The organism is Nocardia aobensis NBRC 100429 (assembly GCF_000308375.1).
Lineage (GTDB): Bacteria > Actinomycetota > Actinomycetes > Mycobacteriales > Mycobacteriaceae > Nocardia > Nocardia aobensis.
The window spans coordinates 1-57671 of the sequence record NZ_BAFQ01000066.1 but is presented as its reverse complement, the minus strand read 5'-3'; the positions used below and the strand labels follow the sequence as shown (position 1 = coordinate 57671).

Sequence of the window (57671 nt, the reverse complement as noted above, 5' to 3'; positions counted from 1 at the left end):
CGTGGGTGCGGGGACGACGGCGGCATTGCACGACGAGGGTTCCTCGACCGGCGGCGGGCGATTCTGGCCGCTGTCACCGGAATTGGCGACGGGTCCGGCCCGGGTGGCCGCACCGCCGGTAACGGGATTGCACCTGCAGTTCGGTGCCGACGCCGCGCGCGAGGCCGTGGTGAGCTGGCAGAGTTCGGCATCGGTGCGCAATCCGGTGGTGCGATTCGGCACGGCCACAACCGGATTCGGCGCGGCCGCGCAAGCACAGACCCGGGTCTACCGGGACGCCGCCTCGGGCACCGAGGTATACGCCCATCACGCGGTCCTGACCGGGCTCACGCCGGACACCGACTACATCTACGCAGCCGGACACGACGGTGCCACACCGGAATTGGGCACGCACCGCACCGCGCCGGCGGGCCGGGCCGCGTTCCGCTTCACCAGTTTCGGTGATCAGGGCACTCCGACGCTCGGCAAGCTGGACAACGGCCGCTACGTCAACGACAACCTCGGCTCCCCCGTCGCCGGTGACGTCACCGCGGGGATCGAACATCTGGCCCCGCTGTTCAATCTCGTCAACGGCGATCTGTGCTACGCCAATCTCGCCACCGACCGGATCCGCACCTGGAACGACTGGTGGGCCAACAATTCCCGGTCCGCTCGCCACCGCCCGTGGATGCCGGCGCCGGGTAACCACGAGAACGAACGCGGCAACGGCCCGATCGGCTACGAGGCGTTCCAAACGTATTTCACCGTGCCCGACAGCGGGGCCGAGGATCTCGCGCGCGGGCTCTGGTACGCCTTCACGGTCGGCGCGGTCCGGGTGATCGCGGTGGCCAACGACGACATCTGCCTGCAGGACGGCGGCAACTCCTATGTGCACGGCTACTCCGGCGGTGCCCAGAAGCGTTGGCTGGACAAGGAATTGGCTACCGCCCGGGCGGACCGCGCGATCGACTGGATCATCGTGTTCATGCATCAGACCGCGATCTCCTCCGCCGACAAGGCCAACGGCGCCGATCTGGGGATCCGCCAGGAATGGCTACCGCTGTTCGACCGTTACCAGGTCGACCTGGTGCTGTGCGGCCACGAACACCATTACGAGCGTTCCCATCCCGTCCGCGGCGTCCTCGGCAGCGACACCCTCACCCCGAAACCGGTCCCGGAGGCGGTCACGCCCGCCACCGCGACCACACCGGAGATCATCGACACCTCCAGGGGCACAGTGCATCTCGTGATCGGCGGCGGCGGAACCTCCGTCCCCTCGAACGGGCTGTTCTTCCCCGGGCAGCAGTGCCGGGTGATCACCGGCGTCGGCGCGGTCGACCCCGCCACCGGCAAGAAGGCGCCGATCTATGTGATGGAGCAGGCACCCTGGTCGGCCTTCAAGGACCCCGACCATCCCTACGGATTCTGCGCCTTCGACGTCGATCCCGGCGCCCCCGGCGGCCACACCACCATGACCGCCACCTACTACGCCGTGACCGACACGGTGAAGCCGGTGGACAGTTTCATCCTCACGCGGCCGCGTTCCGACCACTGACCCGGCCGCGGTCATCGGCACCTGCACCGACGTGAACGGCTCGGCCCACATCACCGCCGGTCACCTGTCCTGCCCGCACATCCCCCACCGCACCCGTCACGCCGCACACAACGCCGTCGCTCATCGGCCCGGCTCTGAACACCGTAGGCAGCGAGACGGCCCCGCCGCCCAACTGTTACGTGACATGGATCAGATCCAGCACCCGGCGTGCCAATTCGGCGTCGGTGGACTCGGCTCGCGTGGCCGGCCGCCGATGCCACACGGTGAGAAGCAGGTCCGCCGCATTGCCGGACAGAACCGTATCGGCCGCCGCCGCGCCGTAGTCGATCGTCGGTTCCGGATGGGTCAGGCGCAGCGTCCACGGCGGGCCGTCGAGGTCGGTGCAAACGAATTGCGTTGCGGTCCCGACGAGTTCGCCGGGCACATCGACTCGGGCGAGGAAGCGTGGGACGAAGACGTGCAGCCATTCGTCGATGCCGTCACCCGCGAAGTCCGCGTCGATCGGCGCCGCCGCGCCGGGCCGCACCGCGTCCTGCGCATCCCACCGGTGCATCGCCGTCTCATGGGCCTGTCGCCGCAGCCAGAACCGCACGGTCCGCCGGCCGAGGAAGGTGTCGACCTCGCCGTCGAGATCCATCCCGTCCAGCTGTCGCAGCAGCAGATCGCGGCTCTCGCGATACCACTTCGAAAGGTCCTCACCGTCGGGGCGGGGAACCGGCGCGTCGTCGCCGCGCAGGAATCCCGCCACCCACCGATGCACCCGGCCCACGTGGGAGATCAGGCGCGCCACATCCCATCCGGGACAGGCCGCCACCGGCGCCCCGTACGCGTCCCGCGCTATCGCGGCGATCGCGTCGCCCTCGGCTACGAGTGCCGCCAGCCACCGTGAATCGTCCATGCACGCAACCTATCCGCCGCGTCACGACGGCGCATCGCTCACGATCTCCGGTAGCCGGTCCGCACCCCAGCTGCGGTGGATGTAGCCGACGACCCGATCCAGTTCCGCGCGCTCCACCGCGGCCGGTTCGCCGCGTTCGAGCGGATCGAAATGGAAGATGTAGAGCCGCGACGCGAACTGTTCGAACGGCAGCGATCCCTCCCCGAACCGTTCGCCGTGCCCGGCGGTGCCGACGACCACGCCGTCACCCCAGTCCTGGCCACTGTCGTTGTTCGGGTTGTAGAAGTAGACCCGCATGGTGTCCTGCGGATCGAGGCTGACCCGCAGGACGGTGATCGCGTGCCAGCCGACGAACCGGGCGGCGCTGTCGGTGACCGCGATGCCGGCCGGCTGCGGGTGGATCAGCGGCTGATTGCCGTTGTAGAAGGGGTGGTAGCTGGCGTAGAAGTGCCGCAGGAATTCGTCGACGTCGATCAGCCGCCCGGTATCCACATCGACGTTGATACGGAATCCGCGCCCGGACCACCAGCCGTGGAATTCGGGGTTGATCCACCGATGCGGATCGCCCTCGCGGCCGACGCAACGCCGGCCCATCTCCGCGTAGATCCGGTCGAGATGGGGCACGACCAGCAGTGATACCGGGTCCAGATCCATCGGCAGGGTGGTCGCCACCCCGGCCCCCGCCTCCAGCGAGGAAATCGGCTGCCCCTCGAAATGCATGACGATCTCGTCGTCGCGGGCCGCCCACGCCACGGTCTGCAACAGGTAGTCGGGATCGTTGTAGGCCCACATCGACAGGGCGCGCGCCGACTGGCAGGTCGGATTGTCACCCTGCCCGACGCCGAGCGGCAGACCCAGGATCGACAGCATCCCGGACAGCAGCCGCGCCCGCGCGTCCGGCACCGGGCCGAACACCTCGTGCAGCCGTTCCCGCGAACGCGGCGACACCGGAAGCGCGAGTTGCCGCCACAGCGCGGGCGCGACCGGCGGTTGATACAGAATCCCCCGCTCCAGCAGCAGCGCGAGCCCGTAGATGCCCTGCGCGGTCTCGACGTGCACGGCCTCCTCGATCAGGTTGCGCACGAGTTCGTGGTAGCACAGCAGGCTGTCGCGCCCGGTGCTCGACAATCCCAGCGCCTCACCGAGCAGATATTCGCCCTTGGTCAGGAGGAACCGCAGCAGCACCGCGTGATACGGCGACACCAGCCCGGTGTCGTGCATCGAACGCGCGAAACCCGTTGCCTCGTACTGCAATGCGCTGTCGTCCATACTTTCCAGGCGCGTGCGGTAGACCTCCACACCCGGATCCTCCCGGCATGCGTCGGTGGTGCCGTAGAGGCTGCTGATCAGCCGGTCCGCGCCCAGCCCGGCGGCGCCGAGATCGATATCGGGATTGCTGCGGGCGACGGCGATCTGCGTGATCATCCGCTTCACCTGCTCGACCTGGATGGGACGCTGGCGCAGAATCCGCCAGATCTCGTCGACCAGATGCTCGAGCACCTTCTCGTACCCGATTTCCTCCACCAGATGATGCAGCAGCTCCCGCGAGACCCGCGCCATCCGCCCCTGCTGTTCGCGTTCGGCCTCGCTCGGCGGCGTGAACAGCAGGCTCAGATTGACCGCCAGCACCTGCGACAGATGCCCCAGCGCCTGTTCCGCACTCACCGACGGATGCGGGTAATCACCTTTGGCCACCGCCAGCAACCGCAGATCGCTCACCGTCTCCAGCACCATCGTGTCGGCGTTGGCGCTGCGCAGCGAACCCACACTCAACGCGGGAATCAGGATCTCCGGATGCGCCCAGTCGGTGCCGAGGAACAGCCCGGCCGCCTCGAGCCCGCTCGCCCGCGCCCGCACCGCCGCGCAGCCGCCGGGCAGCAGCAGCACCCGCCGCAGCGCACCCAGCACCCTGGACAGCTTCACCTGCTTACCGAAATCGCTGGTGTCGCCCAGAATTCGGGTGGCTTCGTCCAGCGTGGCGAGACGCCTGTCCAGAGTGTCGTCGTCGCTGCCGAGTGGAGTCAATCAGGATCCTCCCGTGATCCATTCCTGCCGAGAAGGAGTCATACGTAGAAGTCGAGTTCTTCCTGTCGCTTCAGCAGGTCCCGCAGAGCGTACGGGTCTTCGCCGAAGAAGTACAGCAGGCCCCAGTGATTGCCGAATGCGGTTCGCTTGGTGACCTTTTCCGCCAGTGGGGCGGTGAGTTCGTGGGTTTCGAAATATTCGTGATCCTCCGTCTCCTCCGGGATCGACAACCGGCTGACCACCCGCCGCCGCGGATAGACGCCGAACGAACCGGCATGTCCTTTCGCATCCACCACTTCGCGGGGGAAGAACGCCACGATCTCCTCCTCGGTGGTCTTCGGATCGAAGGCGAGCACCAGCGCGTGATAGGCGTTGAAACCGTATGCGCGCTCCAGCAATTCGAACACCTTGAACCCGGGCGGGCGATAAGCGACCTCACCGAAATACATCTCACCGTCGCTGGTGACGAAGTATTCCGGGTGGACGAACCCGAATTCGATATCGAAGGTTTTGATCAGCTTTTCCACCTGCCGGGTGATCTCCGGACGATACTTCTCCAGTTCCGGTGTCGCGGGGACGAAGACGGAGTAGCCGAGCCGCACATATTCGGAGATGTTGAGGAATCGGATCTTGCCGTCGTGGATCCACGCCTCGACCGCGAATTCCCAACCGTCCAAATGGGATTCCATCAGCACCGGGAACTCGTCGTCGGGGATCGCGTCGATCTCGTCGGGGGTGCGGATCACGCGGTGACCGAGGCAGCCGGCCTTGTCGAAGGCCTTGATGTGGATCGGGTCGTTCGGATCGCCGTCGAGTTTGAGCAGGGTCTGGTTGACGCGCTTGAGGAACCGGATGACGTCGTCACGCTCGTGTGCCTCCTCGAAGATGCCCACCCGGATACCGCCCAGCTGCGCGCGCCGCTTCATCAGCGATTTGTCGCGCAGCAGCATGGCCTGGCCGAGCAGCCGCGGATTGTCCAGCAGCACCGAATTGATCGCGCCCGCCCATTCCACGGTCTCCTCGAAGATCGGGATGGCGACGTCGACGCCCATCTCCTTCAGGGTCTCCGCGATTTCCATCGACCGGTCGTTGAGCCGCTCGAAATTCCAGCAGAGATAGGGGATTTCGTGCTCGGTGCAATACTCCTCTGCCCACTCCGGAGCCACCACGACATAGCGCCGATCGAATCGGTCCACCGCTTCGACTGCGTTCAAGCTCCAACCCAGCAGGGCGACATAGCCTTTGTCCGGGTTCCTGCGCTTCGATTCACGGGATGAAATCGACAAACCTGCTCCCCTCTTCGACCTCGGTGCACCGTTCGTCGATCGCGAGGTCGTCTTGTCGCGCGGTGGTCCTGCGCTCGACACCGGGGCTGCGAATTCGGCGGGCTCCGGTATCGCCGCGCGTGCGCTCGGCATCGTCGGCGGGCGGCAACAACGGCGATCCGCTCTATCACCGTCACTGCCCACGGATACCCCGATGTTTCATTCCCAAACAGGGGCAACGCCGTTGCGTTATTGATACACAATCATTTTCGCTGGTCGTCCTCTTCCGGGACGGAGAAGGACGTACGGCCGCCCCGGCGATCCGGCCGGAGCTCAGGACACCGACAGCACCGCGGCGGTGACCGCGACGGTCACCTCGACGGCGGCGCCGAGCACATCACCGTTGAGCCCGCCGAAACGCCGCACACAATGCCACACCAGCAAAGCCACACCGGCCAGAGCTACGGCAACCGCGACCGGCCCGAGCCACCGCGCGGGCGCGGCGACAACGCCGGCGGCGAGCGCGACGAGAGTCCAGACCGCCAGTGTCACCACCGATTGCGTGCGCGCCACCAGCGCGCCGAACGCGGCACCGGGAGCAGGCGCATACCCGCGGCAGGCGAGGACGACGGCGACCCGCCCGACCGCAACCGCGAGCCCCACCGCGAACCAACGGCCGTGTTCGGCGAGGGCGGCGAACGACAGCGCCTGAATGCCGATCGCGAAGATCAACGCGGCCACCCCGAAGGGCCCCGCCCCGCCGCTCTTCATGATCTCCCGGGCCCGTTCCGGCGGACCGTAACTGCCGAGCCCGTCCGCGGTGTCGGCCAGCCCGTCCAGATGCATTCCGCGGGTGGCCAACCCCAGCGCGCCGACGGTGACGAGACCAGCGAGCGCGCAACTCATTCCCGCCCAGGTCGATACCCACAGCAACCCGGCCGCGCCCGCACCCAGCACCGTCCCGACCACCGGTGCGGCCGCGATCGCCCCCGCCGCCGACGTGCGGTCGACCGTTTCGGGTCCGCGCACCGGCAGCACCGTCAGCCAGGAGAGCGCGAGCCGAGCCGCCGCGATCATCGCCCGGACCTCGAGACATGCACGGCGCGTTCCACGACGCCGGATACGAAGATGCCGCGACGCCCACGGACCGAATTCACCGGGACCGCGCTCCGGCCACGCGACCGGCTCGGTGAGTGGTGCCGCGCGCGTCGACCGGCATCGGCATCCGGCGCACCGGGCGGGCAGGTACCACCCACCTCGTTCAGGACACGACTTCCGGTGCGGCCGAATCGGTTTCGGCGGTGCTGACCCCGGCCTCGCCGAAGGTCGACATCTCCGACAGTGCGGCGACGGCCGCGCGCAGCAGCGGCAGCGCGCTCACCGCGCCGGAGCCTTCACCGAGCCGCATATTCAGCTCGACCAGCGGCTCCAGCTCGAGCTTGGCGAGCGCCAGCGGGTGCGCCGGTTCCGTGGACCGATGCCCGGCCACCCACCAGCGCTTCGCACCGGGGGCGAGCATCTCGGCGATGAGCGCGGCGGCGGTGACCACCACACCGTCGAGAATCACCGGCGTGCGCCGGGCGGCGGCCTGAGCGAGATAGCCCGCGGTGGCGGCGAAATCCGCGCCACCGGCGATCCGCAGCAGCGCGAACGGGTCCTGGCGGTGCGGGCGCGCGCGCCACATGGCGTCGCGGATCGCGGAGGCCTTGCGCATCCAGCCGGCATCGTCGACGCCGGTGCCGCGGCCGATCGCCACCACCGGTTCGGTATCGGTGAGGGTGGCGATGAGAACCGTTGCGGGCGTGGTGTTCCCGATACCCATATCGCCGGCGATCAGCAGGTCGGCTCCGCTGTCGATCTCCTCGTCGGCGATCGCGCGGCCCGCGGCCAGCGCGGCGTACAGTTCGGCTTCGGTGACGGCGTCCTCGCGGTCGATGGCGCCGCTGGAGCGGCGAATCTTGTGCGTGGACACCGACGGATCGGTGTCGGCGTCCACCGCGATGTCGACCACGCGCACGGTCGCATCGGCCAGTCGTGCCAGCGCGTTCACCGCCGCCCCACCGGCCAGGAAGTTGGCGACCATCTGCGCGGTCACCTCACTCGGATACGCCGACACCCCGTGTCGCGCCACGCCGTGATCTCCGGCGAACACCACGACCCGGGCGCGCCGGAACTGATGCGGCGGGCACTCCCCCTGGCACGCCGCCACCCAATTGCCCAGTGTCTCCAACCGGCCCAGTGCCCCCGCCGGTTTGGTCAACTGCAACTGCCGCTGCTCGGCCTCGGCCCGTACGCGCGCATCGGGCGCGGCGACCGGGCCGAATGCCGGTGTGGTGCCGTTGAATTCGGCGAGGCCACGCGGAGTCGAGCCCGCCGGCGAGCCGGCGGCAGCTCCGGCGCCCGCGTCATTCGATCCGGTCGGCGCAGCGGCGCTGTCGGTTTCGTGACCGGATGCCAAAGCCCTTTCCGCCGCAGCGGAGTCGGCGAACCCGGAACCGTGGAAAGGATGCTCCCGGCCCACGGTATCAGCGCTGTCCGAAGCCGAAACCCGTTCCGCCGCACCACCTGCCACTCCGGCTGCCGCGGCCGCCGCAGAGGCGGCCCCGATCCCGCGTCCGGTGGATGCACTCGCGGCCCCCGCGCCCTTCAGCACGACCGGCACTCCGGCGACGACCAGCACCACCTCGTCGCAGACCGCCGCGAGCCGCTGATTCAGCGTCCCGATCTCGTCCTGGAACAGTCGTCCCGAGGCGGTCGCCGGAACCACACCCAGCCCGACCTCCGGACTCACGATCAGCAAGCGGTCCGCATATCCGGTCACCGCCGCGACCAGCGCGTCGATATCGGGGCCGACGGTTCCACGCGGCGATTCCCAGGCCGCGCGCGCGTCGATGCGGGCGGTCAGCCAGGTGCCGAGGTCGTCGATCAGAGTCACCGGCGCCGGATCACCGAGCACGGTGATCGGATCGCCCTCCACCACATGCCAGGTGCCGGGGCGCCGGACGCGATGGGCGGCAATACGATCGGCGAAGTCCGCGTCGGCGGGATCGGGAACCGCGGTCGCCACGTAGCGCACCGGTCCGCTGCGGCCGGCCACCTCCTCGGCATAGGCGGATTTCCCCGAGCGCGCCCCACCGAGCACCAGCGTCCGCAGCCCTCGGCCGCCCGCAGCATCGTTCACCACGTCAGCACGGTACCAATCGGCCCGCACCCGAGCCCTCGCCTACCCGAGCCCACGCCCCCGAGCCCGCAGCACATCGCGCCGCCCGAGTCCCTTTCCCCACAGCCGCGACTTCGGAGACCGCGCGACCGGAAGCACACGGCAGCCGCCCCCGCCCTTCCGACCGCGCCGCCAATCGAACACGCGACTGTCCGCGAGAAGGCGATCGTGCCCCCTCGCACGGAACAACCCGGACTCAGACCGCGTCGCCGGGCGAAACCCGCGGCTTCGGCGCGCGCATACGCCGGATCTGGGAGGCGCGGACGAAGGCGTACCAGCCCAGGGACCAGCTCGAGGTGGTGTCGTCGGGATAGCGCTCGCTCACCCGCTTGTTGATGAGGCGGCCGATCACGAAGCCCTCGGCGACCATGAACAGCATCATCACGATCATCGCGAGGGTGACGTAGGCCTGTACCTGCGGCGTGAGGAACATGGTCAGGATCAGCACCAGCGCCAGCGGCATGAACAGTCCGACCAGGTTGCGCCGGGCGTCGACCAGGTCGCGGACGTAGGCGCGGACCGGGCCGCGGTCGCGCGGCAGCAGATATTTGTCCTCACCGGCGAGCATCCGGGCGCGGCGATCGGCGGCCGCGGCCCGGCGTTCGGCCGAGGCGACCTTGCGTTCCTCGCGGTTGCCGCGGGTGGCCTTGCGCCGGGCACGGGCCTCCTTGGCGGTCAGCGGCGCGGGCGCAACCGGACCGCGCCGTCGGCCCTGGACATCGCGACGTCTGGGCGTCGGCCGGCCCTTACCGGCGGTCGGTGCGGGCCGCTGCGCTGCCGTGGCCGTGTCGTCGTGGGTCGCGGCCGACGTGTCGTCGACGTGGTCGTCGGTGGTGCTGGCATCGCCACGGCGCAGGAACTTCACGCCGACCAGGCTATTGGATGGCATACCGGCCTGGAAACACGGTCTCCGCAGACCTGTGTGATCGGTCATACCACCCATACCGGCAAACCCGCTCCGACCGGGCGGTCTGCACCCCGCGACACGCCTCACGGGTGTGGCGATTCGCACGTCCGGCCGCCGACAACCGGCAATTCCGGGGCCGACGGGCCCGCACCGTCGCCCGCAGTGGCAAGATTGGAATAGCCACCCGCGACGTGGCGTTGACAGCTACCGAGCCGTGCGCTGTTCACGGAAACAACGTTCACGGGTAACGAGGGTCTGCGAGGAGACTTCATGACTGTGCAGAACGAGACCACCACCCACGGTGTGATCCTGACCGACGCCGCCGCGTCCAAGGCGAAGGCGCTGCTGGACCAGGAGGGCCGCGACGATCTGGCGCTGCGCATCGCGGTGCAGCCGGGCGGTTGCGCGGGTCTGCGGTACCAGCTCTTCTTCGACGATCGCACCCTCGACGGTGACCTGACCGCCGAGTTCGGCGGGGTCAAGCTCGCCGTCGACCGGATGAGCGCCCCCTACGTCCAGGGTGCGTCCATCGACTTCGTCGACACCATCGAGAAGCAGGGCTTCACGATCGACAACCCGAACGCCACCGGCTCCTGCGCCTGCGGCGACAGCTTCAACTGACGATCTGCACCCGGCGCGGAATCTCTGCGGAGGTTCCGCGCCGTGTCGTGCACACGGTACGGTAAAGCTGATTCCGCCCTCGACAGACAAGGACCGGGCTTCGTGACCATCGCTGTGTCCGCTTCCATCGCGACCGACCATTTGATGCGATTTCCGGGGAAATTCTCCGACGTCCTGCTTGCCGATCAGTTGCAGCACGTGTCGTTGAGTTTTCTGGTCGACGATCTGGTGATTCGCCGAGGCGGTGTCGGCGGCAACATCGCGTACGCGATGGGTCTGCTGAACGGTAACCCGCTGCTGCTCGGCGCGGTCGGCCCCGATTTCGGCGAGTACCGAGACTGGCTCGAGCGCCACGGCGTCGACTGCTCGGCGGTACGGATCTCCGAGACCGCGCACACCGCCCGCTTCGTCTGCACCACCGACGAGACGATGGCCCAGATCGCGTCGTTCTATCCCGGCGCGATGAGCGAGGCCCGCGACATCTCGATCGCCGAGGTGGCCGAAAACCGTTCGCTGGACCTGGTTTTGGTGGGCGCCAACGATCCCGACGCGATGTTGCGCCACACCGAGGAGTGCCGCAAGCTCGGCATCCCGTTCGCCGCGGACCCCTCCCAGCAGCTGGCCCGCCTCGACGGCGACCAGGCGCTCGCCCTGATCGACGGCGCCACATACCTTTTCACCAACGAGTACGAGTGGGGCCTGCTGCTGCAGAAGACCGGCCTGTCCCCCGAGGAGATCGGCCGCCGGGTCGGCATTCGCGTCACCACCCTCGGCGCCAAGGGCGCGCTGATCGTCGACGGCGACGGTGTCGAGGTGAATGTCGAAGTGGTGCCGGAACTTTCGCAGGTCGACCCGACCGGTGTCGGCGACGCGTTCCGGGCCGGCTTCCTCACCGGGCACACCGCCGGACTCAGCCTGCAGCGCTCGGCCCAGCTGGGTTCGCTGACCGCTGTGCTCGTGCTGGAGACCGTGGGCACCCAGGAGTGGTCGCTCGACCGCGACGACGCGCTGCGGCGGTTGCGCGGCGCGTACGGACCGGAGGCGGCGGAGGAACTCGGCGCGCTGCTGAGCTGACGCCGTCCCCGAATAACCGAGCCATTCGGCGGCCCACTGCCGTGAGGATTCACAACATTGCGTCCGGATGCGCGGAGTTCGCCGGCGAACAATAGGGTGTGCGTATGGGATCCGATCGTTTATATTTTCGTCAGCTGCTGGCGGGCCGGGACTGGGCCGTCGGCGACCCGATCGCCACTCAGATGCGCAATTTCTCGTATTTGATCGGCGATCGCGAGTCCGGCGAATGTGTGGTGGTGGATCCCGCGTACGCGGCGGGTGATCTGGTCGATATCGCCGAGGCCGACGGCCTGCGGCTGACGGGCGTGCTGGCAACCCATCACCACCCCGACCACGTCGGCGGCACGATGATGGGTTTCACCCTGCGCGGAGTGAGGGAACTGCTCGAGCGGGTGCAGGTTCCGGTGCACGTGAATCACGAGGAACTGTCCTGGGTCGCCAACGTCACCGGTATCGCCCCGAGCGAGCTGACCGGCCACGATCACGGTGACACTCTCGCCGTCGGCGGCGTCGAGATCGAATTCCTGCACACCCCCGGCCACACTCCGGGCAGCCAGTGCTTCCTGTTCGAGGACCGGCTCGTCGCCGGTGACACGCTGTTCGTCGACGGCTGCGGCCGCACCGACTTCCCCGGCGGCGACTCCGACGCCATGTTCCGCAGCCTGCGCCACCTGGCCGAATTGTCCGGCGACCCGGTCGTCTACCCCGGCCACTGGTACTCCGAAGAACCCAGCGCGGCCCTGTCGTCGGTGCGCGAGAACAACTACGTGATGCGCCCGACCACTCTGGAGCAGTGGCATATGCTCATGCCCGGCTGAGCACCCACACCCGCCCTACAAGCCCTTTCGCCTTGCGCGAGAGGGCTTTTCGCATTTCCGGCGCAGATACACCACCCCGGCGCAGTTTTACCGACGCAGCGTTGGTATCTTACCGACGCACCGTCAGGAAGATGGTGCTGTCCCGCCGCCGGCCCGCCCGGCGGCAGCCGTGAGGAGTTGTCATGTTCCTGGCACTGCGCGAACTGTGGTACGCGCGAGTGAGATTCGGCCTGATGGGCGGCGTGGTCGCGCTCATCTCGATCCTGACCGTGATGCTGTCCGGGCTGTCGTCCGGACTGGTCGACGACGGCGTTTCCGGCCTGCGCGCTCTGCCCGTCGACGTCTTCGCCTTCGCGCACGGCACGAAGACCGACTCGGCGTTCACCCGCAGCACGATCGACACCGCGCAGGTCGCGGCGTGGCGGTCCCGGCCGGACGTGGCCGACGCCGCGCCCTTCGGCAATACGCTGGTCAACGCCAAGACCGGGGGTGGGGTCGCGGTCGACTTCGCCCTGTTCGGCGTCGATCCGGTGTCGTTCCTGGCCCCGGATCCGGCGCAGGGCGCACGGCTGGACCGGCCCGACGGCATCGTCGTGAGCGCGACCGCCCTCGACAAGGGTGCGCGACTGGGCGACACCGTCGTGATCGATCGGCTCGGCACCACGTTGACGATCGTCGGTGTCACCGCGGGCAAGCAGACCTTCGGCCACGTCGATGTCGCCTATGTGCCGCTGCGTACCTGGCAGCAGATCCATGCCGGGGTGAAACCGGGCGAGCAGGTGCGGGAGCAGGCCTACCGCGAGGCCAGTGCCGTGGCACTGCGCGCGCGGCCGGGTGCGACTGTCGACCTGGCCGCCGGCGACGCGGCGGCGGATACGACCGCCATGACGCGCACCGCCTCCTACGACGCCTCCCCCGGCTTCTCGGCGGAGATGGCGACCATGTCGCTGATCAAGGTGTTCCTCTACGCGATCTCGGCACTGGTGGTCGGTGCGTTCTTCCTGGTGTGGACCATTCAGCGCGCGGGCGAACTGGCGGTGTTGCGGGCGATCGGCGCACCGACGCGATTCCTGCTCGCGGACGGACTGACTCAGGCCGTGGTGGTGCTGGTCGGTGCGACCGCCGTCGGAGTGCTGATCGCCGTCGGCGGCAGCCGATTCATTCACGGTATGCCGTTCACCCTCGATCCCGCGGCCATCGCCACCGGCGCCGGCCTGCTGGTGCTGCTCGGCGTGCTGGGCGCGGCCGCCGCCATCGTGCGCGTCACCAGAATCGATCCCCTCGCGGCCCTGGGAGCCAATCGATGAGTCTGTTCACCACACACGAAGCCGCTGCGGCACAGGACGATTCGCACGACCGCGACCTGACGGGCCTCGAACTCGACGGCGTAGCGCTCACCCTCGGCGACGGCGCCGATACGGTGACCGCGCTGGACGACATTGACCTGTCGGTCACGCCGGGGGAATTCGTCGCGATCATCGGCCCCTCCGGTTCGGGCAAATCGAGTCTGCTCGCGGTGGCGGGCGGGCTCACCACGCCCGACGCGGGGCGGGTCCGCATCGGCGGCACCGATCTCGCCGCCCTCGGCGCCCGGGCCCGCACCCGATTCCGCCTGCGCCACATCGGTTTCGTCTTCCAATCGGGCAACCTGCTGCCCGCGCTCACGGCCGCCGATCAACTGCGCCTGATCGCCCGGCTCACCGGTGCCCGGCGCGATCCGCAGGAATTGCTCGATGCGGTCGGGATGGGCGCGAAGGCCGATCGGCGTCCGGAGCAACTGTCCGGCGGGGAACGCCAGCGCGTCGGCATCGCCCGCGCACTCATCGGCTCACCGCGAGTCCTGCTGGTCGATGAGCCCACCGCCGCCCTCGATCGCGCCCGCAGCGCGGAGGTGGTGGAACTGCTGGCCCGCGAAACCCGCGCGGCGGCGGTCGCCACCGTCATGGTCACCCACGACCACGACATCCTCGACCGCTGCGACCGCGTCCTGCACATGGTCGACGGCCGCCTCACTCCCGAGCGCTGAGCATGCGCCACACCCCGTCACCGCGACGGGGTGTGATAGCACTGTCGCTAGGGTCGGACCCAGGCCCGGTCGTGCGAGAAGGAGGTGTCGTGCCGAGAATTCAGGCGGCAACGGTCGCGGAACACCGGCAGGCGCAGCGACGTGCCCTCCTCGACGCCGCCCGCGCGATCCTCTCGGAACAGACCGGTGCGGCGCCTACCCTCGCCGAGGTGGCCGCCCGCGCCGGTCTGGCCCGGCCCAGCGTGTATCAGTATTTCGGCTCGCGAGACGAACTGTTCGAGGCGGTCCTGGCCGACGCACTCCCCCGCTGGAGCGCACGGATCGCCGAACGCATGGCCGCGGCCGGCGACCCCGGCGGCAAGGTCCTGGCCTACGCGATGGCCAACCTCGAACTGGTCGACGAGGGCGAACACGCAGTGGTCCAAGGGCTTTCGACCTACGTCGCCGCCGACGCCCTCGCCGCCCAGGGCCGCGCCATCCACGACGAACTCCGCACACCGCTGCTCGACGCGCTGACCGAACTCGGCGCACCCGATCCGGCCACCACCGCCGAACTGATCAATGCCGTCGTCCACACCGCCTCCCGCCTGGTGGAAAACCACACTCCCGTCGACACCGTGGCGACGAGCGTCCGAGAGTTGCTGAGTCCGTACCTCGTTCACACCGCGTCCGTCTCGCGCCCCTCCGGCGGCACCTAGCCCGCCGATCTCACCGCAACGTGTGACGGCACGCGGTCATCCCCGCTCTACCGTGATCGTGCGGAACCCCGCCGGACGAGTACGAGTCCGCGCCGGCGCCGGGTACTGGCGTCAGCGTGCGGGAGGGGAATCGGCGACCACCCGGAAACCGAGATTCCCGGTCGAGGAGACCGGCTCGCTGCCCTGCCGCGCCGAGACCCGGTAGCGGCGGCAGTAGGACAGGTGGCACAGATACGATCCGCCTCGCATCACCCGGTCGCGGCCGAGATCGGGTCCGGTGGGATTCGCCTCGGGACTGTGCCGATAGTAGTCCGGTGAGAAGAAGTCCGAACACCACTCCCACACGTTTCCGGTGGTGTTGTAGAGCCCGAAACCATTGGGAGCGTAAGCATTCACGGGCATCGTGCCGAGGTGCACGCCGGGGGCCGTGCGGGGGAATTCGCCGGTGAAGACGTTCATCTGCCGCTGCCCGTCCGGCTCGAAGTCCTCGCCCCAGGGGAACGGGCCGGTGGATCCGGCGCGGGCGGCGTACTCCCATTCGGCCTCGGTGGGCAGCCGCGTGCCCGACCACGTGCAGAAGGCCCGGGCGTCCTCCCAGGAGACATGGACGACGGGATGGTCGGCCAGGGCGCCGACATCGGAGTCGGGCCCGAACGGATGAGCCCAGTCCGCGCCCTCCACCTGCCGCCACCAGGGGGCGTTGACCACCGCACGGGTGGGCGGCATATCCGGCGGCAGCAACCCGGCGAAGACGAACGACCAGCCGTACTTCTCGGCATCGGTGCGGTAGCCGGTGTCGGCGGCGAATGCGGCGAACTCGGCATTGGTCACCGCGTACCGGCCGATGGCGAAGGCGTCGACGGTGACCGGGTGGCACGGCCCCTCGCCGTCGCCGGGATAGGCCCAGCGGCTCTCGTCTCCCATGGTGAAGGTGCCACCGGGAACGGCGACCAGCGCGAGCTCGAGGTCGCCGCGGCGATCTCCCCCGGCCGACCGCGCGGCGTCCTCGCCGTGCCCGGTCGGCTCGGCGTTCTTGTCCGCGGAGGGTGCGCAGCAGGCTTGGCGGGTGCCGGAGTCGGTGCGATGTGGCATGACTTCCTCTCCCTCATTGTCCGAAACGACAACACCAGCAGCGTTAGCCGATCGTTCGCTGACCCGACGGTACAGCGCCGTTCGCCCCGTCGTGGGCAGTATTCGGCAACTGTTCGGACGGCTGTGGAGGAGGGATAACGAATTCACCCTCGGCGGATGAGGCGCACCGCCGCGACCGTATCGCGCACGCGGCGCGACGATCGCCGGCACGTAAGCTGCGGCCCCGGGCTGGGCGCGCCGGTTCCGGTGCGCGGCTACGGCGCGTGCCGAAAGGCCCGGCGCCGCAGCCCGTTCCCCGGCTGTGTCACGCCAGGGTGCGCAACCAGCCGTGGTTGTCGGCGAACGTGCCGCGCTGGATTCCGGTCAGCGTGTCGCGCAGCGCCATGGTGACCTCGCCGGGCTCCCCGCCGCCGATCTCGAATTCGCCCTCGGCGGACTGCACCCAGCCGACCGGGGTGATGACCGCGGCGGTGCCGCACGCGAAAACCTCGGTGATCTCACCGGATTCGGCGCCCTTGCGCCATTCCTCGACCGACACCTTGCGTTCCTCGACCGGATAACCGGAGTCGGCGGCCAGGGTCAGCAGACTGTCGCGGGTGATACCCGGCAGCAGCGAACCCGACAGTTCCGGGGTGACCAACCGGGCCTCGGAACCCGAACCGTAGACGAAGAACAGGTTGTTGGTGCCCATCTCCTCGACGTACTTGCGCTCGCAGGCGTCGAGCCACACGACCTGATCACAGCCCTTGTCGGTGGCCTGCTGCTGCGCGAGCAGCGAGGACGCGTAGTTGCCGGCGACCTTGGCCTCGCCGGTACCGCCCGGGGCGGCACGCACGTATTCGGTGGACAGCCACACCCGCACGGGCTTCACGCCACGCGGAAAGTACGCTCCGGCGGGCGAACCCAGCAGCAGGTACTTGTAGCCGGACGCGGGCTTCACGCCCAGCCCCGCCTCCGTGGCGAACATGAACGGCCGCAGATACAGCGACTCCTCACCACCGGCGGCCGGCACCCAGTCCGCGTCGACCTCGAGCAGCTGGCGCACCGATTCGATGAACAGCTCCTCCGGCAGCTCCGCCATCGCCAGCCGCCGCGCCGACCGCTGGAACCGCGCCGCGTTGGCATCGATGCGGAAGGTGGCGATACTGCCGTCGGCCTGCCGATACGCCTTGAGGCCCTCGAAGATGGCCTGACCGTAGTGGAACACCATGGTCGCCGGATCCAGCGACAGCGGCCCGTACGGTTCGACTCGCGCGTTCGTCCACTGCCCGTCGAGGTAGTCGATCGACACCATGTGGTCGGTGAAGTAGCGACCGAACCCGGGCGCCGCCAGAATCTCCGTGCGCCGATCCGCCGGAACCGGGGCGGGATGCGGGGTACGAGTGAACTGTGCGGCGACTGTCATGACCTCGATACTAGAACTGCGGCCCTCGGCACCGATGCTCGGACCTGCGTCGAGAACCGCCGGGCAGCGGCCAGGAAACCGGACAATCGCGGCGTAATACCCCCTTGACGGCGTCCGATACGAGCCATCCGCCCCACCCCAGCGAGCTTGCCCGGCGCCGTCGTGCAGCGCACATACCGGTCACCGGACACTTCACTCCGGAAACATCATGATTTCCGTCACGTGCATGGGTTCGCGACCCGGTTCAAGAGGTGTGCGGTGTCACGAACGGCGGGCGCACCACCTCGGCGCGCAGGCGGCGGCCGCGTACATCGACGGTGACCTCGTCGCCCGGTTCCAGTCCGGCGTCGGTATTCAGCAACGCCAGCGCGATGCCCACCTTGAGACTCGGTGAGAAGGTGCCCGAGGTGGTCTCGCCGACCGTCTCCTCTCCACGCAGCACCGTCTGCCCCTGCCGCAGCACGCCGCGATCGAGAGCTTTGAGCCCCAGCAGGATTCGCCGCGGACCCGCCGACTTCTCCTGCGTCAGTGCCGCTTTGCCCCAGAACTCCGGCTTCTTCCAGCCGACCGCCCAGCCGGCGCGGGCCTGCACCGGCGAAATCTCCGGCGAGAGCTCGTGGCCGTGCAGCGGATAACCCATCTCGGTGCGCAGGGTGTCGCGCGCACCCAGTCCGGCCGGCTGCCCACCCGCGGCCTCGACCTGCGCCGTCAGCGCGCGGAAAACCGCCTCGGCATCGGCCCAGCGCGGCAGCAGTTCATAGCCGTGCTCGCCGGTGTATCCGGTCCGGCAGACGCGCACCGGACGCCCGTCCCACTCGGCATCGGTGAACGCCATGTACTCCATATCGGTCGGAAGCCCCAGCGCGGCAAGCACTTCCGCCGATTTCGGGCCCTGCACCGCGAAGACCGCGTACTCGCGGTGCTCATCGGTGATCGTGATGCCCTCCGGCGCCGCCTTGCGCAACTGCGCCACCACCGCGGCCGTATTGGCCGCATTCGGCACCAGGAAGATCTCGTCGTCGGAGACGTAGTAGGCGATCAGATCGTCGATCACCCCGCCCTGCTCGGTGCAGCACAGCGTGTACTGCGCCTTTCCGGGCCCGACGCGGCCGAGATCGTTGGTCAGCGCCGCGTTCACGAATGCCGCCGCCCCCGCGCCGCGCACGGTCGCCTTACCGAGGTGGCTCACATCGAAAACACCGACGGTGGTCCGCACGGCGGTGTGCTCGGCGACGGTGCCCGCGTACTGCACCGGCATCTCCCACCCCCCGAACGGGGCGAAGGTCGCGCCCAGCTCCGCGTGGACGGCGTGGATGGGGCCCTGCTGCAGCGTCTCGTCGGTCACCCGGCGAGCTTATCGAGCGTCGTCCGCCAGTGGTTCACGCCGGTTCTTCCTGGCGCTCCCCATCGGGCTCGCCCGCATCCAAGAGTGCGTCGCCGTGAACCTCGATCCACTCGCCGAGCGCGCGCATCGGCCCCTCGACGAGGCTCAGCCCCAGCGGTGTCAGCGCGTATTCGACCCGGGGCGGAGCTTGCGCGTAGCGCTGACGCTCGATCAGGCCGTGGCCGAGCAGCCGGCGCAGTGCCTCGGTGAGCGCCTTGTCGCTGATCCCGCCGATCTCGGCCCGTAATTCGCTGCGCCGGCGCGCCCCGCCGAGCAGTCCGACCAGCACCACCGGATCCCAGGTGTGCGCGAAAAGGTCTGTGGCCGCGCGCAATCGGCAGTCGGCGACCAGTTCGCCCGCATGCTCGTCGTAACCGCTCATCCCGTGATGATCACCCATCCGTCGCGCACCGATCGGTGCGTATCGGCTCCCCTACGGTAGCGCCGGATCGACACGTCGAAGGAGAACACGATGCACATCACGATTCTCGGCACCGGCACCTTGGCCGGGGCATTGGGCCGCCGATGGGCGCCCGCCGGACACGACATCACCGTGGCCGGGCGATCGGTGGAGAAGGCCCGGCAACTCGCGCAGGGGCTGGGTGCGGGCGCGCGGGCGGTGCCGTTGGCGGAGATTGCGGCGGTTCCAGCGGGCGCACGAGCCGGCACGGCGGCGGTGCTGCTGGCGGTCGCCCACACCGGAGTCGAGGACATTCTGCGCGCGGTCGGCGCTCCCGGCGGCGCGCTGTCCGGAGTCACCGTCATCGACGCGACCAATGCGATCGACCACGGCGTCGGCGTGCTGCGGCTACCGCCGGGCGCCTCGCACGCACAGCGCGTGGCGGAACTCGCGCCGGGCGCCCGGGTGGTCAAGGCGTTCCATCTGTTCCCGAGCGAACAATGGGCCGCGGCCGAATCCGCAGATGCCGGAACGACTCAGCTGCCGCCGTCGGTCACGATCTGCGGCGACGACCCGGCCGCGCTGGAGATCACCGAACAACTGGTCCGCGACGTCGGCGCCGAACCGGTGGTGCTGGGCGGTCTGGACCGCGCACGTCAACTGGAGGAGGCCGCCGGTTTCGTCATCTCGCTGGCCTTCTCCGGCGTGGATCCGAGCCGGGCGGTGCCCGCCATGCCGACCCAGTAGTTCCATGCGCGCGGAGGTTGTGCGGGTTCCGGCGTCACGGCGCCGGGCTCGCGCACCGGGATCCGGAGCGGCCGGCCACACGGCGCGGACGAAGATCGAGGCGGTCGCGCATCCGGACCGCTGGCTCGTCATCGCAGCGAGAGAAACCTCGCAGCCCGGCCGCGGCGAGTGTGAGTTCGGAGCAACCGTCTTTCTACACGGGGCAATCGGTCGGCGACACATAACTAACGGAGGTGAAACACGCCGCTGATTTGCTGTTTTCATGCGAATCTCGTCACTTTTCTCGAAATCGTCCGCAGCTCCGCCCGCGCCCGCACCGTCGATCTACGAGCAGATCGGCGGGCACGAGGCCTTGGAAACCGTCGTCGAGGACTTCTACGTCCGCGTCCTCGCCGACGAAGAGCTCGCCGGCTTCTTCACCGGCACCAACATGTCGCGGTTGAAGGGCCGCCAGGTGGAATTCTTCGCCGCTGCCCTCGGTGGTCCCGAGCCGTACACCGGCGCCGCGATGAAGCAGGTGCACCAGGGCCGCGGCATCACCATGCACCACTTCACCCTCGTCGCCGCCCACCTCACCGACGCCCTGGTGGCCGCCGGGGTTCAAGAGCCGACCCTCGGCGAAATCATCGGCGCCATCGCACCTTTGGCACCGGAAATCGCCTCCGACGCACCCGTCTCATAAGCCGCACCCGCGGGTTGCCGGCGAGAGAGCCCCACCTCCCTGCGCAGGCACACCGCTCCCCCGGGGCCGCGACTATCGGCGGGACCTCGCCGCGCGGGTGACCTCGCAGGATCGGCCGCCGCTCGCGCCTGCCCGCGCACAGGATCGGCGGCGGCCGAGCGACACACGCACCGGACAGTCTCCGACAGACGACCCGTAGCCGACCGCGGAAGACACATTGCCGGTGACCACTTATCCGATCTCGCCGGAGTCCTCCCCGGACGAGGAGACGATCCGGAACAGCAGGGCGGCCGCCTCGAACAACGCCCCGGAGCGCGTGTCGATCTCGGCCTCCCGCGCGGCGAGTGCGGCCGACACACCATCACCTCGAAAGGTTCGCAGGGCGGACAGCAGGTCGCGCAGTGCCGGAATGCGATATCCGGCGAGCCGGAGCTGATGCGCGATCCGCGCATCGCGCACATCCTCCGGCGCGTACAGCCGCGCACCGCGCGCCCCGGCCCGGCCGGGCACGACCAGCCCTTCCGCATCCCAGTGCCGCAATGCCGACGGCCGCACACCGAGCGCGCCCGCCAGTTCGGACACCGTCATGGAGTCGGCGGGCTTCGCATCCCCGATCGGTTCCTCCGCGATCGCTTCGGCTGCTCGCTGCGCCAGCCGCAGTTCCCGGCGCTGCGCGTCGAGGCGGGCGTGCGCGGCATCCATCAGCACTGGCAACTGCTGCCCGGAATGTGCCTCGCGCAGAACAACTCTCGCCTCGGCGGGGCCGACGGCCGCCGCCACCAGCCGATACGCGCGGGCCGACAGCACATGCACCTCACGGTATGTGCGATACCCGGACGGACCACGCTCGGCCGCGGGCAGCACACCGTCGCGTTCGAGGTTGCGTACCTGCTGAACGGAACAGCCGGCCCGCCGCGCCACATCCACGGTCCGTAGAACAGTGGTTTTGCGACTTACCACCAGCTGACCTGCCATTCCGAAGGATGAAGTCTCCACAAGCACATGAATGAAACGCTAGAGGTATGGACATCAACGAGATCATCGACTTCGTCGAAAACCTCGGCGGCGTGCTGACGCTGCACCCCCGGCCCGGCGACGGCACCCCCGAAATCAGCTGGGGCGACACCTTCTTCTACTACGCCCCCGACGGCGTAGTCCCCCGCACCCAGCCCTTCGCCACCATCGTCACCAAGAACTATCCGGACGACGAATCATCCCGCCTGGACCGCCCGAACACGTTCCGCCTCAACATCTTCGCGGGCAAAGCGGCCTTCACCGCGCTGACCGGCCACACCCCGCACGACCACGCCGCGAACCCGGCCGACCCGAGCATCCCCGACACCCTGTTCCCCCACCCCGTCTACGGCGCCCAGGGCTGGCTCGCCGTAGTGAACCCGGGCCCGCACACCGCCACCACGGTCACCGACCTCCTCCAGCGCGCCCACCACATCGCCCGCACCCGATATGAACGTCGAGAATCCCACGCCGACAACTGATGTCGTCATCGTCCGACGGTCACCTACTTGCCCAACCACGCCAGCGCGGCCACGACCAGCGCTTCGGTCCCGGTCCGCAGTGTGGGCTCGATGACGGGGGCGAAGGACGGCGAGTGGTTGACCGGGATGTCCTGGGCTATCCGTCCCGCCTTCGCCGCTGCCTGGAACGTCTCCGGGTCGATGCCGCCGACGCCCCAATAGGTGTAGGGCACGCCGAGGGCGTTCGGGATATCGCTGAAATCCTCACTGGCACTCTGCCGTGGCAGTTCCACGGCGCGGTCGCCGAAGTGAGTGGTGAACGCGGCCGCGACCCGGCGGGTCGTCTCGGCGTCGTTGTCGGTCACCGGGAATCGGTCGAACAGTTCGAATTCCGGGTCCTTCGGGGAGTTCGAGGCCTGGCATTCGGCGGTGACGATCCGGCGGATCGCGTCGAGGATCGTGGTGCGGGTCGATTCGCTGTAGGTGCGCACATTCAGTTGCAGCACAGCATGATCGGAGATGACGTTGCTCTTGGTTCCGGCAGTGATGCTGCCGACGGTCAGCACCGCGGTCTCGGTCGGCGCCACCTCGCGCGAGACCACCATCTGCAACCGCAGCACGATCATCGACGCGAGCACCACCGGATCGACGGTCGCCTGGGGCATCGAGCCGTGCCCGCCGCGCCCGTAGACGGTGATCCGCATACTGTCGGCGGCGGCCAGCATCGGCCCGCCGCCGGTTCCGACTATCCCGGCCGGCGCGGGCAGGACATGCTGGCCCAGCGCGACATCGACCTTCGGCAGCAGCTCGGCCAGACCGTCCTGGACCATCCCGCGCGCCCCGTCGCCGACCTCCTCGGCGGGCTGGAACAGTGCGACGAGCGTGCCCTGCCAGTGATCGGTGTGTTCGGCGAACAGTTGCGCCGCGCCGAGCAGGCAGGTCACGTGCACGTCGTGGCCGCAGGCGTGCATCACCGGGACCTCGTGCCCGCCGGCGTCGGTGGCGGAAACCGAACTGGCATAGGGTAATCCGGTCGATTCCCGCACCGGCAAGGCGTCGATATCGGCACGCAACAGCACGCCGGCGCCGTCACCGTTGCGCAGGATCCCGACCACCCCGGTTCCGCCGACGCCCTCGCGCACCTCGCACCCCCATGACCGCAACTTTTCGGCTATCAGTCCGGCAGTGCGGTGCTCCTGATGCGACAGTTCCGGATTGGCGTGCAGGTCGCGGTAGAATTCGTCCTGCCACCCGCCGATTCCGTCCAGCCCGGCCAATACCGCTGCTTCCTGCGTAGTCGAGGCCATTACCTCTCCTTTCGCCGTCCGTAACGCAACCGCTCCGGCCAACTCATCTGCTCCGGCAACATCCATCCCCGCCACCGCGCCAGCAGGCACAGCCCCGCTCCGACCACGGTCGCCGCGATCGAACCCGCCGTCACGTGCCCGGAATACCAGATGATCACCAGTGTCGCACTGGCCAGCAACGCACACGTGGCATACAGCGTGTTACCCCCGAAAATCGTCGGCACCCGCCCCACGGCGAGATCGCGAACCACTCCGCCCCCGACCGCCGTCGTCGTCCCCAGCAACACCGCCGGCAACCACCCGAGCCCGACTTCGAGCGTCTTCTGCGCACCGACCGCCGCCCAGCAGCCCAGCGCCAGCGAGTCCACCCAGGGAAACAGCCGATCCCACAACCGGCCCTCGAATCGGAACACGAAGGCGATCAGCGCCCCGATCAGGGCGGTCAGCAGGTAGGTGTAGTCGACCAGCGCCACCGGCGTCCCCCGCTGCAGCAGCGTGTCGCGGATGATGCCGCCACCGAGTCCCGACGCGGTGGCCAGCACGGCGAATCCGATCGGGTCGAACCGGAACGTGCGCGCCACCGCCCCGCCGAGCATCGCGTTGGCGAACACACCGGTCAGATCCAGCGCGCGCAGCAATTCGGGGACGGTATCCGACACTGCCGCCATCGACCCCGTTCCTTCCGCGATATCCGCATCCGCTATCGGCACGGTACCCGCCGGTCAGCGAATCGCCCGGGAACCGGCGGGCCGCCGTCGCCCGACCGGCCTCGGCACCTTCACGCGAAAACAGCGTGAATCCTTTCCCGTCCGCGATCGCTCTCATATCCGTGCGGGCAACCGGCCCGCGGAATCGAAGGAGTCGACATGGTTGTCGCCGTCATCGCCGTGGTGGTCGCGGCCGTACTACTGTGCAGCTGCATGCTGGTCCTGCGACGGAGGCGTAACCGTGGCTGAGTGCACGAGATCGGCGTGGCCCGAGGAACATCTGGTCACGGCGGCCCGCAACGGCGACGAGTCCGCCATCGCCGCACTGGTTTCCGGTTCCTATCCCCACGTCCAGCGCTTCGCCCGTTCCTTGTGCGCGACCAGTCAGGACGCCGAGGACGCCGCGCAGGAGGCGATGCTGGTCCTGTTCCGCAAGATCGGCACGCTGCGGGCGGCGGGTGCGCTGGCCTCGTGGATGTTCCGCATCGTGCGCAACGAATGCCTGCGGCGGATACGCACCGCCGCGCACCGGGAACCGGATGCGGAGGTCGCGGCGGCGTCGGCGGAGGACGATGTGCTGGCCCGGCTGGAGATCGAACGGGTCGCCGGCGCGATCGCCGCCCTGCCCGCCGATCAGCGTCGAGTCCTCATCATGCGTGATGTGCAAGGACTGCCGGGCAGCATGGTAGCCCGCACGCTCGGATTGAGCACGGCGGCAATGAAATCCAGGCTGCACCGAGCGCGTGCCGCCGTTCGCGCCGAACTCGGGATGCCGGATCGAGGTCTGCGGCCATGAACGACGGTGCCGGACAGCAGAAAACGTTCGCCAGCCGCTCGGTCCCCGTTCACCTGGCACGCGGGCTGCTCGGTTTCGGCCTGATCGCCGGATCGATCGCGCTGATCCCCGTTGCGGGGCTGACCGCCCTGCTCCTGCTGCCTGCCGGGGTGGTCGCGCTGCGCGGCTGCCCGACCTGCTGGCTCATCGGCCTGGCGCAGACGGTGTCACGCGGCAGAATCGAACGACAGTGCGTGGAAGGCCGGTGCCGGATGCGCGTGTAACCGCTACCCACCCTTCCCCATCTCTGGCCGGTCTCGCCGGATTGACAGCCGTCGGCACGCGGATTCAAGATCGACCGACAGCTGTAGAAGTGATCACCGAGGGACGCAAAAGTCGTTGCGCCCCTTGGCGAATCTTTCGAGTATGGGTTTCGGTGAATGGTTGAGGTAGTAACAGCGCGGCCGGAAACCTCCGGCCCGCGGCGGGAGAACCCGCGGCAGCGACGCGGGCGATCATGGTGGGGCGCGGCGGCCGCGGTGACGAGCGGCGTGCTGTTACTGGTGTGGCAGGCGGCGCAGTACGGCATCTGGCTGGTCGACGACGCCGGAATCACGTTCGCCTACGCACGCAGTGTCGCCGAGGGGGCGGGGCCGGTCCTGCAACCCGGGGCGCAACCGGTGGAAGGATTTTCCGATCCCACCTGGCTCGCGGTGCTGGTGCTGGGCAAATGGTGCGGCCTGTTCGACTCCGGCTCCCTGTTCGGCATTCCCGATTTCGTCTTCTACCCCAAGGCGATCGCGGCCCTGTGCTGCGCCGGGATCCTCCTCTGCTGTTACGTCGCCGCGCGGCGGGTGTCGCGATGGCCCGCGGTGGTGACCTTCGTCACCGGTGCCGTGCTCGCCGCGATTCCGTCGTTCGTGATCTGGTGCTTCTCCGGCCTGGAGAACTCACTCTTCGCGCTGGCGGCATGCGCCCTCGCCGTCCGCCTGTTCCTGGCGGTGCTGGACGACCGATTGTGGACACCCACGGTGGCGGTAACCGCCGGTGCGCTAGCGGCGTTCGCGGCGTTGACCCGCCCCGACGGCCTGATCTACCTCGCCGCGTACCCCCTGGTTTCGGTGATCCTCGTTCGTCGTGCCACCTGGCCCGTCGCCGTGCGTCACGTGGTGTATTCCGTTGTGGCGTTCGCGATTCCGTTCGGGGCGTATCTGGTGTGGCGGATCACCGAGTTCGGCCGGCTCGTCGCGAATACTGCGGTCGCCAAGAATCAGGCGATGCCGACCGTGCACGACCTGACCAGGGCCGGCGATCTGGTGCAGTATGCGGGCGCACCCGCCGTGGTCGCGGCCGTCGGCGTGGTCGGATTCGCCCTGGCGGGCCCGGGCAGAATCCGTCACGGCCTGGTCGCCCTGCTGGTTCCGCTGACGCTGGCGATTACGGGCTACTGTGTGCTGCAACCGGATTGGATGGAGCAGTTCAGGTTCGCCACTCCGGTGTGGGCGCTCGCCGCGCTCGTCGTCGCGCTCTCGGCGACGGAGGTGCTGGCCCGGTTGCGTGCCCGGGGCCGGGCGCTGGTCGCGCTGACGCTGGTCGCCGCCATGATCCCGTCCGGGGTGGCCCTGGCGGATGCCGCGCGATCCTATCGGGCAGATTCGGATATCCCGTTGTGCTGGATCGCGTTTCGCTTCGGCCGCTACTTCAACGGCTACGCCGACATCCTCGACCTGCAGCAGGGCACACTGCTGGCGCCCGACATGGGCGGAAGCGCACTGACCTCCCGACTCCGGCTGATCGATATGGCCGGACTCGCCGACGCGCGGATCGCGGACATCTACGCCGGCAAGGCCGACATCGGCCTGTCCGACTACGTCTTCGAGGACCTGAAGCCCACCTTCGTCCACACCCACGGCGTCTGGATGCAGAACGGACTGACCGTCGATCCGCGCATGGACCGCGACTACTACCGGATCCAGCAGTCGCAGAACACCGCCAGCCCGGACGAGGACTGGGTCCGCAAGGATGTGGTGCGCGGCGACAAACAGCTCACGCAACTGCGCCGGTACTCGAGCGAGGTCCTGCCGCATCTGTTGTCCGACTACCAGAAGACCGGTGACTGCGGAACGGTGCTGCGACCGGGTCAGACGGTGGAGCGCAGCCGGGCGGGGAACGCTTCCTAGCGCGACGGACGCCGTTCCCCACCCCGAATCCGGCAAACCGTTACGGTTGTCTCGTGACCGGCACGTGGACCGCACTCAACCCGACGAGTGGATCCTCCCTGCTGGCCAACTTCGGCGCGCTGGCCGTCCTGGTCGGGACCTTCGCCGAGTCCGGGTTGCTGGTCGTGGGCTTCTTCCTTCCGGGCGACACCCTGATCTTCCCCGCCGGCATCCTGTGCGCGGGCGGGCCCCATTCCGGACCCCACCTCATCCTGTGGCAGGTATTGCTCTGTGCCGCAATAGGTTCGATCGTCGGAGCGCAGGTCGGGTACACATTCGGCAAGCACGGCGGCCGCGCCGTTCTCCAGCGCACGTCGAACTCCCGCCTGCACACCGTCGTGGCCCGCGGCGAACGCTGGCTCGACCGGTACGGCGCGCGCCGGGCGATCGTGATCGGCCGATTCGTGCCGATGGTCCGGACGGTCATCAGCCCCGTCGCCGGTGTGCTCGACGTGCCCACCCGCACGTTCACGCTGTGGCAGATCGTCGGCGCGATCGTGTGGTCGCAGAGTCTGGTCCTGCTGGGTTATTGGCTAGGGGCGTCGGTGCCGAATGTCGACAAATATCTGCTGCCGGCGGTCGCGGTCATCGTCGTGGTGTCGATGCTGCCGCTGCTGGGGCAGCTGCGTAAACGCGCATAAGTCATTCCGAGGTATTCCCCCGCCGCGGGCGCGGCCCGATCTGATCGAGCAGATCGTTGACCTCGTCGCCGAAACCGTTGCCGACCGGCTTCGGCGTCTTGTTGGGGAACCGGCGCGTCACATGTTCCTCGGCCGCGGATCCCGGTAGCACATAGACGGTTTCGGATTTGTTCTGCAACGGACGCACCACCTCGTCCAGATGCGTTTTCCGGTCGTCGATGAAGGCACCGATCACGTCTTCACCGGCCGGGCATACGGCCATGCAGTAGCCGGCCTTGTAGTTGGGTTTGAACGACAGACTCTGCCACATCGAGAACGACTCGCCCCTGGTCACGCGCTCGCGGTAGTCGTCGCGGCCGGCGCTGTCGGCGACGGTTTCGGCCCAGTCGGTGAAGCCGCCCATGAACTCCCGATAGTTGTGGGTGTAACAGGCTTGGAAATCGAAACCACCGTCGTTGGTGATCGCGCCGACCGGGCACGCGGAGACGCACAACTTGCATTCCAGGCACGGGCTGAAGTCCAGTGCCGTACTCGGCTCGTCGACGACGGCGTCGGTCACCACGGTGCCGAGCAGAATGAAGTTGCCGAACTTCGGATGAATCACGTTGCGGTGAATGCCCATGACGCCCAGGCCCGCGGCCTCGGCCACCACCTTGTGCGCGAGCACCCATATCCGTCCCGGGAACTGTTCGACCTCCATCGGATAGCCGGGCGCCGGGTAGACCGCGCGATAGCCGGCCTCCTCGAGGGCCCGGGTGATGCGCCGCGACACCACGTTCGACTCGTCGTCGGCATGGTTGAATTCGGCATTGGCGAGGCTACGCATCGGGCTGCGCAGATTGTCGCGGTTCATCCGGATGCAGAAGGCCACGAAGGTGCGGGCGGACGGCAGGATGCCGCGCGCGTGCTCGCGCTCCTCCGCGACCTTCGGATCCTCGACGGAGACGAAGCCCACGTCGTCGGCACCGGCGGCGAGACAGATCTCGCGCAGCCGCGCGGCGGTCAGCACCGGATCGGGTGCCTTTCGCCTTTGGACGGCAAGGTTTTTCACGGTCGGATGCTCCGCGTAACGCCCTGCCTCGGTCGGCTCCCGGTCAGTTGACGACATCGCGCCCTCCTATCTCCACGAGACGTATGGCCTCGAAGAGATAGACGGATCCGGTCCCCGGAATTCATCGCCGGTAATCGCCGCGGCAGCAGACGTTATCGAAACGCAACCCGATCCCGACTCGAAGATCACTGCACAGCAATGGCTTTCGAACCTCAGCCGAATTGGCGCCGGACAGCGGCGACGAGCCACTGTTCGTAGCGTTCCATACTCCATCCGCCCTGCAGCACGAGCTGCTGGTGACTTTCGGGCGACCAGAGGAAGGACAGCTCGTCGGCCGCGGTCTCGGGATCGATGCCGTCTCGGGCTATTCCGCGTTCGAGCAACATGCCGATCACGTTGCGGTAGTCCTGTTTGCGGCGCGTCAGCAGTCCGGCCAGCGCCTCGGCGACGGCGGTATCGGCGTTCGCGGCGCTCAGGAACTCCGTCCACAGCACGCTGGTGCGGGCGTTGGCCGCGGCGACGAACCCGGCGGCCGCCCGCAGGAAACCCTCCTGGTCGGCGATGGCGTTGACCTCGGCCGCGGCATCGCTGTCCGATACCGGCGCCTCCCCCTCTTCTCCCGCGAAGGCCTGCTCGAAGGCGCCCAGCAGCAGATTGCGCTTGGGGCCGTTGGCCTTCACGGTCTCGGTCGACACTCCGGCGCGCGACCCGATATCGGACAGCGACGTGCCGCTGTAGCCGCGCTCCACGAAGCAGGCGGCCGCGGCCTCGAGCACACGGCGGCGGGTGGCCGCGGCCTGTTCGCTGCGCAGGGCGGATCGATAGGTCCGTGTTGCGGTCTTGTCGCTCATCTCAATTCCTAATTGACTACCCCGGCGAGGTAGTTAATACTTCATTGGTGTCACCAATCTTACTTCGCTTCACACTCGGGAAGACCTGCCCATGACCTCCGTTCTCCTGACCGCCACACCCGTGCGCAGCCATGTCACGCCTCTGCTGTCCGTCGCGGAGGCACTCATCGCCGCAGGTGACCGCGTGCGGTTCCTCACCGGCACCCGCTTCCGCGACGACGTCCTGGCCACCGGCGCCGAATTCCTGCCCCTTCCACCCGAGGCTGACTACGACGATCGCGATATCGACGCGGCCTTCCCGGGCCGTCGCGGACTGTCGGGCCCCGCTGGGATTCGCTACGACATGATCGAGATCTTCCTCCGTCCGGTGCCCGCCCAGCTGCGAGCGGTCCGCGAGGCCCTCGCCGCCGAGCCCACGGATGCCGTTCTCGCCGAGTCGATGTTCGCCGCCGCCGCGGTGTTCAGCGGTATTCCGCGCGCGGAACGGCCACTGCTGGTCAATCTGGGCATTCTGCCGCTCGCGCTGAAGCATCCGGACGTCGCGCCGTTCGGTCTCGGGATCGCACCGATGCGCGGACCGCTGGGGCGCCTGCGCAACGCGGTACTCACCCTCGGCGCGGAGAAGGGCGTGTTCGCTCCCGTTCAGCGCTTCGCGAACGAGATCGCGCGCGCCGAGACCGGTCGCGCACTGCCGCGGTTCTTCCTCGACTGGCCGGCCGGAGCCGACCACATCGTGCAGTTCACCGTCCCCGAATTCGAGTACGTGCGCCGCGGCCTGCCCGACACCGTGCATTTCGTCGGGCCGGTGGCCCGGTCGCGGCCGTCGGCGATCCCGGTGCCCGAGTGGTGGGACGATCTCGCCGGCCGCCGTGTCGTGCACGTGACACAGGGCACGGTCGCCACCGGCGAATGGAATCTGATCGAACCCACGGTGCGCGCACTCGCCCACGACGATGTGATCGTCGTGGTCAGCACCGGCGGACGACCGGTCGACACACTGCCGAACGACCTGCCCGCCAATGTGCGCGTCGCCGAATTCCTTCCCTACGACCGGTTGCTGCCGCAGACCGACGTCTTCGTCACCAACGGAGGCTACGGAGGGGTGCACTACGCGCTCGAGCACGGCGTACCGATCGTGATCGCGGGCCGCACCGAGGACAAGGCGGAGGTCAGTGCGCGAGTGGCCTGGACCGGCGTGGGCATCGACCTGCGCACCGACAATCCCACGCCGGACAAGGTCGCCGCCGCGGTCCGCACCGCGCTTACCGACGAGCGTTATCGTCTGCGCGCCAAGGAGATCGGCGACTCGATTCGTCGGTCGCCCGGTCCCGACGCCGTGCATGACATCATCGCCGACGCTGTGCGGTCCGCCGGCCGGCAGCGGGCGTAGAGCTACCGGCGTCCGGTTATCAAGTCGAGGTGGCGGCGTTCGAGATCACCGGCCATGGCGGCGCGGACCTGGTTGCTACGAGTCGGTGAAATACCGGAGTAATCAGCCTCGGAAGCTGGATCCGGTCGCTCGACGCCCAGCCGACCGGACTGAGAACCCCACGCGGTTTACGCGTCCGCCACTCGTACTGTCCCCCGCTTGCTTCCCAATCCTCTTCTCCCGCCTCAGAAGCGCCGGCCCGCGCCCGGACGTAGACGATCCTTTCGCGAGGACTCCCGGCTCGAAACCGCCCTGAATCACCACGGCCGATGCTGCCCGTCCAGCCGTGCAACCTGCGACAAACCGATCATCGCAAGGCACCACATATCTCACATCGCCGCACAAGGCCAGTTCTACTCGACCACATGATCTTTCGCTTCATCCGACCCACACTTTCCGCAGCAGGCCGGACGATCCGTCGCACCTTTTCGGACCGCAACCCAACAGGAGAAATCATGACCCTCCCACACGAAGCCCTCCGCCGCGCGAACAGCAGACCCGGCGTCGCCGATCGAAACGCTGGGTTACCGAACATCTTTCGCGGCCTCGACGACCTCGCGGCGGCACTGTCCGGCACCCTCATCCGACCCGCGGATGCCGAATGGGATCAGGCCCGCGCCGCATGGCAATTGCTGGCCGACCAGCGACCGATCGCCGTGGTGACCGCGGCGACCACCGACGACGTGGCACTCACCGTCCGCGCCGCCGCAGCGCTCGGACTGCGGGTCGCGCCGCAATGCACCGGCCACAACGCCACCCCGCTGGGCGACCTCACACGCACGATCCTGCTGCGCACCGGCGCACTCGACCGGATCGAGATCGACGCCGACGCACGCATCGCACAGGTCGACGCCGGCGCCGGCTGCGCCGATCTCACGGCCGCCGCGGCATCCGCGGGCCTCGTACCGGTCGGCGGTTTCGCCGCGGACGTCGGCGTGGTCGGCCTCGTGCTGGGCGGCGGCCTCGGCTGGTTCGCGCGCTCACACGGCCCCGCCCGAGCCTCGGTTCTCGAACTCGAACTCGTGACCGGCGACGGGGTGATCCGCCGTGTTCGCGCCGGCGACGACCTGTTCGATTCGGCCCTCGCCGGCGCCGATATCGCGGTGATCACCGCGCTCACACTGCGACTGCACGCCATCGATGACGTGGTCGCGGGCGCCTTGTTCTGGCCGGTCGAATCGACCCGCGACATCTTCCACGCCTGGACGGCATGGACCGCGACGATGCCCGAAACCGTGACCTCCGTGGTACGAGTACTGCGCTTCCCCGACGCTCCCGACGCCCCACCGATGTTCGCCGGACGGGCCTTCGCGATCATCGAGGCCGTGATACAAGCCGACGCGGCGACGGCACACGATCTGCTCGCGCCGCTACGTGAATTGTCCCCGCTTGTCGACACATTCGATGTCGTCGCACCGTCGACGCTCGCCGGTCTGCATATGGATCCGCCGGTTCCGGTCCCGGCACTCGGGCGCAGCGCGCTGCTCCGGACGCTCCCCGCGGAGGTGGTGGACGCGATCGTCACCGCGGTGACCGACGGTCCCGCCGACACACTCACCTCGATCGAACTGCGCCACCTCGGCGGCGCCCTCGACCGCACCGAAGCGAGCCCGACCCGCGGATCCGCCGCACTCCTGTTCGCCGTCGCCGTCGTTCCCGCCCCGGGCGCGGCCGAAGCGGCCGCAACCGGGTTCCGGGCGCTGACGGCTGCCGTCGCCACCGTCCGATCGGATCGTGACATCAGCAGCTTCACCGAAAGCGCAGCGGCCCCGGAGCGCCTGTTCGGCTCCGACCTGCCGCGATGGGTAGCCGCGAAGGACCGCTGGGACGCCGCGGATGTCATTCACGCGAATCATTCGGTGCGAAACACTCACGGGGCCTGAGTATTTCCCGTTCAATGGAACAGCCGCCTCCTCGGCTGCCGGAGGGGTGCAGCCGGGGAATGGGCGGCGGCCGCGCTGCACCGAGCGCCGCATCGCCCTGCCGAAGGGGCCGGCCGTGCCGTCTCCCACCACTACACCGTGCCGGGATCGTCGAGCGGGTAGGCGAACGTGGGGACGCCGTGCGGCATCGCACGGGCGAGGATCACCGGCTCGTTGTCGCCGATCCGGACGGTGAGCCGGAAGCCGTTGCGATCGTCGGAGTTGTTCTGGGGTTCGAAAGCCGCACAAGCGAATCCGGCGTCGGCGCGCGAGGCGGCAGCCAGCCGGTCCAGCTCGGCGGAGACCGCCTGCCATTCGTCCTTGCCGACGTATTGACGCATCACCGAATGCCACACGACGGTCAGCGTGCCGGGCTCCACCTCGATGCCGGCGAGGAAGTCCCGGGCCCCGGTCACGGCGATATCGACGGGGATCTTCTCCGCCAGTCGCAACGCTCCGTCGAGCCGGGCCGCCCGCGCCTGCTGATCCGGCCAGACATAGGCACGCAATGCGAGCGCGTCGCGCGGCGACAACGGATCCAGCGGCGTCGGATCGCACCCGCGTCGCTCGACGACCGTGACCTGCGGATGGCGTCGCACCGCACCGGCCAGCCACTGCGGGACCGGCCCCCGCCACGCGTCCGCGATCGTGACCGGTGAATCCTGCGGCCCCCAGCCGATATCGCCACTGTCCCAGCGGAAATGGTCGGCGCGCAGGTTGAGTCCGCCGCTGGCACCCAGCTCGAGCAATCGGATCGGCAGCGGCATCGCATCGACCGCCGCGAGCAGCCCGGCCAGCAGCGGAACGGCCCGCCCGACCTCGTTGGTCTGCGGCGGACGAGTCAGCCAGTCGCGAATCCACTCGGCCCGATCGGCCACGACCTGCCGGAACGGAGCCCACGCGCCGGCGGGATCGTGGGCCCGCACCGACGCTCCCGAGCTCGGATAGAAGGGAGCGAGATCGCTTGCGGCGCCGGACAATACCAAGGCGTGCACGCCGGCCAGCAAGCGCAACGGCACCGCGGAATCGAAGTCGATGTCCTCGTAGCCCTCCAGAACCGCGGCGCAGGGTCCGCGATCGTCGATATCGCGCGCGATGTCGCGCAGCAGGGAGCCGTACAGCGGTGAACCGAGCTTGTCGCAGGCCTTGGCTTGCAACTCGAATTGCGATACCAGATGCATGAGTGAACTGTGCGCCGCCGCACAGCCGTAATCAATATTGATTATGGTCAACCCATGGAGTGGATGGACACCGCCGACGCGACCGAACGGCTCGGGGTGAAGCCAGCGACCCTGTACGCCTACGTCAGCCGCGGGGTGCTGAAACGTCGCTACGACCCGGTCCGGCGGCGCAGCCTGTTCGATCCGGCGGAGATCGAGGAGCTGGCCCGGCGGGGTAAACCGCGCCGTAAGCCCGCGCCGACCGAAATCGATATCGCCTCCCGCATCACCACCCTGGGCGCCGACCGGCCGTACTTCCGCGGTCGCGACGCCGTCGAACTGGCCGCATCGCACAGCTTCGAGGCCGTCGCCGAGTGGTTGTGGGAGGGGGACCTCACCGACAGCGGCCCCTGGAAAGCCTCCGAGAAGGCGGTGGCAGCTGCCCGCGCTACCCAGGCCGGCCTGCCCGAGGGCCTGCTGCCGATCGACCGGCTGCAACTCATCGTCACCACCTTGGCCGTCGGCGATCCGCTGCGTTTCCACCGCGATCGCGCGACCGTGGTCACCATCGCGCGCGCCGTGATCGCCGGCATGATCGGGGCCCTCCCGCAGCTGTCCCTCCCGGTCGGCCGCTCCGCCGCCGCGATGCTCTGGTCACGACTGTCCGCCACCGCGCCCGCCGATGACGACGAGTTGCGAATACTGTGCGCGGCAATGGTGCTGCTGGCCGATCACGAGCTGGCGTCCTCCACCTTCGCGGCCCGGATCGCGGCGTCGGCGCACGCCGACCCGTACGCCGTCGTCGGCTGCGGTCTCGGGGTTCTCGGTGGTCCCATGCATGGCGGCGCCTCGCTGGCGGTGGAGCGGATGCTCGCCGATATCACCGACCCCCGCGCCGTACCCACGGCGCTGGACGAGCGTCTGCGTCGCGGTGAACGCATTCCCGGCGCCGGCCACGCCGTCTACCGCTCCGGCGACGCACGCGGCACCTACCTGGTCGATGCGATCCGCACGCTCGCACCGGATCATCCGGTTCTGCTTGTGGCCGAGGCAATTTCGGCTGAACTGCGGCACCGGCGCTTACCCGCGGTCAACAGCGATTTCGGCCTCGGCGTTCTCGCCACGGTGTTCGGCATGATTCCCGGTGCGGGCGAGATCATCTTCGCCGTCGCGCGAACGGCGGGCTGGCTGGCTCACGCGATGGAGGAGTACGAATCCGGGACGCTCATCCGCCCTCGCGCGGTCCCACGACACCGATGACATCACGAACCGGCGGATCGGACAGCCGTAGCCGCTAAGATTCGAGGACATCCCCGAAGCGGCACAAGACATACAGGGAGGGCAGCGATGCGAGAGGTCTTGGTCGCCGAAGTCCGGTCGGATCCACAACCCCGGCGCAATCAGAAGGCGCGAGCGAGTGACAACTTTTCGTTCGCGTCCGTGCCGGCGGAAGCGGAAGAACTGCTCTGGCGGACCGGCCCCGGCACCGAAGTGATCAAGTTCAGCGTGATGGTCGACGTCCGGGCCAACTACGACCAGCGCGTCCTCTCGAACATCGTCTCCGGTGGCAGAACCCGCATGCCGCTGGAACGGAAGTCGTTGTCGCGCCGCGGTTTCTACATCGCCGACCCGTCCGGCACGACGCAGGAATTCGTCGTGCAGGTGTATGCCCTGATCCCCGACTGAGTCGTCGACGCCGGCCCCGCTGTTCCGCTAACCTCGGCAACCGTGCCCCCCTACCCCCCGATCGACCCGTACGCCGACGGCCTGCTCGAGGTCGGCCAGGGAAATCAGGTGTACTGGTGCACCAGCGGCAACCCCGCGGGCCGGCCGGTACTGGTGGTGCACGGCGGACCGGGCAGCGGGAGCAGTCCCGGTCCACGAAAATCGTTCGACCCGAACATCTTCCGCATCGTGCAGTTCGACCAGCGCGGTTGTGGCCGGAGCATTCCGAGCGCTGCCAACCCGGACACCGACATGTCGGTGAACACCACCGAGCACCTCATCGCGGATATGGAGCGGCTGCGCACCCATCTCGGCGTCGACCGCTGGCTGCTGTACGGCGGATCCTGGGGTTCGACGCTCATCCTCGCCTACGCCGAGCGGTACCCGGAGCGGGTCACCGGGATCGTGCTGGTCGGCATCACCACCACCCGCCGCCGCGAAATCGACTGGCTGTACCGGGGTGTCGCACAGCTGCTGCCTGCCGAGTGGGAGCGGTTCCGTGCCGGGCTGCCCGGCGACGGTGACCTGGTCGACGGTTACCGGCGACTACTCGAACACCCGGACCCGGAGGTGCGCCGCAGCGCCGCGATCGAGTGGTGCCGCTGGGAAGACGCGGTGATCGCCCACGAATCCCTGGGCCGCCCAGGGCAATACAGCGCCAAGCCGGACGCGGCCATGCTCACCTTCGTCCGGATCTGCACCCACTACTTCGCGCACGCGGCGTGGCTCGACGAGGGCGTGCTGCTGCGCGAGGCCGGGCGCCTGGCCGGAATCCCCGGTGAACTGATCCACGGCCGCCTCGATCTCAGCGCGCCCCTGGAAACCGCCTGGGAACTGGCGAAAGTCTGGCCCGAGGCCCGCCTGCACGTCATCGACGACTCAGGCCACACCGGCAGCCCCGCCATGAGCGAAGCGATCGCCCGAGCCATCGCCCGCTTCGCGCAAACCGACGTCTGATAGGTGACCTATCGCTCCCCGAGCCGCAGCGCTTGCCGCACCTTCTCGGCGCGCTGTACCTCCCTGCCGTACAGCAATCCGTAGGTGAAGGCGTTCTCCCCGGACAGGTGCGCCTGGACACCGAGGGTGCGCACCTCGGCGCGCGCGACGACCGCGTCCTGGTGGACGCCGAGGGATTTCTGCAACTTCTTCATGCGGCGGGCCAGCTTCTTCTTGCCGGTCGCCTCGGCCGCGTAGCGGGTGCGTTTCGCCGCCTTCCGCACCTCGTGCAGGCCGCGATCGGTGCCGAGCCGCCCGATGTCGTCGAACGCACGGTCGACGCGGCGGCGGGTCTTGCGCAGCCCCTTGCCCTTCTTGCGGTGCAGCGGGAGTCGGTGACTGGTTTCCAGGCAGTCCAGCAGCGCGAAGTATCGTTCGCTGTTGAGCGCCTCGAGCACGTCGGTGCGGGCCGCCGATCGGCGTGGGACGAACGACTCGGTCAGCCGCCGGCGTACCTCGCCGATCACCAGTTCGTCCGGCAGGGCCCTGACCTCCGCGACGAGGTGGTCGTGCAGAACCTCGAGATCACGCATATCGCCGAGGACACCGGAGAGCCACTTCAACTCGTTGCGCAGATCTCGCGAGCCCTTGAAGGCCTGCAGAATGCTGCGCAGCCGACGACCGGCGACCCGCATCTGGTGGATCGAGTCGGGGCTGCGGCGCCGGATCAGGATGTCCTGCTCGATCATCTTGTCCGCCTGCTTGCGCATATAGCCCTGCAGACCCCGCTCGGGTGGACGCGGCGTCGTACGGACACCGAGGACGCGCAGCGCCTTCGGCGGCGCGTCCGACGGCTTGCCCAGTCTCTTCTCGACGGTGTCGAACACATCCGGACCACCGCCGGTCAACTCGACCTCGATCTCCTCCCACGACATCACCGACGACGACTCACCGAGGGTCTGACCCGACACACTGTCGGCGACGATCTCCGCCGCGACCGCGCCCCGATCGTCGGAAAGCCGCCATTTCCGCCGTTTCGTCCGAATATGCGCCACCGGCGCGAGCGGCCGGCCCCGGGTGATCCCCGCGAGCATGTCGGTCAGCTCCTGCGGCGCCGACTTGCCCCCGCGCCCCAGCGGGACCTGAATCTCTTCACGGGTATCCTCCCCCACCGGCAACTTCAGATGCCACCCCTCATCCTCCCCACCGGTCCGCCGCCGAAGCGTGATTCCCTTGTGCGCCAACCGCAGATCCGCGGTGTCGTGGTAGACGGCGTCCAGTACCTGCTCCTCGCTCAGCGGGTCCAGGGTCATACCGGGCACATCATCCAGCGGCACCCCACCCGTGATCGGCAACTGGTACTTCCGTTCCCTTTCGTTCACGTGCGTGGCCATATACCCCGGCTACCACGAATGGGCGGTTTTAGTCGTGGGTTGCTCGATCAGCCTCGCCCTCGAATATCACAGAACGAATGGCTGCGACACGATTCCTCGTCACCTCCGCCTCAGCTTCTGCGCGGATCCATCGCCGAGAGACACAGGCTGATTCCTGAGGTCGACGGTCTCACCGGGTTGGGGGCCTGCCTGGTGGCGAACGGCGACTCGACAGTCGGTCGACAGGCCCCTCCCCCGCCACAGCACCCCGCGCGATGCGGGGCCGCCGATCACTGGGTATGTGTCATTATGCGGGGGATTTGTTCATGACCGTGAAGGCAAGATTCAGTAGCCCCACCGGCACGAAGATACCCGCCCACCACTTCAGAGACTTGAGGCACGCGCCTTTGAGCCAGGTTTCGCTTCGCCCGTAAAGTCCGGCACTCGTTGCAGCCCAGGCCAACACGAACCCCAGCGTCGCCACATATTGGAGAACGGTTTGCGCGGTGTCTCGGAGCATAGTCGCGACAATGGTGAAAACGATGGCGAGGCAGAAGGCGATCGTCGCAACTGAGTCGCCCGGACCACCTGGTTCAGCCCTTCCGCGATATCGGTCCGCCGTTCCGTAGCAATCGATTCGTAGGGCTGGTGGCCGGGCCGCGCAGCTTTCTCAGGCGGCGCCGCCTTTCTCCAGCGCGCCTCACCGAGTCGTCGCAGCCCAGCACGGAGCTTGTCCGGCAGCAGCCGAACCACCGCCAAAGGCGGTCGGGCGTAACCTTTCTCGTACAGCAGCGTCGCATTCGCAGGGCGCAGCCTCAGCGCTCCCACTCCGACCTCCGGCCGGTCCACGATCTTGTTTCCCCTGGTCAGGGTCTGCCAGCGTTGCAGTTTCACCACCTCGTGCCCGTAGCGATATCTGACACGGCGATTGTGGTGACGACAGCGCATCCACTCGCCCGGCACCCAATTGCGGCACGGTCACCCCTTGCTCGTCCGCGGATAAGCGCACTGAACCGGCCACACCGACCCGCGCAGAAACCAGAGCAACACCGATACGACGGCGACGTAGACCGGAAACAACCCACCGATCCACAGAGGCCACGGTGTCGGCGACACCGAGTCGAGCTGCCTGGAAATCCACTGCAAAGTCGATGGAAGTAGAGACAGATAGTCGTTCATCACACCACCCCCGTCATTCACATGCCTTGTCACGCAACGACTTCGCCAATTATTCCCTGGATAGGTCCAATCTGTGGGGCGTTCCAGATCGACCATCCGACGAACAACTACGAAGAGTCGCTCCCCGTCCAGCGGAGGCGTAAGTCCTCGCCGGTCAGCGGTCTGCCAGGCAGGGCGACCCGGCGCGCATGCTCGTCCTCGCCACACACGACCGTTGCGCCTTCGTTGAGTCGGAACACCGCCCGCACGGACAGCGCGTCACGCGACAACGTCACCGTGTTTTCGGCGCCCACCCACTCCATGTACGGCCCGTACTTCTCCAGGCCGACCGGTGCGGGGAGTTGTATCGGCTTACCGTATTCGTCGGTCAGTGCGTCAGTCATCCGCGCCATGGCATCGGTAAGGCGGGTGCCATCGTGTTCGAACTCCGGAAGGTTGGCGACGGGTGCGTCGAAGTACGCGACCCTATCGCCGTAGAAGTCGAGATAGGAACGTCCGGTGCTGTACTTGCTGGTAAACGCAATGCCGTCCGGGTTCAGGTCCACGAATTCGGTGAGTCCGGCAGCAGTGATCACGCTCCCGATGTCGTAGATGTTCCAGCCCCACGACAGGTTCCGGATCCATCGGACGAACTCGACGAGTTCCGACGACGTCATTTCCGACCGGTCGGCCGGCGGCGCAGGAGGGTTGAACGGTGGCGGCCTGAGGTAGTCCCAGGAGGCACGATGGTCGTTGCGACTACCGCCGACCGAGGTCGAGTCGCCAGGAAGCGGGGGCGGCTCCCAAATACTTTCGCGTGCAAGGGCACTCGGCTTGGAGCTATTGGCCGCTTCGTCCGAGGCGCCCTCTTCCCGAAGTGCTGATGGACCGAGGGAGATCAACGGAGAGTCGTCAGCGCCTGGTGGCCCCGCCGCACCCTGCCCTAGCGGCGGTTCCGGAACCCAGGCGATATCCAGACCGGACATTTCCAACGGAAGGTTGCCGTCAAGAGAGTTCCATGCTCGGTAGGTCAGGTCCGCCGGGCTCGACATCCCCAACCCATCCCGCAGGCCTGAGACCGCCATCCCGGCCAGGCGGCGATAGTCCGCCGTCCGGATCGGACACTTCAGCTCCGTCCACCAATTCGGATTACCTTCCGGACTAGTGCCGGGCGCCCGCCATCCGAGTCCAGCAATCAGCTGACATTGCTCAGGTGCCTGCACCTGCGTGAGGGCGGGATTCCGGTCGCTCATCAGCTCGGCATACAGGTTGTCGTCAACGTGAACGAACTGAACGTAGCGACCGGACTCACCTCTTTCGTCAATCACCACCAGCGCGCCAACCGGCAGCGCCGCCAACTCCTCGGCCAGAGCTGAACCGAATTCATCCCAGCTCAACACAGCAGCCAGCCCCCTCGAGTCTTCATATCCAATCCAAAAACTATGCGTCGGAACAGCATTTGGTAATGACAGTTGGAAGATGGCCGGGGAGTCGCGCGCGGCTCCTGCCGCGGGCACTGATCACGGGATTCGGTCCGTCGAAGAGGCCGGGGCAAGGGCGCCGAATGATCACCCCTCGGTGCGCCGACCGCCCACATGGACGGTGTGGCCGTAGGTCCCGTCAGGCTGCCGAGCAAGAAGCGGCGGAACCTGGCGGGAGACCGCGGCGACCGGCTCGGAACGGGTGGTGACGTCGTGTGCGTCCTTATCGCGCCACAGTTGAGTCAGCCAGATCGTGTCCGGGTCGTCGAATGCGGTGTTGATGCTGTAGTGGAGCAGGCCGCTATCGTCACCGCCGGCGCGAAATCCGGCGAGAAGCACCGCGATCAACTCGTCACGCCGCCCGGGCAGGGCGGTCATTCGCCCGTAGACGCTGAACATATTCCCATTCCCGCTGGACATGCATTTCGCCTTTCGCCTGCCCCCTCCTGCGACGAGGCTACTCCGAGGCAGAAATCGGGGTGCACCGCCGAATCCCCAGTGTCTCCGGCAGATTCGCGACCCAGAACGCGCGGTTCCACATTCCGATACGGTCGAGCTTTCAGTCGTGGGTTTTCCCGGTTACGACATCGATCGCGTCGTTGCGCCCTCGAGGACCGGACCGGCCGCTGTAAGCCTTCGACCTAGCTGGCCAGCAGGTCGAGCAGCGAGCCGAAGATGAACAGACCCAAAGCAATCCAGCGCAGAGGATGGGCCGGATGTTCGCGGTGCATGACCCAGACGATCGAACGAGTTATCGGGACCGGGAGCCAGCACACGACGGCCCAGAGCCACGCCAGAACAGCCCCGGCACGGTGACGTTGATCGGGTTGCGTGGTCAGGTACGTCAACGGCGCGAGTATCACCAGCCCGATCGCGATCGCCACCATGAGCCCTGGCAGGTGCGATCCCACCGTCCACTGGGCGATGAGATAAGTCGGGGCGGCGAGGACGAGGACTCCCAGCAGGACCGAGCCGATTCGCTCCACCCGCCGGTCGACGTATTCGGCATTACGCCACGCTGTTTTCTCGCTTCCGTCCAGCGTGTTGACGAAAGCCGCTTCGACCCGGCTCTCGAAAATCTTTTGGCCATGCTGACATTCCCATTTGTATACAACCGGATCCGGCCCGACGACCACGATGTCGTCGGCGACCGAGACCGGGGGCATGGCATATCTGCACGATGCGCAGATGAGCTCGCCGTCGAATGTCTCGACCAGCGATGCCAGCAGCGACTCGTACTCCGGAGTATCGCGTCCTCGTTGCCCTACCGTAAGGTCCGACTTCACGCGACACTCCAGTGCGCGCAGGCGTTCGAGTAACCGGGCCGCGTCGCGGGTTGCCGTGATTCTGTTTTTCGCTCTACTCAGACGCTTCACGTGCCGTCTACCGAATTCGTTCAACGCGGCAGCGCCGATCAGATCGAAGATCACTGGCAGGCCGGCCACGAACTGAAGACTTTTCCCGAGACGACCCCAGAAAAGAACCGAATGTCCGAGCAGAAGATTCGCTTCGGGCAGCGGGCCGCGCGACCACCGCACGCACAGCTCCCACCACCAGCCGCGGAAGACCACCGCCGCGACGAGCACGAGAGCAGGGCCCAACCACCATGCGCGGAGGCCGAACCGGCGTTGCTCTCCCGCAGTGTTCTCTCCGCCCACCCCTACGACGATCACCCAATCCCTGTGTGGCGTCCAGCCCACAATTCGAAGGGCTGCGGGCAGATATCTGCCCCCGCCATGCCGGTCACCTGCGTCGTCCCCGCGCCGACCTGCAGCGCAACCGGCACGTCACACACCGCACCAGTTTGCCGAAGCCGGGGTGCTTCGGAGCGCCCCGGTCACGCTGGCCGGGAAAATCCTGCGGCGGGCGAAACGAACGGCTTCTCAGAGTTTGACGACGATCTTGCCGGTGTGGGTGCTGGACTCCATGAGGCGGTGGGCCTCGCGGATACTGTCGAGGCCATCGAAGACCGCGCCGACGTGGGGGCGGAACACACCGTCGCGGATGCCGGAGGCGATCCAGTGATTGATGCGGCGGCGGCCGTCGGCGGTGACCGACAGTTCCATGTTGGCGTAGCCGAGGATTCGGAGCGGCCAGTTCATGGGCATGGCCATCGGGCGCTGGTCGAGCCAGCCGTAAACGACGACCGTGCCGTTATGCGCTGCGGCCGTGCTCAATTCAGCCAGGCCGGGCCCGCCGACGGCGTCGAAGATCACCTGCGCGCCGACGCCGTCGGTGATGCGTCGCGTCTCGGCCACGACATCGGTATCGGCCGAGGCGATGACGTGTGCTGCTCCGTTGTCGAGCAGGTATCGGCTCTTCTCGCCCGTTCGGGTGACCGCGATGGGGATGGCGCCGATGCGGGCAGCGGTCTGCAGTGCCGCGATACCGACGCCACTGGACGCCGCGGTGATCAGGACGTGGTCGCCCGGACGCAGGCCTCCGGTTTCGATCATGCCGCCGTATGCGGTGGAGTAGGTCAGCCAGGTGGCCGCACCGGTGACCGCGTCGAGGCCCTCCGGACGCGGGACCACCGACTCCACCGGCAGCACCACCCGCTCGGCATACACTCCGGCCGAGCTCATCTCGATGTTCGGGCCCGTCGAGACCTTGTCTCCAACAGCGTATTCGGTGACGCCGTCGCCGACGGCCTCGATCACTCCGGAGGATTCGTAGCCGAGCCGGGATCCCGGAAGTGTCGGCAGGTAGTAGTAGGTGCCGGCCCGGAACAAGGCCTCCGCCCGGTTGAGTCCGAGCGCTTCGATGCGGATGAGTACCTCCTTCGGTCCGGGCGCCGGCAGGTCGAGATTTTCGATGGTCAATACCTCGGGATCACCGAGTTCGTGGAAGACGACGGTGCGTGCGGTAATCGCGTCGGTTGTCATGTCACTGACGCTATTCACCAGCGGAGAGATGATCTATGCGTGAAAGTCTTGCGGAAATGTCCGTTCGTCTCGCTACCAGGATTTCGTCTACCATGCGGATATGGGCTTGGACGTACTCAGCGATGCCGTCGCGACGATGCGAACCGGGCGTCCACACTCCTCGCGCCAGCACAAGTCGGCCCCGTGGGGAATGCGTTTCCCCGCGTCGGACGGCACGGGATTCCATGTCGTGCTGCAAGGTTCGGCATGGTTGATCCTCGAGAACCGCGAGCCGACTCCGCTCGGCCCCGGCGATATCGTCTTCCTGCCGCACGGCCGCGGCCACGCACTGGCCAGCGATCCGACCGCGCCGCTGCGAGCGGTGAACCCGCGACCCGACGGATCCTGGCCACCACCCGCACCCGACCCGCACACACCGGGCGCGCCCATCACGCTATTACTGTGCGGCGCATACCAACTCGATCGTCGGCGTGCCCATCCCCTGCTCACCGATCTGCCCGATGTGGTCCATCTACGCCCCAGAGTCGGCACCCACCGCTCCCTGCGTGCGGCGGTGGAACTACTCGGCACCGAACTCGAAGAGTCTCAGCCCGGTTCGGACGCCATCGTGACGTCCCTGCTCGACACATTGCTGCTCTACATCCTGCGCGCCTGGTGGTTGGACACCGAGGACGACGGCACCCCTCGTAACGGCTGGGCGGCCGCCTTGGCCGACCGCCCCGTCGCCACCGCGCTGCGCGCCATACACACCAGCCCCGAAAAGCCCTGGACCGTAGAAGAACTCGGTGCCCTCGGCGGTCTGTCGCGCGCCGCCTTCTCCCGCCGCTTCACCGCCACGGTCGGCCGGTCCCCACTCGCTTATCTGACCTGGTGGCGCATGACTCTCGCCGGCCGCTTGCTCCGCTCCGACGACACCCCGTTGCACACGGTGGCCCAACGAGTCGGCTACACCTCCGAATTCGCTTTCGCCAAGGCATTCAAGCGCGAATACAGCACTCCTCCGGGTCGTTATCGCGCTGCGGCACTTGATCTTTCGCGCTGACAGCCGCAGCTCTGAACGGTTCGGATCGAACCAGGGCACGTCGCCGCCCGCTTCAAAGGTGTAGATCGGGTAGGCGGCGTGGTGGTGACGCCCGACTCGCGCTAGTCGAAGCTGTCGTCCTCCGGCAGATTCTCGGCTGCGGAGCGCCGGCGAAATCGTCTGCCGATGGCTGCGGCAACTCCCGCGCCGATCGCACCGCCCACCACCGCGCCCAACAGACTCTGCGGCAACGAATCCGACGGCAACGTGCGCCACAGGAAAACGATCAGCCATGCGGCGATCAATGGATACGTCGTGGCATAGGCGATCCGTTTGCGCCGCAGCGGGAAGCCTTTCAGCAGGGTCTGCATATCAATGCCGCGCCGCGCGCAATAGCGAAGCAGCAGGAGCGAAGTGAGGCTGGGAAGCACGAAGATCAGGAGTGAGACCCACTTGGCATCCACCGCCGCGGCGACGATCGCGATCGCATAGCAGCCGTAGATCGTCGCGCACAGCGCCATGGTCGAGCCCCGATAGAACTCCTCGCGGGCGCGTTCGTCTCCCCAGGCCGGCTCGTCGAGCGCTAGGAAGATGTCTTCGAATGCAGTGGTTTTGGCCATGTCCCCTCCAGATCCTCGGTCCAGAAAATGTCTTCCACCGTCGTTCCCAGCGCACGGGCGATCCGCAGTGCGAGATAGACACTCGGCGCGTAGTCGCCCTGTTCGATCGAGATCACGGTCTGCCGGCTGACGCCGACCGTTGTCGCCAACTGCGCCTGGGTCATCCGGCACTCGCGCCGCCGCGTACGTACCGGATGCTCCTGCTGCTCGCCGACCACGAACAAATGTTAAGGATGTTTGACATCCAATGTCAAGGAAACTTGTCTTTTCCGCCTCGGATCGTGTGCAGTCCGCACTGTTTCCGCGCACCGCAGCGTGACGCGGAGGGAGACGCCAGCTGCATCGCACGGCGGTCGATGATCGCTTGGATCGTATGCGGCGCAATCGGTCTCGGCCGCTGCGATCCCGCACCCGCACCGTAGTGGATCACCGCGTACGCGCCGCCGTCGAGCGGTTCACCGTAGAGTTCGACATTGCGTGGTCGCCGGTCATCCCGCACGGATGCATGCGCACCCAGCACCCGCTTCGTCGCTATCGGCCACACCTGCGAAGGAACGCATCGTTCATGACGCGTTTCGACGACCGCAGAGGCGGAGGACTTCACATCCGACCGACATGAACGTCGTATGATTCTGTCGGCAAACGCTTTTCGTCGATAGCTCCGACGAGAATCGCACAGCTCCTGCACCGGCACGCCTCAGGCGTATCCCGGGCAATGTGCTGTTCTGTGGCCGCACCACCGCACGCCGGTAGACGAGCCCGGCGCCCCCGACCGTGGCCATCGGTTGCACGCGGACAGCGGCAGCGGTCGAGTCGGCACGCCACCGATCCGGCTACCTCAAGCAGGCGACTCGTCCAATGGCGTCGCACGGACGAAGTCGACGACCACTGCAGCGAGCTCTTCGCCCTTGTCCTCCTGGAGGAAGTGCCCCGCCGAGGTGATGGTCACCGGTGAATGCGCCGCGGCGCCAGGGATTTTCGACCACAGGACCTTGTCTCCGCCGCGCGTGATCGGATCCGAGTCCGAGAACGCGCACAGGAACGGCCGCTCGAACGTCTCCAGGACTGCCCACGCGGCTCGGTTCGCGGGTGCGGCAGGATCCTCCGGACTGGTCGGAACCAGGAGCGGGAACTGGCGGGCGCCCTGCTTGTAGGTGTCGTCGGGGAAGGGGGCGTCGTAGGCAGCGATCACCTCGGGAGCAAGCTCGGTCTGGCAGGCGCCGTTGACGATCTTCCCGGCTCGGAAGTCGGGGGTGTCCTGGCTGAAGCGCTGCCAGGCGAGGAACGCGTCGCCGGGATGGCGATCACCGGTCGGCAAGAACGTATTCGCCGCGACCACACGCGCGAAACGCTCGGGATGCTCACCCACCAGGCGCAACCCGATCAATCCACCCCAGTCCTGGCATACGAGAGTGATCCGGTCGAGGCCGATGGCGTCGATCGCCGCCCAGGTCCAGTCGACGTGTGCCTGATAGGTGTAGTCGGCGCGGTCCGCCGGCTTGTCACTGCGGCCGAATCCGACAAGATCGATCGCGACCGCCCGCAGCCCGGCCGAGACCAGAACCGGGATCATCCGCCGATACAGATACGACCACGACGGCTCACCGTGCAACAGCAGCACGACCTCACCGTCGGGCGGCCCTTCGTCCAGGTAGTGCACCCGCAACGTGGTCCCGTCGTCGGCCGGCATCTCGACATAATGCGGTTCGAACGGGAAGTCGGGCAGTCCCGCGAAGCGCTCGTCGGGGGTTCTCAGTACCCGCATGGCCCAATCCCTTTCGTCGAACTAGCTGCCGTTGCTGTACACCCGGGTCGGTTCGACCAGAACCGCCGCGCGGCGCTCCGCGGCCATCACGCGGTCGTACTCGTCCCAGTCGTCGTGCTCGCCGCCGGCGGCCGTGAACACATCACGTAGAAGCCGGCGCAACCCCTCAGCGTCGATCCACGACTGCGGATCGTCGGGCCCGACGATCTGACCCCGCCCCTCCACCGTCGCCCACGCCCACCCTTGCCGGAACGTGGCGCTCACCTGGGGCCGAGCGCGGAGGTTCGCGAGCTTCACCTTGCCGTAGGTCACGAACCCCAGAACCGGCTCACCCGTCGAAGGATGAGCCAACATCCCGACGTTGACCAGCGTCGACTGGATGGTCTGATCGGATCTCAGGGTGGAGACGACGGCAAGCCCCTTCTCGGCACGACCGAGTTCCACCGCCTGTTCCAGTGTCGTCATCAGATCTCCCGTGGTTGGATGCTCCGATCCTCGCACGGCCCATTGTGCGCTTGCCGGAATTCGGCGGCTGTCGTCACGCAGCCGACGACGGGTTCGCGCCCGAACTGCCCGGCTCGGGTGGCTGAAGGATCGCGGGAGGTGAATTTTCCGTGCAAACCTCCACAAGAATGCGAGAAAACTCGAAAAATCGGCGAGGTTTGCACGATTTAGTTCACCCACCCCGGTCCCCGCGTCGGGGCGCTCACTCATCCGCTTCCCGGTGTGCATCTTCGCTGGACCCAACGCCCCGGGCGTCGGCTTCGCGGGCGGCCTCACCGCTGCGCAGCGGCGCACCCACCTGATGCAGATGCCTCAGCGCCTCCCGATACGAGGAGAGCAGCCCCGTCTCGTGATACGGCACGCCGATCTCGGCGCAGTAATCACGGACGATGACCTGGGCATGCCGCAAATTCGGAGTCGGCATGCTCGGAAACAGGTGGTGCTCGATCTGATAGTTGAGCCCGCCGAGGGCGATATCGGTCAACGCGCCACCACGCACGTTGCGCGAGGTCAGCACCTGTCGGCGCAAGTAGTCGGGCCGGTCGTCCCCGGTGAAGGTCGGCATCCCCTTGTGGTTCGGCGCGAAGATGCATCCCATGTATAGACCGAACAACGCCTGATGCACCGCGAAGAACGCAAATGCTTTGTCGGCAGGCAAGATTGCGAACAGTGCGCCCAGGTAGACAGCGAAGTGGCCGAAGAGCAACGCCCCCTCCAACACGCGACGCTTGACCGCCCGGCTCCGAAGCGCCCGCACTCCGGCCACATGCAGATTCAGCCCCTCCAACATCAACAGCGGAAAGAACAGAAACGCCTGCGCCCGCCCGATCAGCCGAGGCAACCCACGACTACCGCGCGCCTGCCGCTGCGACCAAACCAGAATGTCCGGCGCGACATCAGGATCGAGCGCCTCATGATTCGGATTGGCGTGATGCCGAGTGTGCTTGTCCTGCCACCACCCATACCCCAGCCCGATCCCCGCATTCCCCACGACCCGACCCATGATCTCGGTCGGCCGACGAAGCCGAAAGACCTGGCGATGCGCGACATCATGCATAACCAGCGCGACCTGAGCGAACGTGACGGCCATGAACGCCGCGACCATGAGCGTCCACCACGAGTCGCCGACCAGAACGAACGCCCCCCAGCCGACCGCGAACGCAGTCCCGACGAGGCCGAGCCGAATGACGTAGTAGCCGGGACGGCGGTCCATCAAGCCCGCGTCGGAGACACGACGAAGTAATCGAGCGTAATCGCCGTCGGCGCCGGTGCGCCGCGAGCGTGAGTGTGGGACCAAGGCCGGTGTCGTCATAGTTCTCCCTCAGAGCAGGCGCGGGTACCACCTCAGCCCGGCCTCGATGCCCGACTCGCTGGAGATTCGGCGGGCACTTCTCAGTGGGTCGGTGTGGCGACTTCGATACACCAAAGCTATTGGTCGGGTTCTCGTTTCATGTCATACCCAGGTATGGGATCGGGATCGAACTGTGGGGTGACAGGTGCGGCGCCGGCCCGAATGCCGGGCAAGACCCAACTACGGTGCAGACAGCCGCCCGACGTCCAAACGGCACGGGTTCCCGGCCACTCGTCAGATGTGTCGCCGTTGCCGCAGTGCCGCGGGTGATAACCATCCGGCGGGCCCAGGCCACGTGCTCAGAAGGGCCCACACCCGAGAAACCGGACGCAGAGTTGTTTACGTCCGCGACGCAACGCAGGATGACTGGACGACTGGCGAGAGTCCTGCCCAACCTGGGCTGCGCGGTAACCGAGCCGACCACTCCACTCCCGGCGCGACGTGCAAGTATGACCACGTGCCTGTAGCGAGCCCCGCTAGTACACGAAATCGCCTGTTCACCGTTGGTTACGAGGGTCGGCGAGCGGACGAGCTCGTCGCGATTCTGACAGAGGCCGGCGTCGCGACCGTCGTGGACGTGCGACTTACCCCCATCTCGCGCAAACCGGGATTGTCGAAGACCAAATTGTCGGCGGCCCTGAGCCAGGCCGGCATCCGCTACGTGCATCTCAGGGAGCTTGGCAATCCCCGAGACAATCGCGACAGTTTCCGCGTCGGGGACGCCGATGCGCGTGACCGATATGCGCATGTGCTCGAGAGCCCGGAAGGAGCCGAGGCGCTGCACTCGATCAGGACGCTCATGGCGCAGGGCCCGGTCGCATTGCTCTGCTTCGAGCACGATAACGCCACATGCCACAGACAAATGGTCGCCGATGCTGTACAGGATGCCACAGCCGGAGTAATTCAGCTGTAACACAACGGCTTACAGCATGGCCAGCTGGTCGGGCTCGGCATTGGAACTCACCTTCGGGTACCACGCGCCCAGCACTTCGAACGACCTACGGTGCAGAGCCTGGTTCCCGATGAAGAAGTAGAGATCCCGATCAGGAGCACAGATCTCCTGCTCCCATTTCTCTCGTAACCTCTGCTGAGCTCCGGCAACGCCGTACGTCTGCTGCCATTTCCGTCCCGCCTGACCGATCTCCCAGTCCAAGCACTGCTGCCGATGACCGGGACATTCAATGTCGGTGCAGTGATAGCGGTAGATGACCCGATATGGCATCGGTTCGAGCACCGGCGGCGCATCGTCGAACAAACTCGGCGCTGCCGCCGCTTGCGCCTTCCTCCGTTGCTGTGGTGTCCAGCCGTTTCCGCGCTCAACCGTCACGGCGTCGACGATCGGCTTGATCATGCCCAGCGACGGCGCGGGCACGGCCATCTCTCCTTTCGGATTCGCGCGAATCAGCTCGCACGTCGACGTCGCGCCGATCAGAGGCCGGATCAGTGTCCGCCGCTGCGTCCACCGCCCACCGTTCGTATCGACGTGCCCGACGACCTGCAGTGACTGCTGATCCGGTTGATACGACTCGATTCGTGGATCGTCCCCGCGACGTTTCCGAACGTCGACCTCGACGATGTCGTATTTGTGGAACACAAATTCCTGCCCCATTCCACGGAATCTCATGGGGTACAGCCGTATCCACGTCGGCGGCAGTCGGTCGATACGAACACCCGCGACACACACCGTCTCGCCGTACCGTTCCGACGGCGCAGGATAAGCCTTCACTGTGATCAGAATCCGAGCGCGCTCACTTCCTGGCAGCATCGAAAACCCCCTAATGACACCAGGATTCAAGTATGCACGGGCGCCGATGTCGATGGTGGGTATTCCTGTCGGCCCCACACGTCACGATTCATTCCGGGGCCATACTCGTACGCGAAACCTCACCTGATGTCGTCGCCGAAAGGCTCGGCCGGATCCGCGCCCCCACGTCCGCGACGACGGACACCAGACGTTCCTGGTGATCCAGGCACGCGACAGAGCTGGCCCCAACAGCATTGGCATAGGCGGGTGGAGTCGAACGCTGTCGGTTGCGACTGCCCGCCACGAAGTCTCCTCGGTCTCCGCAGGACACAGCCCAGCGCTCGGTCACCGCGCCCGGGATCGGAGACTTTCGTCGAACTGACAATCAGCACGTCATCGCGATCGGCGCGCCGCTGGCAATGCTGATCCTGGGGGTCACACTGGCCGACGATGAGATAAACCATGAGGTCGCAAACCAGTACCACTAACGGAATCTCCGCAGCCTTCGACATGAGCGGGATGCGCGACATCGAATGCGGCGGACACTCGATCTCGCCGCAGCCCTCGGGTCGGAGCAGCGTTGGCGCCCACTCCGCTGGCCCGCGGTCGGTACGTCGCTGACATCTCCGAATTCGGCCTCAACGGTCACACCGCGAGGACAGGGCTCACCAGAGTTGCTCTGGAACCAGAACAGTCCAGACCTGCCCCGGCGCGAAGGGGATGGCTGCACCAGTCGGTGTTGTATACGTCGTGCCCGCCTCCGGGGAGGGCCGGGACCACACGGCCGGGAACTCTCGACCGTCGCGAAGTACGCGTGCCTGACCGCTACCGGTCGTCTGCGCCCGGGGTGAGACGCTGCCCGCGACGTCGCTGATGGCCGAGTTCTGCACCGGCACACTCTGCAGCACGACCGTACTTGCCGTGAGCCGTCCGGTATCGGCATCGGTGTAGGCATCACCATCCATGGAGACCAGCCACCCGTGGTCGCTGGGTGACCAGTCGAAACCGATCACCGCGCCCGGATACCGCGCTTCCTCGTACTGCGCGGGCCGGCCACCGGCAGGCGCAGGACCGAAGTGCAGTTGCGAAGTCGCCGGCCAGCCGCCGCCTTCGGGTAACTGATCGGGGCGGACGAACATGTTGTGCGGCGCCTCGCGACTGTAGTCGCGGAAGTACGCCGCGGGTTGCCGATCGGCAGAGGCGTTCTGGAGCGAGGAGCCATCGATGGCGGGAATCAGCTCAGGTGCGGAACCGGAGGATGCCAACGTCGGGGTACCGAACTGTGCCAACAGCGTCAGATCCGTCTCCCGCGCGCTTCGGACGGGTCCGACCACAGGGGGTTTGTTGTTCGAGAAAACCGCGGCCAACCGGCTCAAACCACCCTCGACCGGCTCGACGTACACCACATCCGCGGCTCCGAGCCCCACCGGTGGCCGTGCCTGCGGACTGTTGTCCACCTTCACGACCAACACGGGGGCCCCTACCCGGGAGGGTGCTTCCGAGCCGCCTGCCGGGGACGATGTGCCCGAGCCCTCTACCCGGGAGGATGTGTCCGAGCCGGGTGCAGCATGCTCGGGCCGGGTGCCGCTGACGCACCCGATTACAGCGCACATCCCCATTGCCGTCAGGAACGCCGCAATCCACATCCACCATCGCTGTCGCATGAGGCAAACCTCTAGCTACCAACGTACGCCGCGCTCGACCAGGACAGTAGTGAGGTGCTGGGCAAAGGTAATCTCATGATCATGGTGGACACCCCCTTCGGCCGAGTCGTCACGGCGATGGTGACGCCCATGCACGCCGACGGCTCGATCGACTACTACGGCCTGCAGAACCTCGCCGTCTATCTCGCCGACCACGGCCACGACGGACTGCTGGTCAACGGGACCACAGGCGAGTCCGCCACCACCACCGACGAGGAGGACTACGCCTGCGTGCGCGCGGTCGTCGAGGCCGTAGGCGACCGCGTCCAGGTGATGGCCGGCTGCGGCACGAACGACACCGAGCATTCCACTCGCGCGGCGCGCGAGATGGTCGCCTGCGGGGCGGATTCCCTCCTTGTCGTCACGCCGTACTACAACAAGCCGCCGCAGGACTGCATCCTCGAACACTTCCGCCTGGTCGCCGAGGCCGGCGGCGGTGTGCCCGTCATGCTCTACGACATCCCCGGCCGAACCGGGACGGCACTGAGCACCGACACCATTCGCCGCGCGGCCGACATCCCCGCCGTGCGCGCCGTCAAGGACGCCAAGGGCGATTTCTTCGAGGCCAGTCGGCTCATGTCGCAGACCGACCTGCTCTGGTATTCCGGCGACGACGTCGTCAACCTGCCACACCTCGCCCAAGGCGCGACCGGCATCGTGTCGGTGGTCGGCCACGTCGCGGGCGATCGCTACGCGGAGATGATCGCCGCCGTCGACCGCGGCGACCTGTCTCGAGCACGCGAGATCCACCGCCGTCTCATCCCCGCCGTCGACGCGATCATGCACGTCTCACAAGGCGCCATCCAGTCCAAGGCGGCGATGAAAATGCTCGGCGTCATCTCCTCCGATGCGCTGCGTATGCCATACCGGCAGGGCCCGCCGGAGCATCAGGAACGTCTGCGTGCCGGACTCGAGGAATCCGGTCTGTTGTAGAGGCGACAGGGATGGAACGGCAAATTCACCGTACGGCTCGCACCCGTCCGGACCCCAAGAATCCTGGCCATCCGGCGCACGTGTGGACGCATTCACCGAGGCGGTCAGCACCGGCGAATCGCTCGAGACGGCTGACCACGAAGCCTCCACACGAGGATTCATGCCCCTAACACCTGCGGCTTCCACCGATCACCCGGCCGCGATATGCCGAATCTGCGCCGCCAGATCAACCACCCGCCGGTCCTGCTCCCCGTACCGCACCGCCATCTGGCTGTGCAGCCGGCGCAGCCGCTTCAGCGCCGCATCGATGTCACCGTTCTGCACATCGCAGGTGGCCAGCTGACGTTGGCAATGCATGACTTGTTCGTCGTAGGGGCCACGTTCGGCGGTGAGGTCGTCGACGAGTGTACGGAGAAGTGCTGCGGCGCCGGCGAAGTCGTTGCTGTCGAAGCGGAGGGCAGCCAGGCTCAGCCGCGCCTCCACTACGTCCGCGTCCCGGGCGCTCAACTGTGAAACTGCCTGTTCTACAACGGTTTCGAGGTCGTTGATGGCGGGAGTGTAGCGGGATTCGCCGGCGAGATCGCGAGCGCGGCGGATCGCGCGCTGGATGTCGGACCGGCTGAAGTCTGTGCTGCGAGGCGGGACGGCAGTCGTTTCGTCGACGGCGATGATCTTCGTCGGTGCCACGATCGTCGCCGCCGTGCGCGACGTGCCGGCCGCACTCACCGCGGCCGAATACATCCGCGCGGGACCATGGAAGTCGCCCACTTCCGCCAGATCGCCGAGACCGTTGGCGTGGCGCATCAGCACGGTGTGGACAGTGACGGCGTCCTCGGGCCGACGATCGGGCGACTTGGCGAGCATGCTCATGATCAACCGCGACATGTCCGCCGGAACCTCGGGTCGCTCCCGCCGAATCTCTGCCGGGACCAGGTGAACCTGGTTCTGCCACACCACATATGGCGAACTTCCTGTCATCACGCGGTCGCCGGTGAGCAGCTCGTACAACACCAGCCCGAGCGCATAGAGGTCGGTCTGCGCCACCACGGCGCGTCCCTCGACCTGCTCCGGCGCCATGAATGCCGGTGTGCCGAGCGTATTTCCGGTATTGGTGTAGCGCGTCATGTCGGTGTCGGTGGTGACGGCGAGGCCGAAGTCGAGGACCTTCACCGTCCCGTCCGCGCACAGCATGAGGTTGGACGGCTTGAGGTCGCGATGATAGATCCGGTTGCGATGTGTCGCGGCCAGTACGGCGGCCGCCTGGGCACCCAGCGCCGCGACCACCCCCACCGGCAGCGGCCCGCGCCGCGCGAGCAGTGCGTCCAGGGTGATGCCGTCGACGAATTCCATAACGAGATAAGGGCGTTCGGGCGGGCCGAGGGAGATGCCGGCGTCGTGAATCGCGGGCATACCGGGATGGCTGAGCTGCGCCATCAGCTCGGCCTCGCGCAGAAACCTCTTCGTCCAGTTGGGGTCCTGGTCGAGATTGGCATGGGTGAGTTTCACTGCGATGCGGCGTTTGAGGTGGCTGTCGTAGCCTTCGAAGACCTGCCCCATCCCGCCGGCGCCGATCTCCCGGACCAGTTCGTACCGGCCGCCGTCGATCTGCGGTTTCTCCACCGCTACCTCCGTGAATACTCCAACAGCCGACACGTCAACCTACTCATCGACGGTAGCCGGTCGCAGACCGCCCGATGCCAGGCCCCTCACACCCGTACGCACCAGCTGCTCGATCGCGGTACGCCGACGTTGCCACGCGGCCTCCAGCTCCCATAGTTGCCGGAAAACGGCGCCGATCCGGCGTTGCTCGGCCGGCGGCACCCGCGGTATCCGTACCCGGTACAGGTCGACCGGTCCGTCCTCGATCGCGGCCTGCAGGACCCCGGCGAGAAAGTCCGGGTCGACGACCGCGGCCTTCCCGCGCAGCAGCTGGATACCGGCACCCAACAGCGCCCCATCGTCGGGGCACACATGGACGGCCGGCTCCGAGCCCATCACCACGGCCACATCCCCGGCACGGACGACGACCGCACCGGCCACCGCCCCGTTGCCAGTGCGCGATGCCGCGCGCCCGAGCCGAACGTCCTTGGCCGTCAACATCGGCGTCTCGCCGTTTCCGACGCCGACGGTCGGTGGCGCCTCGTACACGCTCAGCGCCTCGGCGGCGACCAGGTCTTCCAGCGAAACAGTATCGTGCGCAACGGTTTCGGATTCGAGGGGCGGCGGCGCGGGAACCGGTAGTTCGAGCAATTCGGTCCGCAACTCGGGATATCCGTGCGCAGCCCGACCGGTCACAGCTCCTCTCCTCCGATCGATTCCGGACCCGGCTCGAGGGCGCCCGCTGTGAGTCCCGTGGTAATGAGCTCAGCGGTGTGTCCGGCCGTCTCGGAAGCCCGCCGCGCCACCGTGCGCAGAAGGAACAGTTGCCGGAACAATGCGCCGTACCGACGCTGCTCGCCCAACGTCAATACCGGTATCCGGAGGCGACTGGCGTCGAATCGCACAGTGGATGTTCTGGTGGCCGAGACATTCTCGGCGCCGGTCAGAAATCCCGCGAGGAACCACGGATCGAGACGGTCGCGATCGACGCGCAGCGCATGCACATGCGCCCCGAGCAGCGCACCGGCGTCTTCCGGTGTGGCGACCCGCGCGCTGCGTCCGCCACGATCGCTGCGCACGGCCGGCATGAGGACATCACCTTCGCGCACCTCGACGGGCACCGCCGGCACCATATCCATGGTTCCCGACGCGTGATTCCCGGTGGCGACATCGAGTGCGGTCAATACCCGACGGCTCCCGGCGGGCGGTTGGTCGCCGGCTGGTGCCGCCCGGAACCATTGCAGTTGACCATGATTGGCCAAATCGGCGACGGTGACGAAGCGCCAGGACTTTCCCGGCGATTCCGACCAGTCCGGCACCGTCGTCACCACGGAATTCAATTCCGATGCCGCCGCGGTCAGGCGGTCGAGCGACGCGGCGATCTGCTCGGATATCGCGCCGGAGTCCAAGGCGGACCTGACGTAACGGGCCGGGGTGAGATCGATGTCGTCATCGAGCAGATCGACCAGGCGGACCACGGCCGAGACTCCGGATTCCTGCGCCGAATCGGGACTGTCCCCATCGAAAGCACGCCACATCTCCACTACCGCGTCGCGGTCCAGCCGGTCACCCTCGGCATGCACCGCCGATCCGGTGCTGTCGATGAACAGCATCGAATCCGCCACCGCCGCATCCGTTTCCGGTCGACGCAGGACCCAGATCTGCAGCCCGACATGTCGCGGTTGCGCGACCCCGGGCGCCAACCCGATCACCGCGCGCAGAGCTCCGGTCCGCACCAGATTGGACCGGATCTTTCGTCCGGAGGTTCGAGTCGCTACCGAAGGCGGCAACAGCAGGACCGCGATGCCGCCCGGCCGCAGATGCGCGATCGCATGCTGCACCCATGCCAGTTCCGGTTCGCCGCGCGGAGGTAGTCCGTAATCCCATCGAGTGTCGAAGGCGAGTTCGCCGGATCCCCAATCACGTTGTCCGTAAGGCGGATTGCAGAGCACCGCGTCGACACGGAGGTCGGGGAAGGCGTCCGCGGTCAGGCTGTCCCCGGTCCGAACGTCCAGCTCGACCGTGGTCTGCGCCTGGAGCAGCAGCCGGGTCCGCTCGGTCTGCACCGGCACCACATCCTGGCCGTACAACTCGCCGGCACCATCGTCTGCCGCGGCCAGCAGGAGCGATCCACTGCCGCAGGCCGGATCGAGCACGCTGTGCACCTCGGGGGTGGTCGACGAACGCGCCAACGCGGCCATCGTTGTCGCGACCGTCTGCGGCGTGATGTAAACACCGGTCGAGGTCGCGTCGCCCATCGCGTGTTCGGAAAGGATGTCCAAGGCGGTGCGGACGCCCTCGGCTGTCGATGCGAGTCGCAACGCCGAGGCCACCTGGGCGGCGAGCTCCTGATCGTGCGCGTCCGGCGCCGTCCACTCGTCACCGTCACGCCGCAGTGTCTGCATGACCTGTGTGACGGCGAGTGGGGTGGCATGAGATCGCACCAGCGTGCGCAGTTCCGCCTCGGGCGACTGCGCCGACTCGATGTTGTGCTCCACCAGCCACTGTCGCACCGCGTGCAGATCGAACAGCGGCCGGGT

The 57671-nt window shown here is 67.5% G+C and carries 54 protein-coding genes (1 of these 54 running past the window's edge); 23 read left to right on the top strand and 31 right to left on the bottom strand.

Annotated elements, in window-relative coordinates:
- Window positions 1-1534, top strand: the 3' portion of a protein-coding gene (locus RJ03_RS09185; RefSeq protein ID WP_083870694.1) for a purple acid phosphatase family protein. 236 nt of this gene lie to the left of the window's left edge; the window shows 1534 of its 1770 coding nt (coding positions 237-1770); its start codon lies beyond the left edge, outside the window; the stop codon is at window positions 1532-1534.
- A 175-nt stretch (window positions 1535-1709) separates the two neighbouring features.
- On the opposite strand, the gene RJ03_RS09180 is transcribed toward RJ03_RS09185, so the two are convergent.
- Genes RJ03_RS09180 through RJ03_RS09170 form a run of 3 tightly spaced genes read right to left on the bottom strand, consistent with a single transcriptional unit; the run spans window position 1710 to window position 5536 of the window.
- A complete protein-coding gene (locus tag RJ03_RS09180; protein WP_036500169.1) occupies window positions 1710-2432 on the bottom strand; it encodes a maleylpyruvate isomerase family mycothiol-dependent enzyme in 723 nt (240 codons plus the stop codon).
- A gap of 21 nt (window positions 2433-2453) precedes the next feature.
- Complete coding sequence (locus RJ03_RS09175; RefSeq protein WP_036500165.1) at window positions 2454-4457, bottom strand: hypothetical protein; 2004 nt, start codon at window positions 4455-4457, stop codon at window positions 2454-2456.
- A gap of 38 nt (window positions 4458-4495) precedes the next feature.
- On the bottom strand, window positions 4496-5536 hold the full coding sequence (locus tag RJ03_RS09170) for an ATP-grasp domain-containing protein (protein WP_232329466.1): 1041 nt from the start codon (window positions 5534-5536) through the stop codon (window positions 4496-4498).
- A gap of 163 nt (window positions 5537-5699) precedes the next feature.
- Between RJ03_RS09170 and RJ03_RS37740 the strand changes: the two genes are divergently transcribed.
- On the top strand, window positions 5700-5978 hold the full coding sequence (locus RJ03_RS37740) for a hypothetical protein (RefSeq protein ID WP_167331960.1): 279 nt from the start codon (window positions 5700-5702) through the stop codon (window positions 5976-5978).
- Between the two features lie 77 nt (window positions 5979-6055).
- Here the strand turns inward: RJ03_RS37740 and RJ03_RS09165 are convergent, their stop codons facing one another.
- From RJ03_RS09165 to RJ03_RS09155, 3 genes are all read right to left on the bottom strand, one after another.
- Window positions 6056-6799 carry an adenosylcobinamide-GDP ribazoletransferase gene (locus tag RJ03_RS09165; RefSeq protein ID WP_036500162.1) on the bottom strand — a complete coding sequence of 248 codons (744 nt, stop codon included), beginning with the start codon at window positions 6797-6799 and terminating at the stop codon, window positions 6056-6058.
- A 184-nt stretch (window positions 6800-6983) separates the two neighbouring features.
- On the bottom strand, window positions 6984-8906 hold the full coding sequence (gene cobT / locus RJ03_RS09160; protein ID WP_036500160.1) for a nicotinate-nucleotide--dimethylbenzimidazole phosphoribosyltransferase: 1923 nt from the start codon (window positions 8904-8906) through the stop codon (window positions 6984-6986).
- Window positions 8907-9138: 232 nt separating this feature from the next.
- Window positions 9139-9831, bottom strand: coding sequence for a DUF3043 domain-containing protein (locus RJ03_RS09155; protein WP_373281685.1), 693 nt, complete (start codon window positions 9829-9831; stop codon window positions 9139-9141).
- Window positions 9832-10119: 288 nt separating this feature from the next.
- On the opposite strand from RJ03_RS09155, the gene RJ03_RS09150 reads away from it, so the two are divergent.
- The 6 genes from RJ03_RS09150 (at window position 10120) to RJ03_RS09125 (ending at window position 15086) form a co-directional block, all read left to right on the top strand.
- Window positions 10120-10470 carry a HesB/IscA family protein gene (locus tag RJ03_RS09150; protein ID WP_036500157.1) on the top strand — a complete coding sequence of 117 codons (351 nt, stop codon included), beginning with the start codon at window positions 10120-10122 and terminating at the stop codon, window positions 10468-10470.
- A 102-nt stretch (window positions 10471-10572) separates the two neighbouring features.
- A complete protein-coding gene (locus tag RJ03_RS09145; RefSeq protein ID WP_036500154.1) occupies window positions 10573-11544 on the top strand; it encodes a carbohydrate kinase family protein in 972 nt (323 codons plus the stop codon).
- A gap of 104 nt (window positions 11545-11648) precedes the next feature.
- Window positions 11649-12362 (top strand): MBL fold metallo-hydrolase, encoded by a 714-nt coding sequence (locus tag RJ03_RS09140; protein ID WP_036500151.1) that lies wholly within the window; start codon window positions 11649-11651, stop codon window positions 12360-12362.
- A 182-nt stretch (window positions 12363-12544) separates the two neighbouring features.
- Entirely contained in the window at window positions 12545-13669 is a 1125-nt protein-coding gene (locus RJ03_RS09135) for an ABC transporter permease (protein WP_036500148.1), read from the top strand.
- Window positions 13666-14388, top strand: coding sequence for an ABC transporter ATP-binding protein (locus RJ03_RS09130; protein ID WP_036500145.1), 723 nt, complete (start codon window positions 13666-13668; stop codon window positions 14386-14388). The genes RJ03_RS09135 and RJ03_RS09130 overlap by 4 nt, the downstream gene beginning before the upstream one ends.
- Before the next feature lie 89 nt (window positions 14389-14477).
- Window positions 14478-15086: a TetR/AcrR family transcriptional regulator gene (locus RJ03_RS09125; protein WP_036500142.1), complete on the top strand. Its 609-nt coding sequence runs from the start codon at window positions 14478-14480 to the stop codon at window positions 15084-15086.
- Between the two features lie 111 nt (window positions 15087-15197).
- Here RJ03_RS09125 and RJ03_RS09120 read toward each other — a convergent pair whose 3' ends face one another.
- The 4 genes from RJ03_RS09120 to RJ03_RS09105 all read right to left on the bottom strand — a co-directional run bounded on the left by RJ03_RS09120 (window position 15198) and on the right by RJ03_RS09105 (window position 19349).
- Entirely contained in the window at window positions 15198-16178 is a 981-nt protein-coding gene (locus RJ03_RS09120) for a formylglycine-generating enzyme family protein (protein WP_083870693.1), read from the bottom strand.
- A 304-nt stretch (window positions 16179-16482) separates the two neighbouring features.
- Complete coding sequence (locus tag RJ03_RS09115) at window positions 16483-17583, bottom strand: branched-chain amino acid aminotransferase (RefSeq protein ID WP_036500139.1); 1101 nt, start codon at window positions 17581-17583, stop codon at window positions 16483-16485.
- Between the two features lie 244 nt (window positions 17584-17827).
- On the bottom strand, window positions 17828-18928 hold the full coding sequence (gene gcvT, locus RJ03_RS09110) for a glycine cleavage system aminomethyltransferase GcvT (protein ID WP_036500136.1): 1101 nt from the start codon (window positions 18926-18928) through the stop codon (window positions 17828-17830).
- Window positions 18929-18962: 34 nt separating this feature from the next.
- Window positions 18963-19349 (bottom strand): winged helix-turn-helix transcriptional regulator, encoded by a 387-nt coding sequence (locus RJ03_RS09105; protein WP_198163892.1) that lies wholly within the window; start codon window positions 19347-19349, stop codon window positions 18963-18965.
- 90 nt (window positions 19350-19439) lie between these two features.
- Between RJ03_RS09105 and RJ03_RS09100 the strand changes: the two genes are divergently transcribed.
- Window positions 19440-20114, top strand: a complete 675-nt coding sequence (locus tag RJ03_RS09100) for an NADPH-dependent F420 reductase (RefSeq protein WP_036500131.1) — start codon at window positions 19440-19442, stop codon at window positions 20112-20114.
- Window positions 20115-20376: 262 nt separating this feature from the next.
- Window positions 20377-20796 (top strand): group I truncated hemoglobin, encoded by a 420-nt coding sequence (locus tag RJ03_RS09095; protein ID WP_036500129.1) that lies wholly within the window; start codon window positions 20377-20379, stop codon window positions 20794-20796.
- A 231-nt stretch (window positions 20797-21027) separates the two neighbouring features.
- Here the strand turns inward: RJ03_RS09095 and RJ03_RS09090 are convergent, their stop codons facing one another.
- Window positions 21028-21723 (bottom strand): MerR family transcriptional regulator, encoded by a 696-nt coding sequence (locus tag RJ03_RS09090; protein WP_245552225.1) that lies wholly within the window; start codon window positions 21721-21723, stop codon window positions 21028-21030.
- 95 nt (window positions 21724-21818) lie between these two features.
- Here RJ03_RS09090 and RJ03_RS09085 point away from each other — a divergent pair, with 95 nt between their 5' ends.
- The gene (locus RJ03_RS09085; protein ID WP_036500127.1) at window positions 21819-22292 is read left to right on the top strand and encodes a DUF6194 family protein; all 474 of its coding nucleotides are present in this window, start codon (window positions 21819-21821) and stop codon (window positions 22290-22292) included.
- A gap of 23 nt (window positions 22293-22315) precedes the next feature.
- Here the strand turns inward: RJ03_RS09085 and RJ03_RS09080 are convergent, their stop codons facing one another.
- A complete protein-coding gene (locus RJ03_RS09080) occupies window positions 22316-23578 on the bottom strand; it encodes an amidohydrolase (protein ID WP_036500125.1) in 1263 nt (420 codons plus the stop codon).
- On the bottom strand, window positions 23578-24246 hold the full coding sequence (locus RJ03_RS09075; RefSeq protein ID WP_036500123.1) for a trimeric intracellular cation channel family protein: 669 nt from the start codon (window positions 24244-24246) through the stop codon (window positions 23578-23580). The genes RJ03_RS09080 and RJ03_RS09075 overlap by 1 nt, the downstream gene beginning before the upstream one ends.
- A 280-nt stretch (window positions 24247-24526) precedes the next feature.
- On the opposite strand from RJ03_RS09075, the gene RJ03_RS09070 reads away from it, so the two are divergent.
- The 4 genes from RJ03_RS09070 (at window position 24527) to RJ03_RS09055 (ending at window position 27920) form a co-directional block, all read left to right on the top strand.
- Window positions 24527-25081 (top strand): RNA polymerase sigma factor, encoded by a 555-nt coding sequence (locus RJ03_RS09070; protein ID WP_036500121.1) that lies wholly within the window; start codon window positions 24527-24529, stop codon window positions 25079-25081.
- Window positions 25078-25344 (top strand): hypothetical protein, encoded by a 267-nt coding sequence (locus RJ03_RS09065; protein ID WP_036500119.1) that lies wholly within the window; start codon window positions 25078-25080, stop codon window positions 25342-25344. Before RJ03_RS09070 ends, RJ03_RS09065 begins: the two co-directional genes overlap by 4 nt.
- Before the next feature lie 156 nt (window positions 25345-25500).
- Entirely contained in the window at window positions 25501-27240 is a 1740-nt protein-coding gene (locus RJ03_RS09060) for a hypothetical protein (RefSeq protein WP_245552224.1), read from the top strand.
- A gap of 53 nt (window positions 27241-27293) precedes the next feature.
- Window positions 27294-27920, top strand: a complete 627-nt coding sequence (locus tag RJ03_RS09055) for a DedA family protein (RefSeq protein WP_036500115.1) — start codon at window positions 27294-27296, stop codon at window positions 27918-27920.
- A 1-nt stretch (window position 27921) separates the two neighbouring features.
- Here the strand turns inward: RJ03_RS09055 and RJ03_RS09050 are convergent, their stop codons facing one another.
- Both RJ03_RS09050 and RJ03_RS09045 read right to left on the bottom strand, forming a co-directional pair.
- On the bottom strand, window positions 27922-29028 hold the full coding sequence (locus RJ03_RS09050) for a 4Fe-4S binding protein (RefSeq protein WP_083870692.1): 1107 nt from the start codon (window positions 29026-29028) through the stop codon (window positions 27922-27924).
- 155 nt (window positions 29029-29183) lie between these two features.
- Entirely contained in the window at window positions 29184-29822 is a 639-nt protein-coding gene (locus tag RJ03_RS09045) for a TetR/AcrR family transcriptional regulator (RefSeq protein WP_036500113.1), read from the bottom strand.
- 91 nt (window positions 29823-29913) lie between these two features.
- On the opposite strand from RJ03_RS09045, the gene RJ03_RS09040 reads away from it, so the two are divergent.
- The gene (locus RJ03_RS09040; RefSeq protein ID WP_036500112.1) at window positions 29914-31212 is read left to right on the top strand and encodes a glycosyltransferase; all 1299 of its coding nucleotides are present in this window, start codon (window positions 29914-29916) and stop codon (window positions 31210-31212) included.
- 494 nt (window positions 31213-31706) lie between these two features.
- On the top strand, window positions 31707-33134 hold the full coding sequence (locus tag RJ03_RS09035) for an FAD-binding oxidoreductase (protein WP_051024484.1): 1428 nt from the start codon (window positions 31707-31709) through the stop codon (window positions 33132-33134).
- 131 nt (window positions 33135-33265) lie between these two features.
- Here RJ03_RS09035 and RJ03_RS09030 read toward each other — a convergent pair whose 3' ends face one another.
- The gene (locus RJ03_RS09030) at window positions 33266-34354 is read right to left on the bottom strand and encodes a DUF2332 domain-containing protein (protein WP_036500110.1); all 1089 of its coding nucleotides are present in this window, start codon (window positions 34352-34354) and stop codon (window positions 33266-33268) included.
- Window positions 34355-34408: 54 nt separating this feature from the next.
- On the opposite strand from RJ03_RS09030, the gene RJ03_RS09025 reads away from it, so the two are divergent.
- The 3 genes from RJ03_RS09025 (at window position 34409) to pip (ending at window position 37015) form a co-directional block, all read left to right on the top strand.
- Window positions 34409-35593, top strand: coding sequence for a citrate synthase (locus RJ03_RS09025; RefSeq protein ID WP_036500108.1), 1185 nt, complete (start codon window positions 34409-34411; stop codon window positions 35591-35593).
- Window positions 35594-35680: 87 nt separating this feature from the next.
- Entirely contained in the window at window positions 35681-36019 is a 339-nt protein-coding gene (locus RJ03_RS09020) for a hypothetical protein (protein ID WP_036500106.1), read from the top strand.
- A gap of 42 nt (window positions 36020-36061) precedes the next feature.
- Window positions 36062-37015, top strand: coding sequence for a prolyl aminopeptidase (gene pip, locus RJ03_RS09015; RefSeq protein ID WP_036500104.1), 954 nt, complete (start codon window positions 36062-36064; stop codon window positions 37013-37015).
- An 8-nt stretch (window positions 37016-37023) separates the two neighbouring features.
- Here the strand turns inward: pip and RJ03_RS09010 are convergent, their stop codons facing one another.
- The 5 genes from RJ03_RS09010 to RJ03_RS08985 all read right to left on the bottom strand — a co-directional run bounded on the left by RJ03_RS09010 (window position 37024) and on the right by RJ03_RS08985 (window position 43891).
- Window positions 37024-38388: a CYTH and CHAD domain-containing protein gene (locus tag RJ03_RS09010; protein ID WP_036500102.1), complete on the bottom strand. Its 1365-nt coding sequence runs from the start codon at window positions 38386-38388 to the stop codon at window positions 37024-37026.
- 1265 nt (window positions 38389-39653) lie between these two features.
- Entirely contained in the window at window positions 39654-40925 is a 1272-nt protein-coding gene (locus RJ03_RS37035; protein ID WP_157163385.1) for a DUF6301 family protein, read from the bottom strand.
- Window positions 40926-41093: 168 nt separating this feature from the next.
- Entirely contained in the window at window positions 41094-41426 is a 333-nt protein-coding gene (locus tag RJ03_RS34925) for a putative quinol monooxygenase (RefSeq protein WP_083870690.1), read from the bottom strand.
- Between the two features lie 221 nt (window positions 41427-41647).
- Complete coding sequence (locus RJ03_RS08990; RefSeq protein ID WP_157163384.1) at window positions 41648-42664, bottom strand: hypothetical protein; 1017 nt, start codon at window positions 42662-42664, stop codon at window positions 41648-41650.
- 225 nt (window positions 42665-42889) lie between these two features.
- Window positions 42890-43891 (bottom strand): zinc-dependent alcohol dehydrogenase family protein, encoded by a 1002-nt coding sequence (locus RJ03_RS08985; protein ID WP_036500091.1) that lies wholly within the window; start codon window positions 43889-43891, stop codon window positions 42890-42892.
- 100 nt (window positions 43892-43991) lie between these two features.
- On the opposite strand from RJ03_RS08985, the gene RJ03_RS08980 reads away from it, so the two are divergent.
- Window positions 43992-44933, top strand: coding sequence for an AraC family transcriptional regulator (locus tag RJ03_RS08980; RefSeq protein ID WP_245552223.1), 942 nt, complete (start codon window positions 43992-43994; stop codon window positions 44931-44933).
- A 101-nt stretch (window positions 44934-45034) separates the two neighbouring features.
- Here the strand turns inward: RJ03_RS08980 and RJ03_RS08975 are convergent, their stop codons facing one another.
- The 5 genes from RJ03_RS08975 to RJ03_RS08950 form a co-directional block, all read right to left on the bottom strand.
- Window positions 45035-45532: a hypothetical protein gene (locus RJ03_RS08975; RefSeq protein ID WP_157163383.1), complete on the bottom strand. Its 498-nt coding sequence runs from the start codon at window positions 45530-45532 to the stop codon at window positions 45035-45037.
- Window positions 45496-45750, bottom strand: coding sequence for a helix-turn-helix transcriptional regulator (locus tag RJ03_RS08970; RefSeq protein ID WP_051024497.1), 255 nt, complete (start codon window positions 45748-45750; stop codon window positions 45496-45498). The genes RJ03_RS08975 and RJ03_RS08970 overlap by 37 nt, the downstream gene beginning before the upstream one ends.
- 620 nt (window positions 45751-46370) lie before the next feature.
- Window positions 46371-47297, bottom strand: a complete 927-nt coding sequence (locus RJ03_RS08960; protein WP_036500082.1) for a haloalkane dehalogenase — start codon at window positions 47295-47297, stop codon at window positions 46371-46373.
- A gap of 21 nt (window positions 47298-47318) precedes the next feature.
- Entirely contained in the window at window positions 47319-47762 is a 444-nt protein-coding gene (locus RJ03_RS08955) for a TIGR03618 family F420-dependent PPOX class oxidoreductase (RefSeq protein WP_036500078.1), read from the bottom strand.
- Between the two features lie 241 nt (window positions 47763-48003).
- Window positions 48004-49113, bottom strand: coding sequence for a fatty acid desaturase family protein (locus tag RJ03_RS08950; protein ID WP_051024482.1), 1110 nt, complete (start codon window positions 49111-49113; stop codon window positions 48004-48006).
- 496 nt (window positions 49114-49609) lie between these two features.
- On the opposite strand from RJ03_RS08950, the gene RJ03_RS08945 reads away from it, so the two are divergent.
- A complete protein-coding gene (locus RJ03_RS08945) occupies window positions 49610-50065 on the top strand; it encodes a DUF488 domain-containing protein (protein WP_036500075.1) in 456 nt (151 codons plus the stop codon).
- Between the two features lie 9 nt (window positions 50066-50074).
- Here the strand turns inward: RJ03_RS08945 and RJ03_RS08940 are convergent, their stop codons facing one another.
- Together RJ03_RS08940 and RJ03_RS08930 are read right to left on the bottom strand one after the other, a co-directional pair.
- Window positions 50075-50917 (bottom strand): DUF8757 domain-containing protein, encoded by an 843-nt coding sequence (locus tag RJ03_RS08940; RefSeq protein ID WP_245552222.1) that lies wholly within the window; start codon window positions 50915-50917, stop codon window positions 50075-50077.
- 644 nt (window positions 50918-51561) lie between these two features.
- Complete coding sequence (locus tag RJ03_RS08930) at window positions 51562-52368, bottom strand: DUF3048 domain-containing protein (protein ID WP_218000940.1); 807 nt, start codon at window positions 52366-52368, stop codon at window positions 51562-51564.
- Window positions 52369-52641: 273 nt separating this feature from the next.
- Here RJ03_RS08930 and dapA point away from each other — a divergent pair, with 273 nt between their 5' ends.
- Entirely contained in the window at window positions 52642-53532 is an 891-nt protein-coding gene (gene dapA, locus RJ03_RS08925; protein ID WP_036500262.1) for a 4-hydroxy-tetrahydrodipicolinate synthase, read from the top strand.
- Window positions 53533-53721: 189 nt separating this feature from the next.
- Here the strand turns inward: dapA and RJ03_RS08920 are convergent, their stop codons facing one another.
- From RJ03_RS08920 to RJ03_RS08910, 3 genes are all read right to left on the bottom strand, one after another.
- Window positions 53722-55152: a serine/threonine-protein kinase gene (locus RJ03_RS08920; protein ID WP_036500070.1), complete on the bottom strand. Its 1431-nt coding sequence runs from the start codon at window positions 55150-55152 to the stop codon at window positions 53722-53724.
- A gap of 39 nt (window positions 55153-55191) precedes the next feature.
- On the bottom strand, window positions 55192-55827 hold the full coding sequence (locus tag RJ03_RS08915; RefSeq protein ID WP_036500067.1) for a restriction endonuclease subunit S domain-containing protein: 636 nt from the start codon (window positions 55825-55827) through the stop codon (window positions 55192-55194).
- Window positions 55824-57671 (bottom strand): N-6 DNA methylase (locus RJ03_RS08910; RefSeq protein ID WP_051024481.1); only part of this gene is annotated, 1848 nt, incomplete at its 5' end. The genes RJ03_RS08915 and RJ03_RS08910, both read right to left, overlap by 4 nt.

Excerpts from the sequence above, each read along its gene's own strand:
- RJ03_RS08975 (WP_157163383.1), bottom strand. The coding sequence starts at position 45,532 with ATGGCCAAAACCACTGCATTCGAAGACATCTTCCTAGCGCTCGACGAG.
- RJ03_RS09105 (WP_198163892.1), bottom strand. The coding sequence starts at position 19,349 with ATGAGCGGTTACGACGAGCATGCGGGCGAACTGGTCGCCGACTGCCGA.
- RJ03_RS08940 (WP_245552222.1), bottom strand. The coding sequence starts at position 50,917 with ATGCTGCCAGGAAGTGAGCGCGCTCGGATTCTGATCACAGTGAAGGCT.
- RJ03_RS09065 (WP_036500119.1), top strand. The coding sequence starts at position 25,078 with ATGAACGACGGTGCCGGACAGCAGAAAACGTTCGCCAGCCGCTCGGTC.
- RJ03_RS08950 (WP_051024482.1), bottom strand. The coding sequence starts at position 49,113 with ATGACGACACCGGCCTTGGTCCCACACTCACGCTCGCGGCGCACCGGC.
- RJ03_RS09120 (WP_083870693.1), bottom strand. The coding sequence starts at position 16,178 with ATGCCACATCGCACCGACTCCGGCACCCGCCAAGCCTGCTGCGCACCC.
- RJ03_RS09060 (WP_245552224.1), top strand. The coding sequence starts at position 25,501 with ATGGTTGAGGTAGTAACAGCGCGGCCGGAAACCTCCGGCCCGCGGCGG.
- RJ03_RS08980 (WP_245552223.1), top strand. The coding sequence starts at position 43,992 with ATGGGCTTGGACGTACTCAGCGATGCCGTCGCGACGATGCGAACCGGG.
- RJ03_RS09050 (WP_083870692.1), bottom strand. The coding sequence starts at position 29,028 with ATGTCGTCAACTGACCGGGAGCCGACCGAGGCAGGGCGTTACGCGGAG.
- RJ03_RS09085 (WP_036500127.1), top strand. The coding sequence starts at position 21,819 with ATGGACATCAACGAGATCATCGACTTCGTCGAAAACCTCGGCGGCGTG.
- RJ03_RS09095 (WP_036500129.1), top strand. The coding sequence starts at position 20,377 with ATGCGAATCTCGTCACTTTTCTCGAAATCGTCCGCAGCTCCGCCCGCG.
- RJ03_RS09040 (WP_036500112.1), top strand. The coding sequence starts at position 29,914 with ATGACCTCCGTTCTCCTGACCGCCACACCCGTGCGCAGCCATGTCACG.
- RJ03_RS09030 (WP_036500110.1), bottom strand. The coding sequence starts at position 34,354 with ATGCATCTGGTATCGCAATTCGAGTTGCAAGCCAAGGCCTGCGACAAG.
- RJ03_RS09165 (WP_036500162.1), bottom strand. The coding sequence starts at position 6,799 with ATGATCGCGGCGGCTCGGCTCGCGCTCTCCTGGCTGACGGTGCTGCCG.
- RJ03_RS09035 (WP_051024484.1), top strand. The coding sequence starts at position 31,707 with ATGACCCTCCCACACGAAGCCCTCCGCCGCGCGAACAGCAGACCCGGC.
- RJ03_RS09150 (WP_036500157.1), top strand. The coding sequence starts at position 10,120 with ATGACTGTGCAGAACGAGACCACCACCCACGGTGTGATCCTGACCGAC.
- RJ03_RS08960 (WP_036500082.1), bottom strand. The coding sequence starts at position 47,297 with ATGCGGGTACTGAGAACCCCCGACGAGCGCTTCGCGGGACTGCCCGAC.
- RJ03_RS08985 (WP_036500091.1), bottom strand. The coding sequence starts at position 43,891 with ATGACAACCGACGCGATTACCGCACGCACCGTCGTCTTCCACGAACTC.
- RJ03_RS09020 (WP_036500106.1), top strand. The coding sequence starts at position 35,681 with ATGCGAGAGGTCTTGGTCGCCGAAGTCCGGTCGGATCCACAACCCCGG.
- RJ03_RS09010 (WP_036500102.1), bottom strand. The coding sequence starts at position 38,388 with ATGGCCACGCACGTGAACGAAAGGGAACGGAAGTACCAGTTGCCGATC.
- RJ03_RS09170 (WP_232329466.1), bottom strand. The coding sequence starts at position 5,536 with ATGGAAATCGCGGAGACCCTGAAGGAGATGGGCGTCGACGTCGCCATC.
- RJ03_RS09180 (WP_036500169.1), bottom strand. The coding sequence starts at position 2,432 with ATGGACGATTCACGGTGGCTGGCGGCACTCGTAGCCGAGGGCGACGCG.
- RJ03_RS09080 (WP_036500125.1), bottom strand. The coding sequence starts at position 23,578 with ATGGCCTCGACTACGCAGGAAGCAGCGGTATTGGCCGGGCTGGACGGA.
- RJ03_RS34925 (WP_083870690.1), bottom strand. The coding sequence starts at position 41,426 with ATGTCCAGCGGGAATGGGAATATGTTCAGCGTCTACGGGCGAATGACC.
- RJ03_RS09045 (WP_036500113.1), bottom strand. The coding sequence starts at position 29,822 with ATGAGCGACAAGACCGCAACACGGACCTATCGATCCGCCCTGCGCAGC.
- RJ03_RS09155 (WP_373281685.1), bottom strand. The coding sequence starts at position 9,831 with ATGCCATCCAATAGCCTGGTCGGCGTGAAGTTCCTGCGCCGTGGCGAT.
- RJ03_RS09075 (WP_036500123.1), bottom strand. The coding sequence starts at position 24,246 with ATGGCGGCAGTGTCGGATACCGTCCCCGAATTGCTGCGCGCGCTGGAT.
- RJ03_RS09130 (WP_036500145.1), top strand. The coding sequence starts at position 13,666 with ATGAGTCTGTTCACCACACACGAAGCCGCTGCGGCACAGGACGATTCG.
- RJ03_RS09135 (WP_036500148.1), top strand. The coding sequence starts at position 12,545 with ATGTTCCTGGCACTGCGCGAACTGTGGTACGCGCGAGTGAGATTCGGC.
- dapA (WP_036500262.1), top strand. The coding sequence starts at position 52,642 with ATGGTGGACACCCCCTTCGGCCGAGTCGTCACGGCGATGGTGACGCCC.
- RJ03_RS09025 (WP_036500108.1), top strand. The coding sequence starts at position 34,409 with ATGGAGTGGATGGACACCGCCGACGCGACCGAACGGCTCGGGGTGAAG.
- RJ03_RS08955 (WP_036500078.1), bottom strand. The coding sequence starts at position 47,762 with ATGACGACACTGGAACAGGCGGTGGAACTCGGTCGTGCCGAGAAGGGG.
- RJ03_RS09115 (WP_036500139.1), bottom strand. The coding sequence starts at position 17,583 with ATGACAGTCGCCGCACAGTTCACTCGTACCCCGCATCCCGCCCCGGTT.
- RJ03_RS09140 (WP_036500151.1), top strand. The coding sequence starts at position 11,649 with ATGGGATCCGATCGTTTATATTTTCGTCAGCTGCTGGCGGGCCGGGAC.
- RJ03_RS09100 (WP_036500131.1), top strand. The coding sequence starts at position 19,440 with ATGCACATCACGATTCTCGGCACCGGCACCTTGGCCGGGGCATTGGGC.